Annotated in this window: 49 protein-coding genes (2 of these 49 cut by a window edge); 7 read left to right on the forward strand and 42 right to left on the reverse strand. The window is 37.3% G+C overall.

Going from position 1 to position 57,671, the window contains the following annotated elements; translation table 11 throughout:
* The 3 genes from AB5M32_RS04370 to AB5M32_RS04380 all read right to left on the reverse strand — a co-directional run.
* Window positions 1–116 carry the 5' end (the start) of a FusB/FusC family EF-G-binding protein gene (locus AB5M32_RS04370; RefSeq protein WP_178285855.1) on the reverse strand. It extends 532 nt beyond the left edge of the window, so 116 of the gene's 648 nt are visible here — the first part of the coding sequence; its start codon is at window positions 114–116; its stop codon lies off the left edge, out of view.
* Window positions 117–364: 248 nt separating this feature from the next.
* Window positions 365–868: an HD domain-containing protein gene (locus tag AB5M32_RS04375; protein WP_010737939.1), complete on the reverse strand. Its 504-nt coding sequence runs from the start codon at window positions 866–868 to the stop codon at window positions 365–367.
* 124 nt (window positions 869–992) lie between these two features.
* Complete coding sequence (locus AB5M32_RS04380) at window positions 993–1,757, reverse strand: RNA methyltransferase (protein ID WP_096708868.1); 765 nt, start codon at window positions 1,755–1,757, stop codon at window positions 993–995.
* Between the two features lie 107 nt (window positions 1,758–1,864).
* Between AB5M32_RS04380 and AB5M32_RS04385 the strand changes: the two genes are divergently transcribed.
* A complete protein-coding gene (locus AB5M32_RS04385; RefSeq protein WP_178285853.1) occupies window positions 1,865–2,140 on the forward strand; it encodes an acylphosphatase in 276 nt (91 codons plus the stop codon).
* A 338-nt stretch (window positions 2,141–2,478) separates the two neighbouring features.
* Window positions 2,479–3,411, forward strand: a complete 933-nt coding sequence (gene yidC, locus AB5M32_RS04390; protein WP_010718510.1) for a membrane protein insertase YidC — start codon at window positions 2,479–2,481, stop codon at window positions 3,409–3,411.
* Between the two features lie 209 nt (window positions 3,412–3,620).
* Here yidC and AB5M32_RS04395 read toward each other — a convergent pair whose 3' ends face one another.
* The 21 genes from AB5M32_RS04395 to AB5M32_RS04495 form a co-directional block, all read right to left on the reverse strand.
* On the reverse strand, window positions 3,621–5,042 hold the full coding sequence (locus AB5M32_RS04395; protein ID WP_010718511.1) for an oligosaccharide flippase family protein: 1,422 nt from the start codon (window positions 5,040–5,042) through the stop codon (window positions 3,621–3,623).
* On the reverse strand, window positions 5,043–6,212 hold the full coding sequence (locus AB5M32_RS04400) for a nucleotide sugar dehydrogenase (protein ID WP_063627376.1): 1,170 nt from the start codon (window positions 6,210–6,212) through the stop codon (window positions 5,043–5,045). It lies immediately after the preceding gene.
* A gap of 243 nt (window positions 6,213–6,455) precedes the next feature.
* Window positions 6,456–7,547, reverse strand: coding sequence for a glycosyltransferase family 4 protein (locus AB5M32_RS04405; protein ID WP_178285851.1), 1,092 nt, complete (start codon window positions 7,545–7,547; stop codon window positions 6,456–6,458).
* An 11-nt stretch (window positions 7,548–7,558) separates the two neighbouring features.
* A complete protein-coding gene (locus tag AB5M32_RS04410) occupies window positions 7,559–8,185 on the reverse strand; it encodes a sugar transferase (RefSeq protein ID WP_010718514.1) in 627 nt (208 codons plus the stop codon).
* Window positions 8,178–9,296 carry a DegT/DnrJ/EryC1/StrS family aminotransferase gene (locus AB5M32_RS04415; protein WP_368024345.1) on the reverse strand — a complete coding sequence of 373 codons (1,119 nt, stop codon included), beginning with the start codon at window positions 9,294–9,296 and terminating at the stop codon, window positions 8,178–8,180. The genes AB5M32_RS04410 and AB5M32_RS04415 overlap by 8 nt, the downstream gene beginning before the upstream one ends.
* 1 nt (window position 9,297) lies before the next feature.
* Complete coding sequence (locus tag AB5M32_RS04420; RefSeq protein WP_178285849.1) at window positions 9,298–9,927, reverse strand: acetyltransferase; 630 nt, start codon at window positions 9,925–9,927, stop codon at window positions 9,298–9,300.
* Between the two features lie 168 nt (window positions 9,928–10,095).
* Window positions 10,096–11,913, reverse strand: a complete 1,818-nt coding sequence (locus AB5M32_RS04425; RefSeq protein WP_010718517.1) for a nucleoside-diphosphate sugar epimerase/dehydratase — start codon at window positions 11,911–11,913, stop codon at window positions 10,096–10,098.
* 11 nt (window positions 11,914–11,924) lie between these two features.
* Complete coding sequence (locus AB5M32_RS04430; protein ID WP_010737946.1) at window positions 11,925–12,689, reverse strand: tyrosine-protein phosphatase; 765 nt, start codon at window positions 12,687–12,689, stop codon at window positions 11,925–11,927.
* A 19-nt stretch (window positions 12,690–12,708) separates the two neighbouring features.
* A complete protein-coding gene (locus tag AB5M32_RS04435; protein WP_178285847.1) occupies window positions 12,709–13,404 on the reverse strand; it encodes a CpsD/CapB family tyrosine-protein kinase in 696 nt (231 codons plus the stop codon).
* Between the two features lie 10 nt (window positions 13,405–13,414).
* Window positions 13,415–14,194 carry a YveK family protein gene (locus AB5M32_RS04440; RefSeq protein WP_178285845.1) on the reverse strand — a complete coding sequence of 260 codons (780 nt, stop codon included), beginning with the start codon at window positions 14,192–14,194 and terminating at the stop codon, window positions 13,415–13,417.
* A gap of 841 nt (window positions 14,195–15,035) precedes the next feature.
* Window positions 15,036–17,111, reverse strand: a complete 2,076-nt coding sequence (glyS, locus tag AB5M32_RS04445) for a glycine--tRNA ligase subunit beta (RefSeq protein ID WP_178285844.1) — start codon at window positions 17,109–17,111, stop codon at window positions 15,036–15,038.
* Between the two features lies 1 nt (window position 17,112).
* Window positions 17,113–18,030 carry a glycine--tRNA ligase subunit alpha gene (glyQ, locus tag AB5M32_RS04450; protein ID WP_010718522.1) on the reverse strand — a complete coding sequence of 306 codons (918 nt, stop codon included), beginning with the start codon at window positions 18,028–18,030 and terminating at the stop codon, window positions 17,113–17,115.
* A 355-nt stretch (window positions 18,031–18,385) separates the two neighbouring features.
* Entirely contained in the window at window positions 18,386–19,198 is an 813-nt protein-coding gene (recO, locus tag AB5M32_RS04455; RefSeq protein WP_010718523.1) for a DNA repair protein RecO, read from the reverse strand.
* 161 nt (window positions 19,199–19,359) lie between these two features.
* Window positions 19,360–20,259 (reverse strand): GTPase Era, encoded by a 900-nt coding sequence (gene era, locus AB5M32_RS04460; protein WP_010718524.1) that lies wholly within the window; start codon window positions 20,257–20,259, stop codon window positions 19,360–19,362.
* Window positions 20,260–20,271: 12 nt separating this feature from the next.
* On the reverse strand, window positions 20,272–20,679 hold the full coding sequence (locus AB5M32_RS04465) for a diacylglycerol kinase family protein (RefSeq protein ID WP_172595700.1): 408 nt from the start codon (window positions 20,677–20,679) through the stop codon (window positions 20,272–20,274).
* Complete coding sequence (ybeY, locus tag AB5M32_RS04470; protein WP_178285842.1) at window positions 20,663–21,139, reverse strand: rRNA maturation RNase YbeY; 477 nt, start codon at window positions 21,137–21,139, stop codon at window positions 20,663–20,665. The genes AB5M32_RS04465 and ybeY overlap by 17 nt, the downstream gene beginning before the upstream one ends.
* 41 nt (window positions 21,140–21,180) lie before the next feature.
* Window positions 21,181–23,376 (reverse strand): HD family phosphohydrolase, encoded by a 2,196-nt coding sequence (locus tag AB5M32_RS04475; protein WP_010718527.1) that lies wholly within the window; start codon window positions 23,374–23,376, stop codon window positions 21,181–21,183.
* A 19-nt stretch (window positions 23,377–23,395) separates the two neighbouring features.
* A complete protein-coding gene (locus tag AB5M32_RS04480) occupies window positions 23,396–24,367 on the reverse strand; it encodes a PhoH family protein (protein ID WP_010718528.1) in 972 nt (323 codons plus the stop codon).
* 460 nt (window positions 24,368–24,827) lie between these two features.
* Window positions 24,828–25,274 (reverse strand): GatB/YqeY domain-containing protein, encoded by a 447-nt coding sequence (locus tag AB5M32_RS04485; protein WP_010718529.1) that lies wholly within the window; start codon window positions 25,272–25,274, stop codon window positions 24,828–24,830.
* Between the two features lie 26 nt (window positions 25,275–25,300).
* Window positions 25,301–25,498, reverse strand: coding sequence for a 30S ribosomal protein S21 (rpsU, locus tag AB5M32_RS04490; RefSeq protein WP_010718530.1), 198 nt, complete (start codon window positions 25,496–25,498; stop codon window positions 25,301–25,303).
* Between the two features lie 165 nt (window positions 25,499–25,663).
* On the reverse strand, window positions 25,664–26,092 hold the full coding sequence (locus tag AB5M32_RS04495) for a Fur family transcriptional regulator (protein WP_010718531.1): 429 nt from the start codon (window positions 26,090–26,092) through the stop codon (window positions 25,664–25,666).
* Window positions 26,093–26,184: 92 nt separating this feature from the next.
* Between AB5M32_RS04495 and AB5M32_RS04500 the strand changes: the two genes are divergently transcribed.
* Window positions 26,185–27,042, forward strand: coding sequence for a pyruvate, water dikinase regulatory protein (locus tag AB5M32_RS04500; protein WP_010718532.1), 858 nt, complete (start codon window positions 26,185–26,187; stop codon window positions 27,040–27,042).
* 152 nt (window positions 27,043–27,194) lie between these two features.
* Here AB5M32_RS04500 and AB5M32_RS04505 read toward each other — a convergent pair whose 3' ends face one another.
* From AB5M32_RS04505 to AB5M32_RS04530, 6 genes are all read right to left on the reverse strand, one after another.
* Entirely contained in the window at window positions 27,195–27,542 is a 348-nt protein-coding gene (locus tag AB5M32_RS04505; RefSeq protein WP_025480128.1) for a helix-turn-helix transcriptional regulator, read from the reverse strand.
* Between the two features lie 14 nt (window positions 27,543–27,556).
* A complete protein-coding gene (locus AB5M32_RS04510; protein WP_178285840.1) occupies window positions 27,557–29,284 on the reverse strand; it encodes a phospho-sugar mutase in 1,728 nt (575 codons plus the stop codon).
* 128 nt (window positions 29,285–29,412) lie between these two features.
* On the reverse strand, window positions 29,413–30,291 hold the full coding sequence (locus AB5M32_RS04515) for a hypothetical protein (RefSeq protein WP_368024346.1): 879 nt from the start codon (window positions 30,289–30,291) through the stop codon (window positions 29,413–29,415).
* A 464-nt stretch (window positions 30,292–30,755) separates the two neighbouring features.
* Window positions 30,756–31,685 (reverse strand): thioredoxin-disulfide reductase, encoded by a 930-nt coding sequence (gene trxB, locus AB5M32_RS04520; protein WP_178285836.1) that lies wholly within the window; start codon window positions 31,683–31,685, stop codon window positions 30,756–30,758.
* A 146-nt stretch (window positions 31,686–31,831) separates the two neighbouring features.
* On the reverse strand, window positions 31,832–33,265 hold the full coding sequence (locus tag AB5M32_RS04525) for a 6-phospho-beta-glucosidase (RefSeq protein WP_178285834.1): 1,434 nt from the start codon (window positions 33,263–33,265) through the stop codon (window positions 31,832–31,834).
* Window positions 33,266–33,278: 13 nt separating this feature from the next.
* The gene (locus AB5M32_RS04530) at window positions 33,279–34,673 is read right to left on the reverse strand and encodes a 6-phospho-beta-glucosidase (RefSeq protein WP_178285832.1); all 1,395 of its coding nucleotides are present in this window, start codon (window positions 34,671–34,673) and stop codon (window positions 33,279–33,281) included.
* Window positions 34,674–34,893: 220 nt separating this feature from the next.
* Between AB5M32_RS04530 and AB5M32_RS04535 the strand changes: the two genes are divergently transcribed.
* Complete coding sequence (locus AB5M32_RS04535) at window positions 34,894–35,784, forward strand: MurR/RpiR family transcriptional regulator (RefSeq protein WP_063627387.1); 891 nt, start codon at window positions 34,894–34,896, stop codon at window positions 35,782–35,784.
* A 584-nt stretch (window positions 35,785–36,368) separates the two neighbouring features.
* Here the strand turns inward: AB5M32_RS04535 and AB5M32_RS04540 are convergent.
* The 3 genes from AB5M32_RS04540 to AB5M32_RS04550 all read right to left on the reverse strand — a co-directional run bounded on the left by AB5M32_RS04540 (window position 36,369) and on the right by AB5M32_RS04550 (window position 40,296).
* Window positions 36,369–38,147, reverse strand: a complete 1,779-nt coding sequence (locus AB5M32_RS04540; RefSeq protein ID WP_010718540.1) for an ABC transporter ATP-binding protein — start codon at window positions 38,145–38,147, stop codon at window positions 36,369–36,371.
* Window positions 38,137–39,897 (reverse strand): ABC transporter ATP-binding protein, encoded by a 1,761-nt coding sequence (locus AB5M32_RS04545; RefSeq protein WP_034700948.1) that lies wholly within the window; start codon window positions 39,895–39,897, stop codon window positions 38,137–38,139. Before AB5M32_RS04545 ends, AB5M32_RS04540 begins: the two co-directional genes overlap by 11 nt.
* 174 nt (window positions 39,898–40,071) lie before the next feature.
* Window positions 40,072–40,296, reverse strand: coding sequence for a YneF family protein (locus tag AB5M32_RS04550; protein ID WP_063627389.1), 225 nt, complete (start codon window positions 40,294–40,296; stop codon window positions 40,072–40,074).
* Between the two features lie 238 nt (window positions 40,297–40,534).
* Here AB5M32_RS04550 and AB5M32_RS04555 point away from each other — a divergent pair, with 238 nt between their 5' ends.
* Complete coding sequence (locus AB5M32_RS04555) at window positions 40,535–42,112, forward strand: Nramp family divalent metal transporter (protein WP_368024347.1); 1,578 nt, start codon at window positions 40,535–40,537, stop codon at window positions 42,110–42,112.
* Between the two features lie 243 nt (window positions 42,113–42,355).
* Here AB5M32_RS04555 and AB5M32_RS04560 read toward each other — a convergent pair whose 3' ends face one another.
* Window positions 42,356–43,255: a deoxyribonuclease IV gene (locus AB5M32_RS04560; protein WP_081128037.1), complete on the reverse strand. Its 900-nt coding sequence runs from the start codon at window positions 43,253–43,255 to the stop codon at window positions 42,356–42,358.
* A 291-nt stretch (window positions 43,256–43,546) separates the two neighbouring features.
* Here AB5M32_RS04560 and AB5M32_RS04565 point away from each other — a divergent pair, with 291 nt between their 5' ends.
* Window positions 43,547–45,892 carry a transglycosylase domain-containing protein gene (locus AB5M32_RS04565; protein WP_178285830.1) on the forward strand — a complete coding sequence of 782 codons (2,346 nt, stop codon included), beginning with the start codon at window positions 43,547–43,549 and terminating at the stop codon, window positions 45,890–45,892.
* An 89-nt stretch (window positions 45,893–45,981) separates the two neighbouring features.
* Here the strand turns inward: AB5M32_RS04565 and AB5M32_RS04570 are convergent, their stop codons facing one another.
* From AB5M32_RS04570 to ccpA, 3 genes are all read right to left on the reverse strand, one after another.
* Complete coding sequence (locus tag AB5M32_RS04570; protein ID WP_178285828.1) at window positions 45,982–48,363, reverse strand: hypothetical protein; 2,382 nt, start codon at window positions 48,361–48,363, stop codon at window positions 45,982–45,984.
* Between the two features lie 513 nt (window positions 48,364–48,876).
* Window positions 48,877–51,330 (reverse strand): hypothetical protein, encoded by a 2,454-nt coding sequence (locus AB5M32_RS04575; protein ID WP_178285826.1) that lies wholly within the window; start codon window positions 51,328–51,330, stop codon window positions 48,877–48,879.
* Window positions 51,331–51,554: 224 nt separating this feature from the next.
* The gene (gene ccpA / locus AB5M32_RS04580; RefSeq protein ID WP_010718548.1) at window positions 51,555–52,556 is read right to left on the reverse strand and encodes a catabolite control protein A; all 1,002 of its coding nucleotides are present in this window, start codon (window positions 52,554–52,556) and stop codon (window positions 51,555–51,557) included.
* A 207-nt stretch (window positions 52,557–52,763) separates the two neighbouring features.
* On the opposite strand from ccpA, the gene AB5M32_RS04585 reads away from it, so the two are divergent.
* Window positions 52,764–53,867 carry a M24 family metallopeptidase gene (locus AB5M32_RS04585; protein WP_368024348.1) on the forward strand — a complete coding sequence of 368 codons (1,104 nt, stop codon included), beginning with the start codon at window positions 52,764–52,766 and terminating at the stop codon, window positions 53,865–53,867.
* 363 nt (window positions 53,868–54,230) lie between these two features.
* Here the strand turns inward: AB5M32_RS04585 and AB5M32_RS04590 are convergent, their stop codons facing one another.
* The 5 genes from AB5M32_RS04590 to AB5M32_RS04610 all read right to left on the reverse strand — a co-directional run.
* The gene (locus AB5M32_RS04590; RefSeq protein WP_178285688.1) at window positions 54,231–54,410 is read right to left on the reverse strand and encodes a hypothetical protein; all 180 of its coding nucleotides are present in this window, start codon (window positions 54,408–54,410) and stop codon (window positions 54,231–54,233) included.
* A gap of 220 nt (window positions 54,411–54,630) precedes the next feature.
* Complete coding sequence (locus AB5M32_RS04595) at window positions 54,631–55,227, reverse strand: YtxH domain-containing protein (RefSeq protein ID WP_034699167.1); 597 nt, start codon at window positions 55,225–55,227, stop codon at window positions 54,631–54,633.
* A 2-nt stretch (window positions 55,228–55,229) separates the two neighbouring features.
* Entirely contained in the window at window positions 55,230–55,670 is a 441-nt protein-coding gene (locus AB5M32_RS04600; protein ID WP_178285822.1) for a DUF948 domain-containing protein, read from the reverse strand.
* 129 nt (window positions 55,671–55,799) lie between these two features.
* The gene (gene galU, locus AB5M32_RS04605; RefSeq protein ID WP_010718553.1) at window positions 55,800–56,738 is read right to left on the reverse strand and encodes a UTP--glucose-1-phosphate uridylyltransferase GalU; all 939 of its coding nucleotides are present in this window, start codon (window positions 56,736–56,738) and stop codon (window positions 55,800–55,802) included.
* 14 nt (window positions 56,739–56,752) lie between these two features.
* On the reverse strand, window positions 56,753–57,671 hold the 3' portion of the coding sequence (locus tag AB5M32_RS04610) for an NAD(P)H-dependent glycerol-3-phosphate dehydrogenase (protein ID WP_081128057.1). 107 nt of this gene lie beyond the right edge of the window; the window shows 919 of its 1,026 coding nt (coding positions 108–1,026); its start codon lies beyond the right edge, outside the window; the stop codon is at window positions 56,753–56,755.

A 57,671-nucleotide genomic window follows, 5' to 3' on the forward strand; every position in this document is an offset into this window, starting at 1 on the left:
AATGCTTGGACCGTTTCGATCGTTTTAGAATCGTTTACTGAATGATAGACTGATATTAATTGTTCGACTTCTCTTTTAATAAAATAATATTGATAAGGTTTAATTGTTTTTTCCATGACTTTGAGTCCTTTCTTCTTTCAAGTGAATGTACTTTGAAGAAAAGAACTTCAACAAAGTACGTTAGTTAAAGCTTTTCCACTCTTTTAAATAAGATCCATATGGCATCTTATCATCACCCCCTTTAAGTTTGTTTCAACAACTTGTACTTGATACAAAGTAAACCGTAAAAATCATGGTTCGTCAATAAAAAAAAACCTGAGAAATTTTATGAAATTTCTCAGGAAGAATTCTTAATCACATCGTATTAAATCGATTGTTCTTTGCCGAAATATCTTTGCCATTTTTGTTTCATCGAAGCAGTCATCGGCTGTGCTGCTTCTTTGACAGCACAATATTTGTCGACAAACGTCACAATATAGCTTTCTTTATACTTAGGCGGTGCGATCGTAGCGCCCCACATATGTTTTAAGATGATATCACGCTCTAAATCGGATAGGTCAGTAATTTTTTCTGCATTTTTCACTGCGATCCTTGGATGGATATAAGCATGCGTTCCTTCATCAAATTTTGTTGTACGCCAATCATAGTAGAAAAGATCATGCAAAAGACCTGCACGTGCGGTTGCTTTTGCATTACCGCCCCATTTTTTGGCTAATTTATAACTATAGTAAGAAACACTAAGAGAATGCTCTAATCGAGTGGAGTGGACATGTTGTGTATAATTGGCTAATTTCTTCACTGCATCTGTTGCTAATAGATCTTCTACATAAGACATGTATTCTTCGTCTTCACGCCATTTTTCTGTCATAATTATTGATCTGCCACCTTTTTTGAATTTCATTTTCCTTTGAAATTGATCCTAGTATACCATTAGTGTTCGGAATATTCTAGTGAGGTTCCATCAAAATGTAGAAAGCTTAATAGTTCCTTAATCATAAAGAGAAATGGTAAAGTACGATGCCTGCTGCCACTCCTACATTTAATGATTCAGCATTTCCGCGAATCGGAATATAGATATTTTTATCCGTCAAGGAAAGAATTTCGGGCCGCACGCCTTGCCCTTCATTCCCCATGACAATTGCATACTTCTCAGGAACAGTTACCTGTTCTAATGAACGAGCTTCCTCGTTCAATTCCGTTCCATAGATATTAAAATTGTGTTCCTTTAAAAGCGGGATCATTTGCTCAAGGTCTGTTTGAAGTATTGGTAGATGGTAATTGCTCCCCTGCATACTTCTTAACACTTTTGTACTATAAATGTCAGCTGATCCTTTTCCTAAAACGACACCAGATAGTCCAAAAGCATCTGCCGTACGAATCATTGTTCCAACATTCCCAGGATCTTGGACATTATCTAACAATAACCATCCTCCAGTTAATTCGGGCATGTTTACTTTTTCGTAGAGCATAACGGCTAAGATACCTTGGGGTGTTGGCAAATCTGATACCACAGCCATGACTTCATTCGTTACCAAGGTACAAGGGATGTCTAAATGGTTTTTAAGCCACTCCTCCCACTCTTCTAACCCTTTTTCTGTGATTAAGATTTCTTTTACTTTGGCATGAGAAGCAACTGCCTCTTCAACCAAATGGAATCCTTCGAGTAGATACTCGCCTGTTTCTTCCCGGTATTTTTTCTTATGTAGTTTTTTCAATTCTTTGATTCTTGGATTTTTTGCTGATTGGATTTCTTTCACATTTTTCACCTCACTTAATTATAGCATGAATTCGAACCTTGAACTTGTTACAACATCAAAAAATCGGTATCATTAATTTAAAAAGCAAGGAAAGAAAGGTGGATATGATGAAAAAAATCAAGATGAACGTTCAAGGACGTGTCCAAGGTGTTGGCTTTCGTTATATGACAAAAATCGTTGCCGATCAATTAGGGATCACAGGCACAGTTAAAAACGAAGAAGATGGTTCGGTGACAATCGAAGCATGTGGCAATGAGGAAACGATCAAAAGATTCATTGAAGAAGTAAAGGATTCTCCAAGTCCTAGTGGTCGCGTACAATACGTTGACTTGCAAGATAATCCGATGATGGAAGAACGAAAAAAATTTGATGTGATCGGCTAATTTACTGATTCTGAATGGACGAAACACGCAAAAGGTAGTTCTATTTACACTATGAGAAGGCTCACATGACTTTAAGAAAGTTTGACGATAAAGGACTTTTTTTAAAGAAACAACGTGCCTTCTCTCTTCTAATCGTCCCTCACTCGTTTGATCGTTTTTGCTTCTGTTTAACCGATGGCTTTTCTCCCTTTCCTTTTTGTGGTTTGACAAATAACTTTTTTATTTTTTTAAGACCATATAGGTAGGAATCTATGAATTTTCTATAAAGTAGATTGAATTGTGTGTGCTTTTTTAGTATAGTTAATTTTGTGTAAAAATTATAAAAGAGGAAGTATTTTATGAATAAATGGAAAAATTGGGTATTGGGTTCTGGCCTTGTCACAGTCATGCTTTTCTTATCTGGTTGTGTTCGTCTGGATTCAAATGGTAACCCTGACACATCAGGTATCGTGTACCGAGTATTAGTCCATCCAATGGGACAAGCGATTACATATTTAGTGGAGAACTTCAACTGGTCCTATGGTTGGGCTGTTATTTTAATGACAGTCATCGTTCGTATCATCATTTTGCCATTAGGTATTAGTCAATCGAAAAAGACAATGATCCAATCTGAAAAAATGCAAGCATTGAAGCCGCAAGTCGAAGCCGCTCAACAAAAACTAAAAACGGCGACTACTCGTGAAGAACAAATGGCTGCACAAGCTGAAATGCAACAAGTTTATCGTGAAAATGGGTTAAGTATGACTGGCGGGATTGGCTGCTTGCCTCTCTTGATCCAAATGCCGATCTTTTCAGCCCTTTATTTCACAGCTCGTTATACAGAAGGCATTCGTGAATCCTCTTTCTATGGGATCGACTTAGGACACCCTAGTTTTGTATTAGTTGCGATTGCTGGTGCTGCTTATTTACTTCAAGGATATATTTCAACAATCGGTATCCCTGAAGAACAAAAGAAAACAATGCGTACGATGCTTATCGTTTCGCCTGCGATGATCGTCTTCATGTCGATCAGTGCGCCAGCTGGAGTCACACTTTATTGGGTAGTTGGTGGTATCTTTAGTTGTTTGCAAACCTTCATTACAAATGTCATCATGAAGCCTAAATTAAAAGCTCAAGTGGCAGAAGAGTTAAAACAAAATCCACCGAAGCAAGTCGTAACACCTCGTAAAGACGTGACACCTGCGGATAGCGAACAACCAGTGAAGAAACAAGTCAAAGCACCTAAAAACCAAACAGGTCGTAACGCTGGAAAACAACAAAAACGGAAATAACTAAGCATTTCGTTTATTTCTCAAAATAGCTAAAATAAAAAAGGAAGAGAGAACGCCTCTCCTCCTTTTTTATTTTGTCCTCTGATCATTGACTATTCTTCGCTATATTGCCGAATCAATGGTTCGGATTGAATGAAAATCAGTGTAAACATTTTTCTTTTCACTAGTAGCAACCACTTTCAAGGTCTTTGACCTGTTGTTTGTCATCATTAGATTTTCTTTTTGATCCTCAATAAATCAACTAGTGGATTGACTTTCGTTATCGTTGTGATTGCGAGATAGATCGGACAAGCAATGACGAATTGGATCAGATTGGTTCGGATATTACTCGTTAAATGACCTGTTAAAAACCTGGTGATCAAACACATGATCAATCCAGCAATTATAAACATCCCGATTTTTCTGAGAGAAAAGGTAAACGTCGTCTGTTTTAGAAAAGCTCTTGTTCTTACAACTGTAACGAAACTTTCGGCGAGAATAGTTGAAAATACGACGCCCAAAAAGCCAATAGACGGCAATAGTATGAGATTTGCCACAAGATTGATGATAGCTCCAATGATTACTGAACGATTATACTCTTTAACCTGACCGATTGGCATTAGATATTGTCTAGAAATCGCCATGCCTAAAGGAACGATCACAATCAAAACCGTAAAATATGGAATAATTTGAGTGATGTAGCTAAATTTTTCGCCAAAAAACCAAGGAACGAGCTTGTCATAAACTGTCAACATCCCAAACATGATTGGAATCGAAAAAAACAATTGTAAATGAATCGTTTTTTCCATCGTGCGAACGATTTTCTCCATATTTTTTTTTGCAAAAAAACTTGTCATATGGGGAAGTAAGACGATGTCTAAGGTAGTTATGATCGTGATGAATACGGTATTCAATTGCAGAGAATTGGTAAAATAGCCCACTGCAACACTTCCTAATGTGAAACCTAAAAGGGTCTTATTCAAATTGGTATACAACATGATCGCAATTTGAGGAATAAAATAATCAAAAGAGCCCTTTAAATGACTAAGACTTTTCTTTAAATCAACTTTCGTCAAATGAATGTATTTAGGAATAAAGAACCAAACACTCACTTGTGAACAAACTAAACCTAGTCCTTGAATCAAGGTATATTTTAACGTGTCGTCTTCGTTTTTAATCAAGAAAAGAATGAGAAAAAACGTGACTAGTTGGACTACTAAATTAGCTATACTAGTTTTCTTAAAATCTTCAATTCCCATAAAAAACCAAGATACGTCAAATAATACGGCAAAAATCGCCAAGGATTGGACAAACAAATACGAACGATTATTTAATAAAGAGGCAACAATAAAGTAAGCGACTATGACAATTAAGCTCGCTAATGCCTTAAAAAGCAGAATTTCCCAAAAAACTTCTGATAACGCTTCTTTCTTACGGTTGTAAGTCAAAGTTATTTCCCGGTTACCGTACATCGTTACCCCTAGCCCCGCAAACAAAACAAAATATTGGACAATTGAAAACGTATAATTATAAAGACCGATCCCACTTGGCCCTAAAGCATTAGAAACGATTGGAATGGTAATAATCGGAAGAATGATTTTCGTCAGTTGAAACAAGCTCTGATAAAAAAAATTTTTGGCTATATTTTTCATTTATTCATCCCGTCTAAAAATATCTCTCGTATAGACTTTTTCGATCACATCTTTTAATTGATGGTCCATCCGATTTGAGACGATCACATCCGATAGTTGTTTGAATCGCGCAAGATCCGAAACGACAGGCGCATGATGAAATTCTTCAACAGGTAACGTTGGCTCATAGACAACCACCGAAACTCCTTGTTCCTGGATTCGTTTCATGACTCCTTGAATCGATGAATAACGGAAATTGTCTGAATCGGCTTTCATCGTTAACCGATAGATTCCCACAGTCTTAGGCTTTTGGGCTAAAATTTGTTCTGCAATAAAATCTTTTCTGGTTGTATTTGCTTCAACGATCGCTTGGATAAGATTGTTAGGCACATCGGTATAATTTGCTTTCAACTGTTTCGTATCTTTTGGCAAACAATACCCTCCATAACCAAATGATGGATTATTGTAATGAGAGCCGATACGTGGGTCCAGTCCGACGCCTTCAATGATTTGTTTCGTATTTAAGCCTCGTATCTCCGCATAACTATCCAATTCATTGAAGTAAGCCACACGCAACGCCAGATACGTATTTGAGAATAACTTGATTGCTTCCGCTTCTGTTGAATGAGTCAATAAAACTGGGACATTATCTGCTTGCGTATTCTTTTTGAACATATTCGCAATCTCTGTCCCCCTATCTGAACATTCTCCTACAACAATGCGTGAAGGATAAAGATTATCGTACAATGCTTTACCTTCACGTAAAAATTCTGGTGAAAAAACAATATTTTCTGTTTGATATTTTTTCTTTAATTCGGCCGTATACCCTACTGGTACCGTGGACTTAATGATAAATTTTGCTTCTGGACGAATGGCGAGAGCTTGTTCAATGATGCTCTCAATCGATGAGGTATTAAAATAATTTTTCTTTTCATCGTAATCAGTGGGTGTGGCAATAATCAAATAATCACCAAAAAGAACTGCTTCTCGGAAATCCTTAATAAATTCGATTGCTAGGTCTTCTCTTTGAAGAAAATTATGTACTTCACGGTCTTCAATTGGTGACTCCTTCTTTTGTAGTCGTTCGATCTTTTCTGCTACGATGTCATAAGCTTTGACATTCTCATGCTGGCTAAGTAATAACGCATTGGCTAGCCCTACATAGCCTAGGCCGAAAATTGATACGTTCAATTGGTTTCACCTCTATAATTAGTTTTATTAACATAAAAAACACAAACTGGAACGTTATTGGTAGTTCTTCGTTTCATTCGCTTTATTATTCTTCTAAAAAAACAAAGCCATTTACTTTTCCTTTGAACCCAGGCTCGTTTCGTCAGTCACTCTTACAAATAATCAAAACATTCTTGAGGTTAAGAGCTTTTCACCTCATTTTCCTTGTTTAAGTGCTTTTTTTATTTTGTGAAATTCCTTTAGTTATAAAGTTTCATAAAGTCCTGCTACTTGATTGATGATTACATTTTCGCTGAATTGTTGGATATGAGCAGCAGCGTTCTCGGAATATTTTGTAACAGGTAACGTTCCAGAAAAAAAATCTTGAAGAATATTTACTAGTTCTTCTGACTCTTTGACATCAAACAATTTTCCTGTGTTCTCATCATAGATCAGATCTTTATTGCCTCGTATATTTGAAGCGACTACCGGTAAACCAACGCTCATAGCCTCCATGATCGATACGGGCAATCCTTCTCTTAAAGAAGGAAAGAGAAATAGATCACTCATTTTCATGATCTCAATAATATCCTTACGATATCCGAGTAAACTGACTTTCTTTTCCAAACCTAAAAATTTAATTTTTTGTTCCAGCGTTTGTTTCAAAGGCCCCGTTCCACAAATAAAATAGTGGAAATCTTGGTCTTTAAATGAAGCGAGTGCATGAATCACCAGTTCGTGGTTTTTGTTTTTATTCAATTCACCGACTGAAAGGAGTACTTTGGTTGTTGGCTGAGCTAGTGAAAGTACCTTACTTTTTAGCCGTTTATCAACCAAGGTTTTCTCGAACTTTTCGACTTGGATTCCAACTCCCTGAATCAAATGAGTTTGTGTTGCTTTAAATTTTTGTGAAGCAAGCAAATAATCTTCCTGATTAATGGTAATAAGCTTACTTGTATAACGAGATAAGTATTTTTCAACTGGGTAATAGACGAACCAATTAAGCATTGGGGCTCCTTGATAAAAGTGAAACCCGTGTGCCGTATAGTAGATAGGAATATTGATCCGCTTACAAGCAAGTCTTGTCACCATCGAAGCAACTGGCGTATGCGTATGTACGATATCGATATTCTCTTCTTTGATCAGCTGTTTGATTTTCTTATAGGCTAAAAGATTGCTTTTAGCTAATGGATTCCTATTGAATGGTATTTGAAACACAGGTATTTTTTTATCAGAAAAATAAGATGCCAACGGTTGTTCAAGCGCACATGCCACACTCACTTCATGTCCATTTTTGATTAGTTGATCAATATGCGGGATTAAAAAAGCATTGAGTGTATTGGAGATCGTCGTCACATATAAAATTTTCAGTATGGTTCATTCCCTTCAAATTTTTCACTTGTTGGTCCAAAATTTGAGCTAATCCCTTCTTGTTTGAACACCTTAAGAACTGTTTGTAACAAGATCCAAACATCTTTGCCAAACGAATAACTTTCAACGTACAAACAATCATACGTAAACTTTTCTTCCCAACTGATCGCATTTCTACCACTGACTTGGGCCAATCCGGTCAAACCTGGGCGAATGTTGTGGCGTTTTCGTTGCTCTTCATTATAAAGTGTCAAATATTCTACCAATAATGGACGAGGACCAACAAAAGACATTTCGCCTTTAAAGATATTCCAAAGCTCTGGCAGCTCGTCAAGACTAGTTGCTCTAAGTAGTTTGCCGAATTTTGTTAGACGAACTTCATCTGGAAGATACGCGCCATGTTGATCTTTCTCGTCTGTCATCGTGCGAAACTTGTACATAAAAAATAATCGTTCATTCTTCCCTGGTCTTGTTTGCTTAAAAATAACCGGTGAACCTAATTTTAATCGCACACACCCTGCAAGTATGAGCATCAGTGGTGCAAGCAAAAGCAATAAAAGACCTGAGAAAAAAAGATCGAACGCACGCTTTCCAAAAAGTCGATAAAAGGTTGGTTTACTCATAACGCATCACTCGCTTGATCGTTGCAACGACTCTATTTAACTCTTCATCCGTCATTTTAGTATCTGAGGAAAGACAAACTCCAGAAGAAAAAAGCGATTCTGCAACTTCGCCGCCAATAAAATCAAAAGAGTCAAAAACAGGCTGTAAGTGCATCGGTTTCCAGACAGGTCGTGCTTCGATCTGTTCTTTTTCCAATTCTTCAATCAAATAAGATGGATCTATTCCTTCTAAACGAATGACACTCAACCAATAGTTAGGTTCGTTCCAAGAATTTTCCGGCATAAATTGTATATTAGGAAACTCGGACAATTCTTCTTGATAAAATTGATAGATGGCACGCTTCTTTTGGATTCTTTCATTTAATACTTTTAATTGTCCACGCCCGATTCCTGCTAATATATTGCTCATACGATAGTTGTAACCGATTTCTAAATGTTGATAATAACGTTCATTTTCACGAGATTGAGTGGCCCAAAATTTGACTTTTTCGATTTTTGATTGATCGTCAGAGATTAATGCTCCCCCACCTGAAGTTGTGATGATCTTATTTCCATTGAAGGAATAAATCCCATAGTCTCCAAACGTTCCTGTATATTTACCTTGGTAAGTCGTTCCTAATGATTCGGCAGCATCTTCAATCAACGTCACTTGATATTCTTGACAGATCTGCATGATTTCAGCTAAGTTTGCAGCTAATCCATATAAATGAACGACGATCACCGCTTTCGCTTTTGGATATTTTTCTAAAGCTGCGCGTAAATGAACAGGACTCATATTCCAAGTTTCGGCATCACTATCCACAAAGATTGGGACGGCTCCTTGATAAAGAATCGGGTTGACCGTAGCTGCAAAAGTCAAGGATTGACAAATCACTTGATCTCCTTTCGTGACACCTGCTGCCTTTAATGCTAAATGAATCGCTGCCGTACCTGAAGAAAGCGCAGCAACATGCTTGGCTCCCACATGATCTGCCAGTTCTTGCTCAAAACCATCGACATTGGTACCTAAAGGGGCAATCCAGTTCGTATCAAAGGCTTCTTTGACAAACGCTTGTTCATAGCCTGCTTCACTCATATGGGGCGAAGCTAATAATATTCGCTTTTTTCTCACATCAACTCCACCTTTCAATTATCTTTGCTGGTACCCCCACCCATTTTGAATGATGAGGGATATCTCTGATGACAACACTGCCAGCCCCAATAATGTTGCCATCACCAATCGAACGTTCTTGAATAATCTTTGTACCGACACCCAGTTCATTTTTATCTCCTAAAGTGACTGCTCCCGAAATATTGACATGAGGAAAAATGGCATTGTAACTACCTATAATGGAGTCATGACCGATTGTTGAACCAATATTGATCATATTGAAGTCACCGATTGAAATATCTGCAGTATAGGTCGTGTAAGGCATCAATATGTTCCCAATGCCCAGTTGAACATTTAAGCCAATCAATGCGCTAGGGGCAAACAAATTTGGAAAATGCAAGTGAGGGTTTTGTCGTAACTGTTCATAGATGTTTTCTTTGACCGTCGGAGCCGCAATCCCAAGAAAAACTGCCATTGGTGTTTTGACTTGAAGCAAGTCAGCAATTTTGCCAATCACAGGTTTTCCTAGAACATCGCTTTGCTCACTTTTACGATCATCGACAAAACCGACCCACTGATACTCATTTTGTTGTTGGAGCAAAAAAGCAATTTCTTTACCAAACCCACCTGCTCCTACTATTATTGCATCCACTCGCTTTCTCCTCTCGTTTCTTTTTTTGATGGTCAAACGTTTTTTTACATGCGATTTGAATAACGTATCCCTATGCAATTTTTGATCGCAGGAATCGTATAATCCAGCACATAAAGCAATGATTTTACTACTTTACTAATAGTACGTTCAGCTTAAAACAGCTAGTTTCTATTGATTAGAAGCATTGGCAAAACGAATCACTTCTCTTGCTAATTGTTTCTCATCTTTTGGCAAATGACGGATAAAATCCATCACTTTTTGATTTGAATAACCTTTAATGTTTCCGACAAAAATTTTTTCATAGACAGCTTCATCGTTTCTCTCTTTATCCAACAGCAGTTCTTCATATAGTTTTTCCCCAGGACGGATACCCGTTTCAAGAATCTCAATTTCGTCTTCACGATAGCCACTCAGGCGAATCATATTTTTGGCAAGGTTGACGATTTTGACTGGTTCACCCATATCTAAAATAAAAATCTCTCCACCTTTAGCCAAGACTCCTGATTGAATGACCAATCGACTTGCTTCAGGAATTGTCATAAAGTAACGTGTCATCCGAAAATCAGTAATCGTGACTGGTCCACCTTGCGCAATTTGTTCACGAAAGACAGGAATCACACTTCCTCGTGAACCTAATACATTTCCAAAGCGAACAGCGGAAAATGTTGTTCCATTTTTTTCGTTCAATCCTGTTACAATCATTTCTGCAATCCGCTTTGTCGCTCCCATCACATTAGGTGGATGATTCGCTTTATCTGTTGAGACCATCACAAAATTTTTGACTTTCGCTTGTTTGGCTGCTTCCGCAACATTTTTCGTTCCAAGAATATTATTTTTTACTGCTTCTTTGGGATTTACTTCCATGAGAGGAACATGCTTATGTGCTGCAGCATGATAAACGATATCTGGGCGATAGTTTTGCATGATCTCATTGATTTTGTCACGATCTTGAATATCTGCAATGAGCGGGACGATTTTTGTCTGCTGATTTTGCTGATTCATGCGGAGTTCCCGATCGATCAAATAAATCGAATTTTCCCCATGTCCTACTAGTAATAATTGTGCTGGGGAAAACTGGATAATCTGCCGACAAATCTCTGAGCCGATCGAGCCACCCGCACCAGTCACAAGAATGGTTTTCCCTGTCAAATGACCTTTGATCGATTCAATGTCCAATTCAACTTCATCTCTTTCTAGTAAATCAACTACGTCAATTTTTTTTAATTTTGTGACACTGACTTTTCCAGAAGCGATTTCTTCCATTGAAGGCATCGTGTTTACTTTGACATGCAAGGATTCTACCATTTGAAAGATATTCCTGATTTTTGTTTTGGATAAGGAAGGAATGGCGATGGTAACGATTTGTACATCATGTTTCTTGATTAGTGCAGGGAGGTCTTTGATCATACCGATCACTTTTTTTCCTGAAAGATATGTATTTTGCTTATTAGGATCATCATCAACAAAACCAATGACATAGGTGTCACTTGCTGTTTTTGATCCAAGTAAGATATTTGCCAAAATTCTACCGCCTTCACCAGCGCCTACGATGATCGTCTTCTTGGCAGTGGCTCTAGGTTGTAGCTTTGTCTGCTTTTTCTCAATGTAAAGACGCCACTCCAGACGGCTTCCCATGATTAAAAGCAAAGACAAAATATAGGTAAAGATCGTTAGACGTAACATATACTGATGATTGATAAAAAACAAGACAAAAAGATTTGAAATCATAGTGATCGACAAAGAAACAAAAATCGCCCTGATTTCTTCTAAATTCATATAACGATTGATCCTTGTAAAGACTTTAAATAAACTCCCATAAAACAAATAGAAACCTATTGAAACGCCTGTAGAGATGAACATAAAATCCGTTGATACTTCTGCGAATGGCTTCATGAATCTAATTGTAGCAATGTTTGCCAAAAACAACAATAAGCTATCAACTCCTATCAAAATAGCAATCTTTCTTTTTCTTGTGACTTCAAACACCTTTACTCCCCCTAAAATAACCCAAACTTCTTCTTTTTTATCGCTTGATAAGTTGGATAATGAATCTGCTCCCCATTGATTAAATCTTTGGCGACTTGTTTCATTTGCTCAACTTTTTCGTTATTGAAGTCTTTAGCGATTTGTTCATAACATTCTTTTAAACAAAAAGAACGTCGCTCAACACCGTGAGCATCCGAAGCAATCATTTGTACAAGATTATACTTGACCATTTTTTTTGCTGTTTTTTGGATTTCTTTGCCAAAGCGCCCCAGATAACTGGGTGCTGTCAACTGTGTCAAACACCCCATTTCTAGATAAGGCAACAAACGATTCGGATCTTTTGCAAAATAAGTATTACGCTCAGGATGCACGATTACTGGTATTTTTCCTAGTTTCAACAGTTCAAAAAAAAGGTTCTTTGCATATAACGGTACTTCTAATGTAGGAAATTCAATCAACAGATAAGTATCATTTAAATCTGTAAAAAGAAGTTCATCTCGGTGAAGCGCTTCGAGCAATTCTCCAGTAATACGAACTTCTTGACCTTCTAATAACACCAACGGTAAATTTCTTTTATCCAGCTCTTTTTGTAAAGTGGCGACTAGGGGAATGACTTTTTTCTTTTGATTACAATACTTGCCGTTGTTATGGTGCGGTGTACATAAAATATGAGTAATCCCTTGCTCAACCGCTTTTTCAGCCATTGCCAGGCTTTCTTCCAGGTTTTGCGCACCATCGTCAACTGCTGGTAATAGATGACAATGTAAATCGATCATTCCCTTTACCTCCTCTTTATCATTCATAATAATAACTTGTATCTTTGCTTTGTTCGACTCCGTTATAGACAATCCCCAGTACATTTGCCTGAGCCATCTCTAATAATTTTTTGGCTTTCACAACTGCTTCTTTTCGTGAAGTCTTTTCACGTACTACCAGAAGCGTACCATCTGCCTTTGATGACAAGATTTGAGCATCTGTCACGGTTACAATCGGCGGCAAATCAAACATCACGATATCATAGAGCTGACTTGCTTCTACCATTAGTTGATCCATTCTTTTCGAGCTTAACAGCTCTGATGGATTAGGAGGAATCGGTCCACTTGGTAATACCGATAATTCCTTGATTGCCGTTTTTTGGATCCCTTTACTGATCGTTTCAGTTGAGCTGAGTAAATTACTTAACCCATAGTGATTATTTACTTGAAATGCTTTGTAAATAACTGGTTTTCGCATGTCAGCATCAACTAATAATACTTTCTGCCCAGCTTTTGCAAAGACAACAGCCAGATTTGCAGCCGTTGTCGATTTCCCTTCACCTGGTCCAGATGACGTGACCACGATCGTTTTGACTTGTTGATCATTGATTGAAACAAATTGGATATTGGTTCGAATCGTTCGGTAGTGCTCGGCCGCTGCTGATGAAGGATTAGTTAAAGTAATCAAACGAATCGGTTGAAGTAGTGTTTCTTTTTGTTTTATGACACGTCGCATGTTTTCCCTCCTACACTCTTGAACGAGCTCTACGAGAAGCTCTCGCTTGTTCACCAGTTTCATCGTTTATTGTCACCGGTGCGTTGTTGTTTTTGTCATTTCTATTGAAATCTTTGGCAGTCATTTCTGGTACCGTTCCTAAAATTGGAAACCCTATGACCTCCGAAAGATATTTTTCATCTTTCACAGTCTGGTCGAACAATTCCAATAACAGAGCTATCCCCATGCCAATCATCAAACCTAAAATAAGGCCAAGGGCAATATTTATTTTTTTATTTGGTGACACCGATGTTCCGTCCGCAACCGCTTCAGAAATGATCGATATTTTATCGACATTCATCACATCTTTTGCTTTCGTTTGAAACACCTCAGCTGTGGTATTCGCAATTTTCTGAGCATTATCTGGAATCGAACTAATCGCTTGGATAGAAAACATTTGTGAATTTTCGGATTGATTCACTGTGATTGCTTGTTTGATTTCTCCAACCGTCATTGCTAGCTGATCTTGCGTTTCTAATTGATCTTTCACTTCACTTAAAACTAAGTCACTAATGATCATATCTTTGTAGGTGTTAATCATTTGTAAATTCGTATTCACATCATTGACATTCGTAATATTTGACTGAGGCAACGTGACAATCAATTGGGCTTGTGAACTAAACTTGGGTGTTAGAATAAAGAATGTAACGAAACTTGCTAACGCCAAACCAACTAACGTTGAAATAAATAAGGTCAACAAACGCTTACGAAATACTCCGATGATTTCTTTTATACTAATTGTCTCTTCCATTTCTCTCCACTTTCCTGTTACTTTCCTAGATTCATTTTTCTTTTAACACATGACATCCTGCTGATGTTACTTGTTCTCATAAAATATACTCATTTCAGTGAAGCTTCGTGAGACTTCCATCCTATGAACATACTTAGATAATAAAATGACATCGATTTCTAAAAAAATTTTTAGTTTATCATTCAGATGATAATTATTATCATCTAGAGTAAGATACTGGATCCAATAGTTTTAAAAACTTTTTATTCCCAAAAAAATAAATCGTTACTTTATCTAATCGCTTCCAAATCACGGTAAATTTACTAATTCTATTAGACAAGTAAAGATTTTCTACCTGAGACCCTATTTACTATTATCCCATTCATAACAAGCTTTTCTTGTTATGAATAACAATTTTTCTATATTAATTATACCTAACTTTCATTTTTAAATAAAGGATGATTTAAAAATAACAAAAACTATGCATTTCACTCAATAGCACTGACCGATTGTTCTCTTTTTACCAAAAAATGTCATATTGTTCTGATTCGTGAAAGAAAAGTCGCTTATTGCTAGATAGCATGAATAAAACCGATATACACTACATAAAAAGAGTCTGAGGTATTAAGACCTTAAGCTTACTTTTTACACTAAGATGAGTAATTGCTATGAAAGCATCCACTCTGGTACTTTCACCATCTTATCGACGGCGTTCAAAGATCTGCACTTCGGTAATCAGTCAAAAAATAAGCCGAAGCATTTAAAAATAGAAGAAACTATTTTCGGATGCTTCGGCTTATATCTCAGAGCTAGACTTGTCATAACGCTTGTTTCAAATCAAGTTGGCAAAGGGCTACCTGATTTATTTAGTGATAATCTGTTCTAAGCTTGCTATTGATAGTGCCATTTCAGCAATTTGTTTCAGCTGTGCCAAACGATTGTTACGGACAGCAGGATCGTCTACCATGACCATGGTTTGGTCAAAATACGTTTCGATCAATGGACGTAAAGCAACAAGTTGATCATAATCTTCTTTCAGCGTTTGTGTACCAAATTGTTTTTTCATTTCTGCTACCGCTTGATAAAGTGCTGTTTCAGCTTCATTTTCAAATAACGCAGGATTAATCTCTGTTGTCGTTGTTTCTTGCGCTTTCTTCGCTAAATTAACCACTCGGGTCAATGCTTCCATCGATGGCTTAAACTCTTCCTCATCTAAACGTTCTTTAAACAGTTGAGCTGCTGTAAAAACTTTTGTCAAATCGCTTTGTTTTGCATTTAAAACTGCATCAATCACATCGTGTCGGATTTGTTTTGTAGTTAGTAACTGACGGAAACGTCCTTTGATAAAATCAATGACTGCCTGTTGTCCATCCGATAACTGGATGCCAAAACGTTCTTGATCTTCATTGATTGCCTGGTCGATTTCACGTTGTAAACGAACCAATGGAAATGCCCAATTTTTTGCTTCAATGATGCGGACAATCCCATACGCTTGACGACGAAGAGCATACGGATCATTTGACCCACTTGGGATCATTCCAACTGTAAAGAAAGAGAAGATACTATCTAATTTGTCTGCAATCGCTAATACTGCACCAATTTTGGTTTCTGGTAAGTCACCTTCACTTGAAATTGGTAGATAGTGTTCCTTGATAGCTGTTGCTACAGCTGATGTTTCGCCGTGTAATCGCGCATATTTTTCACCCATGATCCCTTGAAGCTCTGGAAACTCACCTACCATGTTGGTCACTAAATCAAATTTATAGATTTCAGCAGCACGTTGTAAATCCGTTAACTCTTCTGGTGATAAGCCGACAGATTTACCTAAAATACGAGCAATAACTTGTACTCGTTGCATTTTTTCGTAGATGCTACCAATTTTTTCATGGAAAGTCACTGATTTTAATTTATCAACAAAAGTCTCGATTGGAATCTTTTTATCTTCATTGTAGAAAAACTCTGCATCTTCTAAACGAGCAGTCAATACTTTTTGATTTCCACGGATCACGTTTTCTAGTTTGACACGATCCCCATTTCGAGCAGAAATAAAATGTGGCAAGAGTAATCCTTGGTCATTTCTTACTTCAAAATAACGTTGGTGTTCCTTCATTGAAGTAACCAATACTTCTTCAGGGACAGACAGATATTTTTCTTCAAAATCGCCAGCAAAAACTGTTGGATATTCGACTAAATTATTCACTTCTTCTAATAACTTTTCGTCTAAATCGATCGTCCAATGGTTTTTCTCTGCTAATTCTGTTGCTTGTTGGACAATCATTTCTTTTCTTTTATGTGGCGCAGCTATCACGAATTGTTCTTGTAATTTTTCTTCATACTCATTGGCATGAGCGAAACGAACTGTTTCTCCTAAGAAACGATGACCACGTGATGTGCGATCTGTTGTAACATCTAAAATCTCGAAAGGAATCACTTCATCATCTAGTAAAGCAACAATCCAATGAATAGGACGAATATATTCAAAGTCAAAATTTGCCCAATGCATCGTAACAGGAAATGTCAAACTTTTGATGACATCTGCAAGTCCAGTCAATACTTCTTTCGCTGGTTGTCCATGTGTATATTTGGTTACGTACACATACTCTACACCCTTCAGCTCTTTAAAGGTAATATCGTCAGTCGTCAAACCTTGACCACGTACAAACCCTTCTGCGGCTTTCGTCCAATTTCCATCTGAATCCAATGCGATTTTTTTAGCCGGACCCTTTAATTCTTCTTCGCTATCTGCTTGACGTTCTGGGATATTGGTTACTTTGATCGCTAAACGTCTTGGCGTTGAAAAAGTTTCGATTGTATCATAAGACAATTGGTGTTCATCTAAAAACTTTGCTGTTTTTTGTTCCAGTTGTTTCATGCTTGGTGTAACTACATGGGCAGGCATTTCTTCCAACCCGATTTCTAAAAGTAACTCTTTTGCCATGTTATTCAGCCTCCTTAACCGTTTCTGGATTTGCTGTGTTTTTATTCAATAAAGGAAATCCTAATTTTTCACGCTCTGCCACAAAAATCTTTGCAACAGATTTTGCCATATTTCTGATACGTGACAGATAACCAGCACGTTCTGTGACAGAAACTGCCCCACGAGCATCTAATAGATTGAATGTATGGCTGCATTTTAAAATGTAATCATAGGCAGGATGAACTAAATTTTCATCAATGCATCGTTTAGCTTCTTTTTCAAAACGATCAAAATTACTTAATAATAGTTCTTGATCACTGACTTCAAATGAATATTTGGAGTGTTCGTATTCAGGCTGTTTGAAAATCTCCCCATATTTTACGCCATCTGACCATTCAAGATCATAGACACTTTCTACTTCTTGGATGTAGGATGCCAAGCGCTCCAAACCATAAGTAATTTCAGATGTCACTGGTTTACATGGCAGACCGCCGACTTGTTGGAAATACGTGAATTGTGTAATTTCCATTCCATCGAGCCAAACTTCCCAACCAACACCGGCACAGCCCATCGAAGGGTTTTCCCAGTTATCTTCGACAAACCGAATGTCGTGTTCCAAAGGATCGATCCCCAATAAACGTAAACTTTCTAAATAAAGTTCTTGGATATTTTCAGGTGATGGTTTCATCACTACTTGGAACTGATGATGTTGATACAGACGGTTCGGATTTTCCCCATAACGACCATCGGCTGGGCGACGAGAAGGCTCTACGTATGCTGCATTCCAAGGCTCTGGTCCAATTGCTCGTAAAAAGGTATATGGGCTCATTGTACCTGCCCCCTTTTCTGTATCATAGGCTTGCATCAACATGCACCCATTTGATGACCAAAATTTTTGTAACGTCAAGATCATGTCTTGTACAGATAATTTTTTGCTCATTTAAAATGACTCCTTCCACTTCTAAATAGTTTGCTGAGAATTTGAAACAACAAAAAGTCCCTATGCTTGTCTAAACAAACATAGGGACGAATAACTTCGCGGTTCCACCCTACTTCCGAAAATTTCGGCAGCTTCATTGTCAGTACTCCCAAGTGCCTCTTCAAAAACCGACAGCATTCGGCTCACACCCTCCCGAACTCGCTTTTGCTACGTATTTTTTACTGATCTTGTTCAACGTACTTTATTCTTTTATTTAGCCAATCAAGTTTTTGTACAAAACTCTCATTTATCTAGGTTCCATAATAGACGTATAGTTAGGCTTTTGTCAAATAGTTTTGAATGTTGATTGAACATTCTACTCATTTTTTTGGTTTTCAGAAGCACTTTCTCCTTCCGGATCAGGCTTTTTTAGGACATGTTCCCATGATTTCATTTGATCAATGAACTTTTTACTTTTTAGATGAATCCCTACGTATTCTTCGTATAACTGGTCAATCAGTTGCCTGATCGTTGCTTTAGTTTCGTCTTTTAAATTGATCCCTGTGATCTTATCATAAGAAATAGCAGAGAACATACGCACGAAATAAACAGCTCTTGGATCTGCATGATAACGACGGTGATCCATTGACCAATGTTCTTCGCATAGCACGCCTCCATATTTGGAAGAATAATCAAATTTACCTTGTGTTTTGCCACACACCACACAATGTGTCCAAATCGGTGCAATCCCAAAGCGTTGCAATAATTGTACCTCAAAGATGTTGGTGATGATTTCCGCATCGTCCCCCTGATCCATCCGTTGCAATGCTGCTTGTGTAAATTGAAAAAGATGGGGATCATATTGATGGTCTTCGATCGCTGCATCCACTAAGTTTAACAAATACGTGCCGTAACCACTTAAAAAAATGTCTTCTTGAATTTTTCTAAAGGAGTGAACATCTTTTACGCTGGTTATAAACGAAAGTCCTTCACTTTTAAACGTACCAATGTAGATTCCTTCAGTAAAAGGGAGTAGTGCAGGGGCTAATGGTTGGTTTTGCCGGTGAATTCCTTTGACATAAAACATCAGTTTCCCCGCAGACTCAGTAAAAATTTTCACTAATTTGTCTTTTTCTTTATAATTTCGACTGGACAATATGATCCCTTTTGATTCGGCTAGCTGGCTCATTTTTTTCGCCCCCCTTTTAGAAAAAGAATAAGGAAAAGAAAAATCATTCACTGAATCATTTTCCTTTCCCACTTATTCTACTCATTTTCTTGTCTTCTGACTTTTACACGCGGTTTCGTCTATCGAATAATCACGTTCAACTCATTTTTATCTACTTAAAGTTAATATTCCTCTTTGCGGTAACCAAAATCTTGTAAATAAACTCTTTTATCGCGCCAATCTTTTTGAACTTTAACCCATAGTTCTAGAAATACTTTGTCACCAAGCAAATTCTCAATATCTTTTCTTGCTTTCGTCCCAATTTCTTTTAGCATTTTACCACCTTTACCGATGATAATCCCTTTTTGACTATCACGTTCAACGATAATGGTTGCTTGAATTTGGATTTTATCATTTTCATTGCGTTTCATTGAGTCAACAACAACAGCCACTGAATGTGGGACTTCATCTCTAGTCAAAAACAGGACTTTCTCACGAATCAATTCCGAAACGATAAAGTATTCTGGATGATCCGTTACTTGATCATCCGGGAAGTATTGAGGACCTTCTGGCATCTCAGCGATCAACACTTCCATTAGACGGTCCACATTGTTCCCTTCTGTAGCCGAAATCGGTACAACTTGTGCAAAAGGCATTTGTGCCGAATAATCTTCGATGATTCCTAATAATTCATCTGGATGAACTTTATCGATTTTATTGATAATCAAATAAACAGGTGATTGAACATTTTTTAATCGTTCAATAATAAAATCATCCCCACGTCCACGTTTTTGATCCGCACTGATCATAAATAAGACAGCATCCACTTCTCTTAGTGCACTGTAGGCTGATTCCACCATAAAATCACCCAAACGATGTTTTGGTTTATGGATTCCCGGAGTGTCGATAAAAATCAACTGTGCTTCTGGTGTCGTATAAACGCCTTGGATCTTATTTCTGGTCGTTTGTGCCTTGTCACTCATGATAGCAATTTTTTGCCCAACGATTCGATTTAATAATGTTGATTTGCCAACATTTGGTCGTCCCACAATAGCGACAAAACCTGATTTATGTTCTAACATATTATTCTCCTTTTAATTAAAAAACATTTGATAGATTTTAGGTACAAATAAAATGAGACCGACGATCACTGCAAAACAAGCGGTGACTAACACTGCTCCTGCCGCCATATCTTTGATTTTTTTCCCAATTGGATGGAAATGAAAATCGGTAAACATATCCACCACATTCTCAAAAACAGTATTTAAAATCTCAACGATCCACACCAGAAAAACTGCTAAAACTAACCACAGCCATTCTATTTGATTCAGTTGAAATACAACTCCCATAAAAAACGCCAGCAACCCAAAACCTACATGTTTTTTCATATTACGTTCCTCATCAAAGACTGTTTTAACCCCTTGAAGAGCAAATTCTACTGACATAGCGAAGTGCTTATTTTTCTCAACCTTTTTCTCGCACTCTTTATCTTTTAAGTCCATAAGCATCTAAAATCTCTTTCTGTAAACCAAACATCTCTGCTTCATCTTCGGGTGTCATGTGATCATAACCATTGATGTGCAAAAAGCCATGCACTGCCAAAAATCCCAACTCTCGATCATACGAATGACCATATTCTTCCGCTTGTTCCTGGGCACGCTCAATTGAGATCATGATATCTCCTAATACTCGTGGTAAAGGATTATCGACTTCTTCAAAAATCACGGGAATTTCGTCTTCCCCTTCGTCTTCTAATGCAAAACTAATCACATCTGTTGGGGCATCTTTGCCACGGTAGACACGGTTGATTTCTTGGATTGCTGCATTGTCCATAAAAGTAACAGACATTTCTGTTTCCTCGGATAATTTCAAATGAGCCGCTGCAAATTGCAGAAGATCCTCGATCTCTTTGATTTTTTCTGTTGAAACTTTCTGTGTTTCATCCATAAATGTGATGTCCATATTTATCGCTTCTTTCTTACTTATTGCTGATATTTTTTATTTTAGCCATTTTCTTTTTCTACTTTCATCGTTTCCGCTTCCGATTTCATTTTAGGATATTTGATCCGTGAATGGAAGGTACTACTTAACCCACTGATCAAAGATTTTTCCACTTTGCGAATTTCTTTTAATGTTAAACCACTATCATCAAGTTGACCATCAGAGATTCGTTCTTCAATCAAATTATGGACAAATTTTTCGATTTTTTCACCTGTTGGATGATCCATTGCCCGTACTGCCGCTTCACAACTATCTGCAATATTCACGATGCCGGCTTCTCGGGTCTGTGGTTTGGGACCAGGATAACGAAATTGTTCTTCGGTGACTTCAGGATTTCTTTCTTTTGCCTTGATATAGAAATACTTCATCAATGTTGTTCCATGATGCTGTCGGCAAATATCGATTACCATTTGCGGCATGCCATATTCCTCTAAAATTTTCGCTCCATCGGTCACATGACCAAAAATGATCTGTTTACTATCTTCCGGTAATAAGAAATTATGTGGATTTTCAGCACCAGAAGGCAAGTTTTCTACAAAAAAGCTAGCATGTTTGATTTTACCAATATCGTGGTAGTAACAAGCTACACGCGTCAATAATGACCGCCCATTGATCTCAGCCACTGCGTTCGCACTTAAATTGGCGACCATCATACTGTGATGATAAGTTCCTGGTGCTTCTTCCAATAGCTGTTTTAACAATGGATGGTTAGGATTACTTAACTCATTCAAGACGATCACACTATCATCGTTAACCATCAATTCGATATACGGATGTAATCCCATCGTTAACAGATACGACAGCAAAGCCCCCATAAAGCCACAAATCAGTGTTAACCAAGTTGTTCCATTACTAAAGCTCATACCTTGATAAACGATCAACACAACATCCATCATCAACGGAAAAATAATGACCCACATCATAGCTGAAAACCATTGTTCTGACACTCGTTGGCGTTTTAAAACCGTCGCTAATAAACCTGAAAAAAGATAAGCCATCAAGATAACGGTCAAAAAGTTGGTCCCAATCGAGCCATAAAAAATAAACAATGCAGATACGGCTTGGAACAAGGCAGCCATGATTCCTGCCCTCCGGTTCAAAAAGAAATTTAAAACTAAAGGAACAAAAGCTGCAGGATAAAACAGCGGGATAAAAGCTGCTTGTTCCGTTTGGAATAGTTGGAAAAATTTCATTAATAACACACTGATGGACATAGCCGTAACATAAAAGAGAACATACTCTGTTCGTTTTCCGGCTTCATGGTACTGCATTGAGTTGTAAACTAAAACAGCAATTTGCAATAAGACTGCTAAGATCATTGCTACTAAAGGAAAAATTGACGTTGTTTGACTGGTCAATCCTAATAATTCAAGCTTTTTCATTGCATCTGCATCGATTTGATTTCCTTCACGAACAATGATTTCGCCTTGATAGATCATGACCGGTTGAACCGCACTCCTTGCTGATTGTTTCAATTCCTCTGTTTTCTTTTCATTTAAGACATCATTTACGACGATTCCTTGATCGACAAGATAATGGATCGTTTGTTGTTGGTCAGGTGTCACGTTCAAATATTGGATCTGTTCTTCTGCCTGTTGCTTGAAGGTTTCTAAATCACTTTCTCGAACTTGTTTTTTCATTTGTTCATTGATCAATCGAAGACTTTCATCTCGGACTGTCGCAATTTGACTATCTGACATACTAAAGATTTTTGTGTAAAAATTAGTCGGTAATTTTTGATAAAATGCCACGTTTTCAGCATTGGCATTTTCAAAACTCTTCTTTAAAGCTGCAATTCGTTCGTCGATAGTTGGCTTAGGAACATTTTCATCTTCTTTTGCTTTATCTACTTTTTCTTTATACGCTTTATTGATCGAATCATTTGTTTTATTGATCAATTCAAAAAGCTGCTTGATGCGACTACTTTGTTCACTAGCTAAATCTTGTTGATACGTATATTCTGGCGTAACAGCTTCCGCTGCTAATTTTCTTTTTTGTTCGGTTTCTTCTGTATTCTCAATCGTTTTATTCGCACGGATACTTTCTTCTGCCACTTGTCCTTCTCTGAAGTCATTGGCTTTTTGCTTGACGCTACTAAACGTGACGCCACAAACGATCACAAAAAACAAAAGCAATAAGAAAGGCATTGCCGCCTTTCCTAATTTTGCTTGCAGTTGTTGGAGTATTTTATTCAACATTCGCTTATCCCCCTAAGCCTTACTCTTGATGAAGATCTGCCTTTTCATAAGCTTTGATGATTTCGGCTACAACAGGATGACGAACGACGTCACTTGCTTCAAAATTGACAAAAGCAATTTTTTTGATTTGTTTCAATGTACGTTCTGCATGGATCAAACCACTCATCGTCCCTTTAGGTAAGTCAATCTGACTTGTATCGCCGTTTACGATCATTTTTGATTGATACCCCAAACGAGTCAAGAACATTTTCATCTGTGCCACTGTTGTATTTTGAGCTTCATCTAGTATTACAAAAGCATCGTCAAGTGTTCGCCCACGCATATAAGCTAATGGCGCAATTTCGATGATCCCACGCTCCATCAAACGATTGGTATGATCTAAACCAAATATTTGATACAGTGCATCATACACTGGACGTAAATAAGGATCAACCTTTTCTTTCAGATCACCCGGTAAGAAACCAAGATTTTCTCCTGCTTCCACCGCTGGACGAGTCAAAATGATTTTTTGGACTTCGCCTTTTTTCAACGCAGCAATTGCTAAAACGACAGCTAGAAATGTTTTACCTGTTCCAGCAGGACCGACACCAAATACGATGTCATGTTTAGCAACGGCCTCGACATATTGTTTTTGTCCACTATTTTTCACTCGAATCGGTTTACCATTGCGGTCTTTGACGATTTCTTCTTCATACATTTCAATGAAGTAATCCAATGTCCCTTTTTGCCCCATTTTTAAGGCAGTAACAACATCAGGTGTACTGACATGTATCCCCCGCTTGATCAATTCTTGTAAGGTACGTATCACCGATTGTGCTAACGAAAGCCCCGGCTCTTCTCCAATAATCTGGATCATTTCGCCTCTCGTATGAATCGTTGTTTCAGTCATTTCTTCAATTAATTTTACATGTTTGTCATGCGAGCCTAACAACATACTGATATCGTCAGCAGCTGTTAATCTAATTTCTAAAGAACTGGATGCTTCTGTCAAAAATAGACATCTCCTTTACTTCAATTCATTCCTTCCTATTTTACCATATTCATAAAAAACTATATAGCAAATAAAAAAGGTTGTCTCACTCCTTATTCGTTTCATTCATTTTAACCTAAAATTACTTTGCTGAACTTCCATGATTTACTTTATGTTATTCCATGATTGAGAGATTCCTGCCTATCAATAAACAGCTTTTACTTAATAGATAAGGCAAAGAACCAATCTAACCAAGCCTAGATCTATCGAGTGAGGAAGAGAGATAAAAGAAGGATATGTATGATTGCATGGGGAACAAGGTGTACCGATTGATGTTGCCTTGGCGCTCACCTTGAGGAAATTGGGACATGCATGAAAAAAAATCTAAAAAAATAAGTCTGATTTTGACGTTGTGGATCAAAATCAGGCTTATTTTCTTTTTAAGAGAGGGCGGTTGTCCCAAACTCTTTAAATGATAAGTTTAAGATTGTAATAGCTCTTTCACAATCGCATTCACTTGGTTCCCATCTGCTTTTCCTTTGACTTTCGGCATGATCGCACCCATGACTTTGCCAAATTCTTTGACAGAAGAAGCTCCAGTTTGTGTAATCGCTTCTTGAACAAGTTGACGAATATCATCCTCAGAAAGTTGTTCTGGCATGTATTTTTCAACAATTACTATTTCACTTTTCACTTTTTCAGCTAAATCGTCACGTCCAGCTTCTTCGAACTCATGTAAAGAATCACGCCGTTGTTTCATTTCACGAGACAACACTGTTAATTCTTCATCTTCAGTCAAGTCGTGACCTTCTTTGATTTGCTCGTTTTGAATGGATGACTTAATCATACGTATGACTTGTAAAGATTCTTTATCTTTTGCTTTCATCGCTGTTTTCATGTCATCGTTCAATCTACTTAGTAGTGACACACTACCAACTCCAATTCATAAAGGAACTAGTTTTTTTGCGTTTTTTTGCGTTTTTTCGCTGCTTTTCTAGCTGCTTCAGATTTTTTCTTACGTTTTACGCTTGGTTTTTCGTAGAATTCACGTTTACGAGATTCTTGTAAAGTACCCGCTTTTGACACGGAACGTTTGAAGCGACGAAGAGCATCGTCAATTGATTCGTTTTTACGAATGACTGTTTTTGACATGTTAATTCCCTCCCTCCGAGCTTAAAAAGTAACCGTAATTGTTATTGAAATTATAATCCAAAAAACAAGACTGTTCTATAAAACATTATATCTAATGCTGATTTGACCGTCAAGGGAATCTTTGGATTTTTTAAAATAATGATATGTTATTTTATTATAAAACAACTACTGACAGTTTTCACATCGACCGAAAATTTCAAACCGATGCCCTTCGATCGTACAACCTGATAATTGATTTTCAAAATAGTCCATTGGACACATATGGATTTCTTTTGTCATCCCACAAACGGTACAAATAAAATGATGATGGTGACCGATCTCTCCCTGGCAACAATGAAAACGAAACTTCATTTCGCCATTCAAATCGGTTTCTTCTAATAAGTCTAACTCAGAGAAATCATGAAGATTACGATAAATCGTATCATAACTCACTCCTTTAAATTCCTCATTCATAAAATCAAATACTTCTTTTGCTGACACATAACGATTTCTTTTGACCAAATAAGTCAATAATGCTTCTCGCTTTTTCGTGTATTTAAATCCGTTATTTTTCAAAATTTCTAACGATTGTTCGATTAATGTTTGGTTTTTCAAGTCTTTCCCTCCAAATCAAAATGATTACGAAGTACATATTCCACAGTATGGTATACTAAAGATAAAAAAAATGCAAGTGAGGTTTTTTATTTATGGCTTTTGATTCTACTGAGATCGTTACTTTTTTTGTCATTTCTGATTCAGCTGGTGAAACAGCAACAAAACTCGCACAGGCAACCATGGCACAATATCCTACAGTTGAATTTAATTTATTTCGTCGAACGTTTGTCACTGACCAAGACACCCTCGAACAAGCCTTACAAGATGCGTTAGCAGAAAAAGCGTTAGTACTTCATACCTTGATCAACCAAGAGCTGATTGATTATACCCGAAGTTTTTGCGAAGAAAACAACTTATTTAGTTTTGACGTGATGACCCCACCGATCGAAGAAATCCAACGATTAACAGGAATTCAACCCACTCGTCAACCTGGAGCCCTACATTTATTGAATGAAAATTATTTTAAACGAATCAAGGCAATGGAATTTGCTGTAAAATACGATGATGGGAAAGATCCAAGAGGTTTCTTAGAAGCAGACGTGGTGTTGCTAGGAGTTTCCAGAACGTCAAAGACACCGTTAAGTCTTTTTTTAGCGAATAAAAACTTAAAAGTGGCGAATCTCCCACTCATTCCTCAAGCCCATATCCCAAAACAACTTTGGGAGATCGATCCTAAAAAAATTGTTGGTTTAACCAATAATCCCGATATTTTAAATAATATTCGAAAAGAACGGATGCGTTCCTATGGATTAAATCCTGATACGGCTTATTCTGATATCGAAAAAATACGAGCAGAATTAGATTTTGCTAATGATTTGTATGAAAAATTAGGTTGCGTTGTGATCAATGTTGCTTCTCTCTCAATTGAAGAAACGGCTTCGTTGATCCTAAATGCCTTAGATTTAGAGGACCACAGTTATTATGGCACGGATACTTCAGGAGAAAAATAAAGAGCAAATAATTGTATCCCGTAAGCAGCTATAACAAACAACCAGAACCAAACGCATAACTAGTTGAAAAAAAAGCCAGCAGACACGTGTCTGCTGGCTTTTTTATTCAGTATAATCTATTCACATTCCCTTAGAAATGCCTCATTCTTATTTTACTGATGTTCCACATGTTTCAAGGTTTGTTCCAAGATATCCAACACGTGAAAATCATCTAAACTATACAATATTGCTTTGCCTTCACGATGCGATTTAACCACATGGTTCTCCCTTAATAAACGTAGTTGGTGGGAAACAGCGGATTGTTCCATTTCCACTGCTTGGCTGATGGCCGTCACATTTTGTTCTCCATCTTTTAAATACATCAATATTTTCAATCGGGTAGGATCACTTAAGACTTTAAATAATTGACTCACTTTTTCTATTTCGCTTTTTGGTGTGTCTGTCAACCGATTCACCTCCATAAAAAAAGACTGACTTCTAAAGTTTACCACTTTTTCCATCAGTCTCAATTATTTTATTCTTCTGTCATTGATTTGATGATTGCTTCATAGGTATCGATCTTTTCTTGTGCCTCTTGTGCGGAATTGCCTTTTACACCGATATAGAATTTGATTTTTGGCTCTGTTCCTGAAGGACGGATCGCTACCCAACCATGTTCTTCTAATACATATTTTAATACGTCAGATGGAGGTGTCGTTAATTTTTCCACTCGTCCAGCTGAATCTGTTTTCGTTAATTCTTTGAAATCTTCTGTTTGAAGAACTTTTGCTCCAGCAAATTCTGATGGGGCATGGTCACGGAATTTCTTCATCAAAGCAGCGATTTTGGCTGAACCTTCTTGACCACTCATCGTGACTGAGATTGTTTTTTCAGCAAAATAACCATATTTTTCAAAAATCATTTGTAAGCCGTCATAAAGTGTCTTCCCTTGTTTTTTATAAAAAGCAGCCACTTCGGCTAACAATAAGAGTGCTTGGATTGCATCTTTATCACGTACAAATGGTTTGACCAAGTAACCATAGCTTTCTTCAAAACCAAACATAAATGTATGAGAATGATCTTTTTCAAATTGATGGATTTTTTCTGCAATAAATTTAAAGCCTGTTAAGACATTGATCATCGTAGCACCATAGCTTTCAGCGATGGCTGCAGGAAGTTCACTTGATACGATTGACTTAAGTACGGCTGCATTTTCAGGTAAAGTCCCTCGTGATTGATGTGCTTCTAAAATATATTGAATCATTAACGCACCGATTTGATTACCGGTCAAAACTTTATAAGAGCCATCAGGTTGGCGAACTGCTGCTCCTAAGCGATCCGCATCAGGATCAGTCGCAATCAATAAATCAGCGCCTTCTTTTTCACCTAAACGAATCGCATACTCAAATGCTGAATGTTCTTCAGGATTTGGTGATTGAACCGTTGTAAAGTCAGGATCAGCTACAGCTTGTTCAGGTACAAGCATAAATTGTTCGAAACCAGCTTGTTGTAATGCTCTTTCTCCTAGCATTTTTCCTGTACCATGAAGGGGTGTAAACACCAATTTTAAGTCTTTCCCCATTGTTTGGACTAATTCTTGATCAATCGTGACTGCTTTGATTTCTTCCAAATATGCTTTATCGACTTCTTCACCAATGATCGTAATCAATCCACTAGTTTCTACTTCGTCATCAGCTAAAACAGCGACTTTTAAAGGATTACTTACTTCACGTACATATTTTGTCAATGCATCCGCATCAGCGGGTGGCATTTGTCCGCCATCTTCTCCATAAACTTTATAGCCATTGTAAGCTGCTGGGTTATGAGAAGCTGTCACCATGATTCCCGCAAACGTATTCAAATGACGAACAGCGAAAGAAAGTTCAGGTGTTGGACGTAGACTCTCAAAGACAAAAGAAGGAATATCGTGTTGTGCCAAAGTCTTCGCTGCTTCCATCGCAAATTCAGGCGATTGATGACGTGAATCATAAGCAATCGCTACACCGCGACGTTTTGTTTCTTCTCCTTGTGTATCCATAAAACGTGCCAGCCCTTCTGTTGCTTGTCTGACCGTATAAATATTCATTCGATTGATCCCAGGACCTAAAATCCCCCGCATTCCTGCTGTTCCAAATTCTAAAGGAGCATAAAAAGCATCTTCCAGCTTTTCAGAATCCTGACTAAGATCAGTTAATTGTTTTTTTAAATTTTCTTCTAAATTTTCTTCATTGGCCCATTGTTGGTATACTTGTTCCCAAGACATGAAGCGAACACCTCTTTCTAAAATATCTACCTCTTTCAGTATAGCATTCTCTTTTTAGATAGAAAAGTCAGAAGGAAAAATAAGCGCAGATGGGGACTTCTTTTCTTACACAAAAATCATGATTATCCTTATAACATTAAAACAGCATCTTTCTTTTGACATTGCAATAAATCGTTGTGATCATCTGATTGACATTTTGTATTTTTTAAAATATCCAATAATGTTCTTTTTTTATTTGTTTGTCCTTCTTTCTTTTGCAAAGTTCCAAGATTATTCCAACTTTTCGGCTGGTATGCTTGCCAAACTTCTGGTTCCTGTTCCCAAGGGGCTTTTACTTTTTCTCCTTGAGAAATAAAAGTAACTTTTCCGCGTAATTTCTCCCAATTGCGGTAAACATAACGTAGTTCGCCAGAGGTTGTAGACTTTCTTCCCTCATCTTCAAAATTACATTTGGCTAGATAATCTTCGGCTAGAACAAGCTTAATATCTATTCCATCTAAGCAAAAATAAAGTTCCATATCTTGCTTTTCCATCACTATATCCAAACCAATTTTACAGCCTCTATCCACGTGCAAAAAATGTTCACGACGAGCTTTATTCTTAAGGACATCTTGATAGATAGTTTTTAATTCATTTTTCTGATTCATTTGAGTGCCACGAAAATAATTTTCCCATAATGGCCAGTGTTTCTTGCTTTCATCCACATAATTAAACCATTCTTTGGAAAACTTTGAAAAAGTTTCTTCAGAACAACAGATACTATCCTCTTTCGCCTTTAATCTAGTATTTTCTCTGTCTAATATATCCCTAATTTCGTTATTGTATTCATCAATAAAAATGGGAACATGATTTTTTTTTGCTTCCTCTTTTGCTTGTTCTAAATTTCCCAGTTTTTCTTCCGCTAGCTCTATTGCCTCATCTAGATCAACTGCAGAGTAACCTTGACTTCTCGCATACGCCACTCGTGCATTAGCTAATCCATAAATTAAAATAGTTTCTTTTGTCATATTTCCCTCTCCTTTTCATTTATTTCTGACAACAATAGTCATTTTCTGGAAAGTCAGTTCGGGGAACAACGAGCCATTTCTATCGTTTGAATATGTGTCTCTTTTCTTTGACTGGAAGTGGCTAGCTTTTTATGTAGTTTACGAGTAGCCTCTGTTCCCATAGTTATTGCATCACCGAGTACTCTTTTTTCCTTGTCCTTCTCCTTTCCCTATTTCCATCAAAATGCCTGTTCATTGTATCACGTGTTAAATTCACTCGGAGGGCAAAAAATCCTGTTCTCAAAAAAAATAGTTCTCTCTTAATGATTGAAGTGCCAGTAACAAGCGATCGTATCTAAAAACAACTCCTCTTTTCCATGAACAAATTCTGTCCACAAAAAAGCTGAGGACAACGTTTGTCCTCAGCTTTTTAGTAGTATAAAAATGGATAGTATTCAAGAAGCTCTTCACCTCTTTTGATCACTTTACGCTTGTGTTGCTTCTTCTAATGCTTCTAAATATTTATAGACTTGTTGACCAGCGATGCCTCCATCGCCGACTGCTGTCGTGATTTGTCGTAAATCTTTTTCACGAACATCGCCAATAGCGAACACGCCAGGCATAGTCGTACGCATGTCTTGATCAGTCGGGATCCAACCCGCTTCATTGGTTAAACCAGCTTTTTTAAATGGTTCAGTCAATGGATCTAATCCTACGTAAATAAACACGCCATCTGCTGCTAAATCAACGGTTTCATTCGTTTTCACATTATGCGCTTTAACCCCTGTGACCACCATATCATTACCAACGATTTCATCTGTGACAGTGTCCCAGACAAATGAAATCTTTTCGTTAGCGAATGCACGATCTTGGATGATTTTTTGGGCACGTAATTCGTCTCTTCGATGAACGATCACGACTTCAGAAGCAAATTGTGTTAGATAGATGGCTTCTTCTACCGCAGAATCGCCACCGCCGATCACGACTAAGCGTTTGTTTCGGAAAAAAGCACCGTCACATACTGCACAATAGGAAACACCTCGTCCAGCGTATTCTTCTTCTCCAGGAACACCTAACTTACGATGGATACAACCCGTTGCGATAATCACTGTTTTGGCTTCATAAGATTGATCTTCACAGATCACTTCTTTGTAATTTCCATGGTCTTTGATGTCTTGCACAATTCCATAGACATTTTCTGTTCCAAATTTAGTGACACCTTCATACATTTTATATGCAAGGTCAGGTCCCATAATGGAATCAAATCCAGGGTAATTTTCAACTTCAGCGGTGTTATTCATTTGTCCACCCGGTGCGCCTTGTTCAATCATAGCAACTGAAAGATTTGAACGTGACGCATATAACGCAGCAGTCATTCCAGCAGGTCCAGCACCAATCACGATAACATCATACATATGTACATTCCTCCATTATAAAAATCAAGTAAGCTTACTTTACAGCCTATAGAAAAAAAAGTCTATTGTTCTGCTTACTCTTTCCTCGAATAGATTTATTATACTCGAAAAATTAGTTTAAAAACAATAGACTTTTATTTCATTCACTATTCGTTACTTAAATCTTCTCCATTTGTTGCAATGACTTTTTTATACCAGTTGAACGATTTCTTTTTCGAGCGTTCCAATGTCCCATTTCCTTCGTTGTCACGGTCAACGTAGATGAACCCATAGCGTTTCTTCATTTCGCCAGTCCCAGCAGAGACAAGATCGATACAGCCCCAAGTCGTGTAGCCTAGGAGATCCACACCATCGAGTTCAACCGTATCTTTCATTGCTTGGATATGTTGTGCTAAATAATCGATCCGATAGTCGTCTTCTACATAGCCATTTTCATCTGGTGTATCAATGGCACCTAACCCATTTTCGACGATGAACAATGGCTTTTGGTAACGATCATAAAGATCATTCATCGTGATACGTAACCCCAATGGATCAATTTGCCAGCCCCATTCACTGGCTGAAAGATAAGGATTTTTAGCCGATTCAAAAATATTACCGGCCGTTTGCTCTAATACTTTTGGATCAGTAGTAGCTACCCGGGAAGAGTAATAGGAGAATGAAATAAAATCAACGGTATGTTCTTTTAATATTTCTAAGTCAGTTGGTTCCATCTCGATTTTGATTCCATTACGTGCCATTTCTTTTAAGGCATAGGCTGGATAACTTCCCCTTGACTGGACATCAATAAAGAAATAGTTTTCCCGGTCCGCCTTTCTTGACGCCCAGACATCTTCAGGTTTACAAGTGTAAGGATAATTTGCGCCAGCTGCTAACATACAGCCAACTTTATTTTCTGGATCCACTTCATGAGCGATCTTTGTAGCGATTGCACTAGCAACTAGTTCATGATGGGCTGCCTGGTATTTGATTTGTTCCACATCGTCCCCTTCTTCAAAATACAATCCAGCGCCCATAAATGGAGCATGTAAAATCATATTGATTTCGTTGAAGGTCAACCAGTATTTCACTAGTCCTTTGTAACGATTAAAAATGACATGGCAAAGTCTTTCATAAAACTCTATCAACTTTCGAGAACGCCAAGCACCATATTCTTTGACCAAATGCATCGGACAATCAAAATGAGTAATCGTCACTAACGGTTCGATTCCATATTTTTGACATTCTTTAAAGACATCTTCATAGAACTTCAACCCTTCTTCATTTGGTTCCTTTTCATCACCTTTTGGAAAAATACGACTCCACCCAATGGATAAGCGATAGGTTTTAAATCCCATTTCCGCAAAAAGTGCAATATCCTCTTTGTAACGATGGTACATATCAATGGCCGTTTTTGCTGGATAAAAATGTTCCTCATCAAAGTCAAACATTTTTTGTTTCCCAGTGATCACTGAAAAACGATCTTTACCGATCGGAACAACATCAACATTAGCTAAACCACGTCCACCTTCAGCGTAGCCTCCTTCACATTGATTGGCAGCCGTTGCGCCACCCCATAAAAAGTCTTTCCTAAATGCCATCCTACTTCCTCCATTATTGTTTTTGATAAGTTTTTGTCAGGTTGTTTGCTATTTCATCTTGTACTTCGATCCCCTCTTCTTTTAAGCGGTGGATCGTTTCCTTAAATTGTGGCAAATACGCTTCGTGAGCAACAAACAATTCATCCATGATCCGTTTCGCTGTTTCACCCGACCGTACTAAGGGATTGATCGTAAATGCTTGAAGCGCTGTGCCATAATTACCCGTCACTGCCGCTTCGATCGTCAATAATTCCATATTTTTCATGACTTGAAGCCAGCCACGTTCAGCTGGTGGCAAAGAACCGAAAGCAACGTTACGTGCCCCTTGTGCCCCGACATACGCTGTGACCTCCACGACACAATCAGCAGGCAGATCAGGAACAGCGCCGTCATTTTTTGTTGAAACAACGATTTGGGTTTCTTTATTGGCATAGATCGAAGCGATCGTTTCACAGGCAGCATCTGAATAATAAGCACCCCCACGTTGTTGTAACTGTTCTGGTTTATGGTCCAGTTCTGGGTCCTGATACAACTCAAATAATTCTGCTTCCGTTTTTTTAACTTGTTCTGCTCTTGTACCAATTGTTTGATATTCTTCTAAAGCATGGTTCAACATTTCTTCTTCACGATAATAATAGCGATGGTAGCCACAAGGAATCATTTGCATTTGTTGTAATTGTTCCTTGAAAAACGGCACATCGAATATATTTTTTGGTAAGCCATTATTTTCAGCATAAAGTCGGTCGATTAGCTCATTCGTTCGATCGTTTCCATGTGAATCTGCTACTTTATGCCAATGAAAGTGATTGAGTCCAGCAAATTTATAAATCAAGTTTTCTTTTGTTTCTCCCAGCATTTCTGGCTCTGTCATCATTGCCATAACTGGTACATTACAAAGCCCAATTACCTTTTCCCATTTTCCGTAGCGAACGACAGCTTCTGTAACCATTCCACTAGGATTGGCAAAATTGATCAGCCAAGCATCTGGACATAGTCTTTTCATATCTTCTACGATTGAAAGAATGACCGGAATGGTACGAAACGCTTTGAACATCCCGCCAGCTCCATTGGTTTCTTGTCCAAGCATGCCATAATATGCAGGGATTCGTTCATCTTTTACTCTGGCATCTAATTGACCTACTCGAAACTGAGTTGTCACAAAATCAGCATCCCGCAGTGCTTCTTCTCGATCCAACGTCGCATAGATCTTAACATCATAAGGCGAAGCATCCCACATTCGTTGAGACATTTCACTGACGATTCTTAGTTTTTCTTGACCATCTGCTACATCCACTAACCAGATTTCTTTAATCGGTAATTCTTCATATCGTTTAATAAACCCTTCCATCAATTCAGGGGTATAGCTACTTCCGCCACCAATTGTTGCAATCTTCACTTTTCGTTCCATGAGCTTCCTCCTTTTTTGTTTTTACAACTATATTATGTTTTTTGTAAACGAAAACAACAAGTTAACTTTATTCTTTTGCATTTCCATTTACAAAAATTCATTATATAGCCGATTATTTTGTAAAAATCTTGTATAAGAACAACGAACGATTGACGAACCAACAAATAGCGCTTACAATATTTTTACACAAAAAATTAAAAACATGTAAAAGAGGATCGTCATGCTATTAAAAGAAAAACTAAAAAAAATTGCTTTTTCTCCCGCAGAAACAGAAGTGATCCATTTTATTCAAAGCCATGAACATCAACTCAAAGAAGCAACAATTCAACAAATTGCGAAGGCATGTTATGTCCATCCTTCTACGTTGATTCGGATTGCCAAAAAGGCTGGGTTCAACGGTTGGGTCCACTTTAAGGAAGCTTTTTTGGCGGAAAACGAGTATTTGGAAGGAAATTTTCAAGAAGTTGATGCCAACCTTCCCTTTCTAGAAAACGATGGAATCATGTCTATTGCGAACAAAGTCGCTGCACTGGAACGAATGACGATTGAAGACACACTCTCATTGCTTCACCACGATGACTTACAACGAGCAAAACAGCTTTTATTGAAAGCAAAAAAAATTGTCCTTTTTTCTAGTAATTCGAATACTTTGATCTCGCAGGCTTTTATGTTGAAAATGAAGCGAATCAAACGAGACGTAACAATCGTGACGACTTCAGGCGAATCCTACTATGAAGCCTACAACTGTACGCCTGATACTTGCGCAATCTTAATTTCTTATACCGGCGAAAATAAAATGATGTTACGAACAGCCAAGATTTTGCAAGAAATCAATGTGCCGATTTTAACATTGACGAGTATTGGTGATTCCACTCTTTCTACTTTCAGCTCAGCTATCCTTCGTATCACTACCAGAGAACGATTGTATTCCAAAATCAGTAATTTTACGATCAATACCTCGATTTGTTACTTACTGGACGTGCTATATAGCTGTATCTTTGCAGAGGAATATCAAAAAAACCTCAACCATTTAATCAATATCGGACAAAAAGTAGACGATCGCCCAATCAGCTCCTCTATTATGGAAGAGCCTCCTGCAATTAAGGAATAAATTATCTTATCCTACACTTTTTGCTCGCTTACTTGTTTCCTCTTTTCACCATCTAGCTTGTATAAGTTAGTCGGAAAAGAAAAAACCCAAAAAAGTTATCCACGACGACATGGATATTTTTTAGGTTTTGTTTGCTTAAATTTCATGTTGTTTTTCGTAGTTGTTAGCAGTTGGACTAGGCTCAGTAGCGCCTATTAGTCCACGTTCTCTTGCCTGACTAAAACTTGCTCCCCCCCTCACTCTCTTTGTTTCTTTGTTTTGATTCAATTGATGAGAGTTGTTCCATTTTGGCAGCCACTACTTTTTTGAGCTCTTCTACGGATACTTTTGGATCATCAATCTTGTCGGCCATTAAGTCTACCAAAACTACTTTTTGTTTTTCATTAAGTTCTGACAGACGATAAAATGTCTCCGCTAAGAAATGATCACTAAATAGTTATTTTATATCTGTTTTGTTTATTTCAAACGCTATTGTTCAAGGTACTCTACTTCTGATACTCAATAAAATTTTCTTTATTAAAAAAACAGAGAAAAAGAAGATGATTTCCTCTTTTTCTCTGTCTGATTACTTCTATTTGGAACAACTATTCACTTTGAAGTTTATACATATCAGCATACAGTCCTTCTTTTACTAGCAACTCCTGGTGGGTTCCTTGTTCAACGATTTTTCCTTTATCCAAGACAAGAATGAGTTCCGCATCTTTGATCGTTGACAAGCGGTGCGCAATCGCAATAGTGGTTCTTCCTTGACGCATCTTTGCTAATCCTTCTTGGATCAACCCTTCTGTCTCGGTATCAATATTGGCAGTTGCTTCATCTAAAACCAAGATTTTAGGATCAGTAACAATGGTTCGTGCGAATGTGATCAATTGTCGTTGTCCACTAGAATAACTTGCGCCTCGCTCAATCACTTTTGAATGATACCCATTTGGTAATTCATTAATAAAGCGATCTGCTTGGACAAATTCTGCCGCTGCACGTATCTGTTCATCTGTGATCGCTGGATCCATCATACGTATATTTCCTGCAATATCCCCATAGAATAGAAAAGCATCTTGGAGAACTAACCCCATTTTTTTACGAAGTTCAGCAATCGGATATTCCCGAATATCACACCCGTCAATTAAAATCTGCCCTTCATAAAATTCATAAAAACGCATCAAGACATTAATGATCGAACTTTTCCCACTGCCAGTATGACCGACTAATGCGACAGTTTCACCAGGATTGGCAACAAAAGAAATGTTGTTCAACACCTTATTTTTCCCATCATAGGAAAAGCTGACATTACGAAATTCGATTTTCCCTTCAGTGATGGTTTTGTTTGCTCCTTCATGTTGCTGTGGTGCGTATTCTTCTGTGTCCATGATTTTTAAGATTCTGCTACCAGCGACGATCCCGTCAGTGAATATACTTAAGAAATCCATCATTTGAGACATCGGATTGAAGAACCCTTGGACATATGTGGTGAAAGCATAGATCAGCCCAACTTCCACTGGTGATTTTAAGGCATCTAAACCAAAAAGTGTCAGTGCCCAAGCAATGGCTAATGCATATAAAAAGCTGATAATCGGGCTCAATAACAGCGAATTGGTTTTGATCATAGCGTATCGTGTATTGAGATAATCCGTATTGACCGCTTCAAATTCGTTTGCTAACCGTTTTTCCTGCCGGAATTGCTGGATGATCCGCATCCCTGAAATGGATTCATTTAATTTAGTATTCAACTGACTTAACTTTTCGCGCATATTACGATAAATCCGAGAACTAAATTTTTGATAATACCAGATCACGACTCCTAGAACAGGTAAAAAAAGCAACAGCCATAAAGCAATGCGTCCGTTGATTTGAAACATTGCAATAAAGGAGGAAACTACTGCGAAAATGCCTGTCAATACCATCAGAAAAACATACCAAAATTCAAAAAGCGTTTCGGTGTCATTCGTGACTCTTGAGACAGTCGAGCCGGCTGGTGTCTGGTCAAAATATCTCATTCCCAATGTATGCAATTTTTCAAATAATTTTATACGGATATATTGATAGGTTTTAAGCGAAGCATTGGAATACAAATACCATTGGAAAAACCAGATGATACTTTTGACGATGACCCCAAATAAATACAAGCCTGCAAAAAATAAAATCACTTGTGTCGTAGCAGATTGTTTGGCTAAATATTCATCCATAAAGGTTTGAATGATTCGAGGTAATAGGACATTGATTACTGACAATCCCAAAGCAAACAGGATGGCAATGATGAAAGTCGCTTTAAAGGGTTTAGCAAAATGCAACAAGCGTTTAATGATTTGCTTTTGCTCTCGCAATGGAATGGATTTTGACCATTCGGATTGATAGTTATCTTCCATCATTTTCTCCCCTTTCAATTTTGGCTTCTAACTGTTGTTTTTCCCACATTTGTTTGTACCAACCACCTAAAGCCAATAGCTCGGCGTGACGGCCACGTTCAACGATCTGTCCTTTGTCAATGACGATGATTTCATCAGCATGCATCACACTGCTTAGTCGATGAGCGGCAATGATCGTGGTTTTACTTTGACGAATTTCTTTTAAATTCCGCAAAATTCTTTCTTCTGTTTTAGCATCCACTGCCGACAACGCATCGTCAAGGATCAATAACTCTGGATTTTGGATCAATGCTCTGGCAATCGAGATCCGCTGTTTTTGTCCACCAGATAAGGAAACACCCCGCTCACCAACTAATGTTTCATACCCCTTCGGTAATTCTTTGATCTCTTGGTTGATTGATGCTAACGACGCAGCAGCTTCCACTTCTTCGTTAGATAACTTAGGATCAGAAAAACGGATATTCTCACGAATCGTCATTGAAAACAAAAAATGATCTTGTGGTACATAGCCAATAGAATGTAAAAGAGCATCTAAGGAATATTCTTTGATCGAACGACCACCAAATTTGATTTGTCCTTGATAGTCATCATATTCACGCATCAGCAACTTCATGATCGTGGTTTTTCCAGCACCAGTTTTACCAACAATTCCTAATGTATCCCCTTCTTTAATTGCAAACTTGATTTGTTCCAAGGCGGGTAATTCTTCTTTGGGATAATGGAATTGCGCGATCTCTACATTTAATTCTCCTTTTGCGGGTGTCTTCACTGCACCAAGTTGTTCGACGATATGGGTCTTCTCATGCAAGAGTTCATTCACTCGGTCATAAGAAGCATTTCCTCTTTCCAGAACATTGAACAACCGACCAATAGCAAACATCGGCCAAACCAACATTCCAATGTAACTGATGAAGGAAACCATTTGTCCAATCGTGATCGTGCCATCTAGCACATATTTACCACCCAAGATGATCGTTAAAACATAAGATAACCCAATGATCAGCGTGATAAACGGATCAAACAAAGCATCTAAAAAGTTGACACGTTTATTCTTGGTGATTGCCTGTTCGATTTTTTCTTGAAAATCTGCCAGATCTTCCTGCTCTTGCCCAAAAGTTTTGATTACTTTAATTCCAGTAATACTTTCTTGCGTTTTGTCGTTGATACTAGAAAAAGCTTCTTGTGATTCTCGAAAAGCATCATGTAGTTTTGATCCTAATATCCTTGAAGTAACAGCTAATAGCGGCAAAGGGATCAGAGCAAGTAAAGTCAAGCGCCAGTCAATGAAAAGGATCATGGCAATGATTGTGGTTCCACCAGTAATGACCGAATCAGCAAATGTCAAGATGCCTGCTCCTGCCACATTTTGGATCGCATTTAAATCATTGGTCGCATGTGCCATTAAATCACCTGTACGATATTTTTGATAAAACATACTATCCATACGGGTGAAATGGATAAACAAACGCTGACGTAATTCCTTCTCTAACCTCGCTGCACTTCCCCAAATATTCACCCGCCAAATGAAACGAAAGAGATACTGTAAAATGGCAGATCCGATTAATACAGCGATCCAAAAGACGATAAATCGCATGGAGAGATTCTTATCTGCAATCTCATCGATGATGATCCCGATTACTTTAGGCGGAACTAACTGAACCAAGGCAACACATAATAAAGAAAAAACGCCGATCACATAGTGCTTCTTTTCTTGTTTAAAAAACCAACCCAACTTCCTAAAAATAGACATATTTTTCCTCCTTTTTAACTCCCATCAACCTCTTTTTCTCTTAAAAATTTTGTCAGTGTCACTCATTTTTCTCACTAACTACACAACCTTGTTTTTAATCGCTTCCATAAATCCATCTAACAAAAAAAGCGAGCTGAAATCAATCAGCCCGCTATGATTTGTCCAATGAAAAACCTATTTTTTCCCTTGGTTTTTCATTTGTTGCATCATCTGACGAATTTTCTTTTCAGATGGTTTTTGCCCCATTGACATCATCATTGATCGTAACATGTCCTCATTAACGGGAGGATTTTTTTCTAAATAATCTTTCATATATTTACGCGCAAAAAAGAATCCACCGATTGCGCCGATTAATAAAGCAATAACTGCGATAAGTACGACTATTCCTGTTGTTACCATATAAATCTCTCCTTTCTATTTCCGAATTGCTCTCAATGACTTATTTTACTAAAGTTTTCCCAAAAAAGAAAGGCGTTTTCTTTAGTTTTGGCTAAAAAGTTTATTTTACTGCTTTCCTATAACTTCGCCAAATAGAAGCTTAACCATATATTTTTTTTAGGCAAACCGAATAAATTGCTTTCAATTTTTTTGATGCAGGTGTAGAATGGTGTCGTGAAGAAAATGAGAGGTGATTTTTTTGAGTAATCAATTCCATAAACAAAAATTGATTGAACACACCAACGGCTTATCTTTAGCTGAAGTGAACGGAACAGTCAAAGTTCCTAAAGGGAAAAGTTTTTTTAAAACATTATTAGCTTATTCAGGTCCTGGCGCACTCGTTGCGGTAGGTTATATGGACCCAGGAAACTGGTCGACTTCTATTACAGGAGGTCAAAACTTTCAATATTTACTGATGTCAGTCATTCTTTTATCCAGCTTAGTCGCTATGCTCTTGCAATATATGGCAGCAAAACTAGGCATCGTTAGTCAAATGGATTTAGCCCAAGCCATCCGAGCCCGTACAAGTAAAACACTTGGTGTGATTTTGTGGGTGTTAACTGAATTGGCAATCATGGCAACCGATATTGCAGAAGTAATTGGGGCCGCCATTGCACTTTATTTACTTTTTGATATTCCATTAGTAATTGCTGTATTTATTACTGTTTTTGATGTTTTTGTTTTATTGATGTTAACTAAGATTGGCTTTCGTAAAATTGAAGCGATCGTCGTTTGTTTGATCTTTGTCATTTTATTCGTTTTTGTCTACCAAGTGGCTTTGTCAAATCCCGACTGGAAACATTTATTTGCTGGCTTTGTTCCTAATAGCAAAACGTTTGCTGATTCACCGATGATTGGTGGTGAAACACCATTGACAGGTGCATTAGGAATCATTGGCGCAACTGTCATGCCTCATAATTTGTATCTCCATTCTGCAGTCTCACAAACGAGAGAAATCGATCGGAAAGACCCAACCGATATCGCTCGAGCTGTTCGTTTTACAACTTGGGATTCTAATATTCAATTAACTATGGCTTTTTTAGTCAATGCTTTACTTTTGATCATGGGCGTTGCAGTATTTAAAAATGGTTCTGTGCAAGACCCATCATTTTTTGGGCTTTACGAAGCATTGTCTAATCCTTCTGTTATGAGCAATGATGTATTGACCACTGTAGCAAAATCTGGCATTTTATCTACATTATTTGCTGTTGCCCTTTTAGCTTCTGGACAAAATTCTACGATTACTGGAACACTGACAGGACAAGTGATCATGGAAGGCTTTATCCACATGCGTATGCCGATTTGGTTACGTCGTTTGGTCACACGTCTCTTGTCTGTCATCCCTGTTTTACTCTGTGTCCTCTTTACCAGCACGAAAGGAACGATCGAAGAACATACTGCTTTGAATCATTTGATGAACGAATCTCAAGTATTCCTTGCATTTGCGCTTCCTTTTTCAATGATTCCATTATTGATGATGACAAATAGTGAAGTAGAGATGGGGAAACAATTTAAAAATAATCTATTCGTTAAATCTTTAGGCTGGATCTCCGTAATCAGTCTGACATTCTTGAATTTACGAGGGTTGCCTGGACAAATCGAAAGTTTCTTTGGTGATCAAGCAACTACCAATGAATTGATGTGGGCAGGCAATGTGGCCTACTTGATTATCTTTGCTGTCTTAGCCTTATTGTGTTGGACGATCGTCGACTTGTATAAAGGGAACAAAAGATACGCAGAACGTTTGCAACAACTAACCGTCCAAGAAAATAACTAATAAAAAGATTAGATGATAAAAAAGTTGTTCCTTAAGTGTCCAACTTTAAAAAATAAGCCAAAGAATCCCGAAATAGTTACTCAGGGAAATTCTTCGGCTTATTTTAATTCGTATAACTACATTCAACAGCTTTGATGTCCATTTGTTGAAATGTCTTCGTGAAGAGATAAATCACGTTTTTTTCTACTAATATCAGTAGGTTTTGCACAAATCCTACAATCAAAACTTTAAGGTTTCATTTGTTTATTCATTCACTGCTGCTAATAATTCTGGGAAAGCTTCTGGATCAAAGTGTTTTTCTTTTAACATAGCAATTTCTTTTCCATATGGTGCATAGGCCGTTTTTTTCTCTTTCCCTACATAAGGGGTTTCTAAAATCTTGGCAATATCTGAAAACATCGGTTCATGTACGATTTCTTTCAGTGCATCAAAACCGATCGTCCCGAAACCAATATTAGCATGACGATCCTTATGTGACCCTTGAGGATTCTTCGAGTCATTGATGTGTAACACTTTCAATCGATCCAAGCCGATTACTTTATCAAATTCTGTCATGACACCTGAAAAATCATGACACACGTCATAGCCTGCATCGTTCGTATGACAAGTATCAAATGTCACAGACAGTTTTTCATTCAAAGTCACGCCATCAATGATCTGCGCTAATTCTTCAAATGTCCGACCGACTTCCGTCCCTTTACCAGCCATTGTCTCTAAAGCAATTTGTGCAGTCTGTTCTTTCGTCAAAACTTCATTCAATCCTTCAATGATTTTGGCGATACCAGCTGCGGCACCTGCACCGACATGGGCACCTGGATGCAAAGTGATCTGTGTTGCTCCTAAAGCCTCCGCTCGGACGATCTCTTCTCTTAAAAATTGAACCGCAAAAGGAAACATCTCCGGTTTAATCGTATTTCCCAAATTAATAATATAAGGTGCATGAACCACTATATCAGATAATCCATGTTCCTTCATATACGCTTTCCCCGCTTCGATATTCATGTCTTCAATTGCTTTACGTCTAGTATTTTGCGGTGCTCCAGTATAAATCATAAAGGTTGAAGCACCGTAACTTGCAGCTTCTTCTGCTGCCCCTAATAGCATTTTTTTCCCACTCATGCTTACGTGTGACCCTAATAACATAAAATTCTTCCTCTCCATGAAAAGTGAATCAATGATCGAAATCCTTATCAAGCCATATTCCATTCATTGATAATCACTCTAAATAAGCTAATCTTTTTCTATTTTAACTGAACATATAGGGAAAGAAAAGTTTACGACTCGAAAACGGTCTAATGCTTTAAGTTTCTCGTTCACACTATCATTCAGAAAAAGAAAGTTGAAATAATCCTTATAAAAATCACCATATCTGTTTTTTTGTTCCATTATTTGCTATAATTAGCGAAATAAAACTATTAGTTGAGGTGAACCCTTTTGCCACGTAAAGATACTCGGAAAAAGCAACATCGAAGGAAAAAGCAAAAATGGTTGGGATTAAACATCGCTTTTGGTGTCTTCCAATCATTGACTACTTTTATCGTCGTCCTTCTTCTGCTACTGGCAGCCCTTGGTGTTGGTATCGGAGCTGGTTATTTTGCCTATCTTGTTGAAGATACCGAAATACCATCCAAAGCAACCCTGCAATCAGAGCTTGGCAACATTACAGAAACATCTAAACTTGTTTATGCTGACAATTCTGAAATATCAAAGATCCAAACTGATTTAATGCGGACAGCCGTTCCTTCAGATCAAATTTCGCCTTTATTGAAAACTGCAATCATTAGTACTGAAGATGAGTATTTTGAGCGACATAACGGCTATGTACCAAAAGCTGTTTTGCGTGCTTTATTTTCTGAAGCAACTGGTATCGGTTCTTCCGGTGGTTCCACGTTGACTCAACAGTTAGTCAAACAACAAATCTTAACTGATGAAACAACATTCAAGCGAAAAGCAAATGAAATTTTATTAGCAGCACAAGTCGAGAAACACTTTTCCAAAAATGAAATTATTTCTATGTATCTAAATGTTTCTCCATTTGGTCGAAACAATAAAGGACAAAATATCGCTGGTGTACAAGAAGCAGCGAAAGGAATCTTTGGTGTTAATGCCAAAGATGTCAACTTACCACAAGCTGCCTTTATCGCAGGTTTGCCACAAAGTCCGATCACTTATAGTCCTTATACAAATACTGGGAGTTTAAAAGAAGACCTTTCAGCAGGATTGAATCGAAAAGATGTGGTTCTATTCAGCATGTATCGTGAAAATAAAATCACAAAACAACAATATGAAGAAGCGAAAGCTTATGATCTCACGAAAGATTTCTTACCACAACAGATTGCTGAACAAAGTGATCGTGAGTTTCTATATTATACCGTTATGGGTGAAGCCACAGAGATCATCACTAAACAATTAGCTGAAAAAGATGATGCAGATTTATCTGATAGTTCAGTCTATGATGCCTACTATCAAAAAGCACAACAAACGATCCAAAACAAAGGTTATACGATCCATTCAACGATCGATAAAAATGTTTATGCGGCAATGCAAGAAGCAGCAAAAAGTTATGGACATCTATTAGACGATGGCAAAGCCACACAAGTTGAGACAGGAAATGTCTTGATGGATAATAAAACTGGTCGTATCTATGGTTTTGTTGGTGGTAGAAATTATCTACAAAACCAAAATAATCATGCTTTTGACACCCAAAGACAAGCTGGGTCTTCGATTAAACCAGTACTCGTGTATGGTCCAGCCATCGATATGGGGCTTGTAGGATCAGAATCACGCGTTTCTGATTACGCAACTACGTGGCAAGAAGGAAGTAACGCAGGAGAAAAAATCGTCAATGCAACGAATGAAGGTTCTAATACCTTCCAAACGATTCGAGAGTCTTTGGAATGGTCTAACAATATCCCTGCCTATCATTTATATCAGGATGTTTTAGAAAATGGTGGTTCTAAACAATATGCTTATGAAAATTACTTGGCAAAAATGAATTATCCAACCAACGATAATTGGGGCGTTGAGTCTGCGCCGTTGGGAACCGTTGATGTAACGACTTTGGAACAAACCAATGGCTTCCAAGCTTTAGCTAATGGCGGGGTCTATCAAGAAGGTTATTTGATTGATTCAATTACTGATAACTCAGGAAAAGTCATCTACAAACATGAGGAAAAACCTGTAAGAGTGTATTCTGAAGCTACAGCATCAATTATGAATGATATGATGCGTAGTGTAATCACTGCGAAAATCACGACACCTTTTAAAGATGATATTACTGCTTTAAATCATGAACTGGGACAAGCGGATTGGATCGGCAAAACAGGTTCAACAAATGACTACCGTGATTCTTGGCTGATTGTTTCAACGCCATCTGTTACGATCAGTAGTTGGGCAGGTCACGATGACAACACTGGAATGGACTCAAGAGCCCGATTACGTTCTTCTAGCTATTTAGCCAATCTCATTAATCAAGTATACCAAGCAAATCCAGCGATGTTCGGGACAAAGGATAAATTTGAATTATCTTCTGATGTCTCCAAGAAAAAAGTAGCATCCTTTACAGGACAACTTCCTGGTAAAGTTACTGTTGATAAGAAAACCATCGAAACACCAAGTCAGACAGTTGAATCCCTTTGGGCAAAAAATGGTCCAAAAAAATCAACATTCAAGTTTGGTGTCGGTGGAACGGATGAAAACTATAAAAACTATTGGGGTACTGCTTCATCCTTTGCTCGAGCGCATCCAGCAAAAAAAGAAAATGATAAAGAAAAAGAATAACTCAGATTTTGTCAAATAATATTGATGAAACGCACCAACATTATTTGACAAAGGACCTAAAAAACAGTCGCCAATTATGGCGACTGTTTTTATCTTGTTAATTTTTCAGTAGCGCCCATACGCTTTTTTTCTTGCTGTTTGACTAAGTTCATTGCTTTATTCCTTTTTTGATCCACTGTTTGCTGTTGATGAGTATTTTTATCTGTAGTCGGTGAATATTTAGAATGATTTAGATCATTGGTAGCAGGTTTGCTTTTTTCTTTTTCATATGTGACTGGTTCCCATACCCCAATTTCAAACCACAGCGGGTTCGTTTCACTTGATTTCTTTAGGTTATCTGACTGTTGGTCATTTCCATTGATATTCATCGAGGGCTCAGCTTTTTCTAAATATAGGCTGGTTCCTTCTTTGAATTTAGGAGCAGTCAAGTTTTTAAAGGTGCTAGGGTTAAAACTATTTAGATCATTGGTAGCAGGTTTGCTTTTTTCTTTTTCATGTATGACTGGTTCCCATACCCCAATTTCAAACCACAGCGGGTTCGTTTCACTTGATTTCTTTAGGTTATCTGACTGTTGGTCATTTCCATTGATATTCATCGAGGGTTCAGCTTTTTCTAAATATAGGCTGGTTCCTTCTTTGAATTTAGGAGCAGTCAAGTTTTTAAAGGTGCTAGGGTTAAAACTATTTAGATCATTGGTAGCAGGTTTGCTTTTTTCTTTTTCATGTATGACTGGTTCCCATACCCCAATTTCAAACCACAGCGGGTTCGTTTCACTTGATTTCTTTAGGTTATCTGACTGTTGGTCATTTCCATCGATATTCATCGAGGGCTCAGCTTTTTCTAAAGGTAGGCTTACATCATCTTTGTCTTTTCCTTTAAAGTCACCTGATTGCTGGTTATCCCCTTCTTTGACAGTCATCACTTGCTTACTTTCGATTTCCCTACAATAATCGCTATTGTTTTCTCTATTTGGCTCTTCAGGACTTTGCATTTTACTTTCATCTTTATTCCAATTGGTTCTTTCGCTACTGTTCGTTTGTACTTCTATCCATACTTGTGGGTCATGCTGTTTTTGTTTCTCTTCTTCCAAACGTATGCTGTCAACCCTTTTTTGATTACGTTCATTTGAAGCTTCACGTCTTTTTCTCCATTTGTTGACAGGATCTAATAACTCAATAGATTGATTGTTTTGAAATTGGATGACTGTATCATTTTCCATGCTTTTTTTCAAAATATCGTTAAAATTGTCTCTAAACCGTCCATATATTTGACTTACTTTCCTACTAATGCTAACTAAAATAGCATCGATTTTACTGTCAGACAATTCACTTTTTTTCAAAGTAGAAAGATATTCAAAAGAATAACTCTCCGTATGTAAACCTATATGTTTTGCTAAGATATAACCAATCGCTTCTGATTTAAAATATTCTAATTGGTCTGGATAATCGGTACTAGTCCCTCTTGTCTTATGTATGGCTGAACGCATAAAGTTACTCAATGTTTGTTTATCATTCATCCCTGATTGAATCTCGATTGGCATACTTTTAAATTGGTTAATACTTTGGAACAAAATTTGGTAGAGAAATGAATCAACTGTTTGATTCCCTACATAGTATGCTGGTCTGGGTATTTCTTGCTTTTCCGCTAATTCACTAACATCGAAAACCTGTACTAGAAAAGAGGCTGTTAGTTTACTTTTTGTTTCTTTGTCGAAACGTACTTCTGTATGGTCTCTATAAAGTGCGTCTGGACCCAGTTTTAATTTTTTTTCTAGCTTCTTCCATTCCCGAGCCTCGAGAGCTAATTGGACATCTGGTTTTTGGGCGATCAGGTTTTGGGTTATTTTTGAGTGTTGCCAAGGAAGATGCGCTGTAACAGATAAAAACTTAATAAAATTATCCTCTTCTAGAAAAGTTGAAAGTTGTTTTTTTCGATACGTTTCAATCCCTTCCCTATCCCCCCGTTTATTCAAGCTTTGTATACTTTTATCGTCTATTCCCTCATTAAACCTAAGATTTAGTATATATTCAACTCCTTCTGGAAATAAGTCAATTGAGTTAACCAACTTATTACCACGTTCATTAATATGATGTGCCATACTTACAAAATAATAAAATTTTTCTATGATCTTTTCTTTATTTTCTTCTATAAACGGACGATATAATTCCATTCCCGGATCCTTAGTTACTATTACCAGTGAAGAATCAAGATACAAGGAATGATTAAAAACAAAACCTGGAGTACAGCGACGATTGTTCTTGTACTTCTCTTCCATTACTGGCAATGGATATACAAACTCTGTAAAAATTTTCTCTGTAAAAGATTTAATAGGAATATACCAATTTCTCCTATTTCTTTCCAATGCAAGATATGTCCTATTTAAATTTTCTAATGTTATTTCTTTGTACTTTGAAGTTTTTAACTCATCGTAAACATCAGGAAGCAGTTTCACAAAATAAATATCTGACATTTATAACTTCTCCTTACAATTTAGATTTTCTCTTCTGATAGAGATTCCATTTCATTATACGGAATAAAAAGCTAAAATTTGTCCAAGTTTTTACAAAAAAAATAAATAGTTGTTCTTGTTAACTAGCTAAAAGCTTCAACGAATGTTTACTTATTTCAATCACTAAATCTTTTTTAGAAGTTAAAACGAGAGTGGGACAATAGTTCTTTCTCAATCGTTGGCGATTTGGAAATTATAACCTGGTTTGCGCTGTCCATTTCGCATATAACCGTCTTTCATCCACATAAAGGTGGTAACAGTTAATGTTCTACATTTCGTGGTAAAGTTGTTTGGCTGATGGTATAATTTTTAAACATAAAGCACACTCCTTTGATTTTTGTTTAAGCACTTTAATCATACAAGGTTGTGCTTTTTATGTACCTTAAAATCAAAAAAATGGGGAAATAATCAGATTTTTTTCTGACTATTTTCCCACTCTCGTTTTTATCTGGTTATGGTTTTAAAGAAGCTTTTTTATCTTGCCACTGTTCTACGCCCGGATACTCCATTTTTTTTCTGCCGATTGTTTTTATTTGCTTTTTCCTGAGCTATCCTTTGCCATTGCGGAATGAATTTATCTGTAGTCAATGAATTTAGACTGTTAGTATCTACTTTTTCTAAAGTGCTTTTGTTGCTTTTGTTGCTTTTTTTACTTCCTTTTTTTGTAACTGTTTCCCAAGTCATTTCTTCCGGCTCATTTTGATCCGTTTGATGATCTGTCTGCTGATCTTTTCCATTAATAGTCGTCGAAAGTTTAGATTCAGTTCGGTTGGTATCCTCAGCTTTTTTCAAAGATAGGCTTTCACCTTCTTTGGCTTTCATGTCAAACAAGCTTGCAAAGGTTCTAGGGGTAGAAGATTCTTGATGCTCTGTCTGCGGGTTAATTCTATTAATAGTCGTCGAATGTTCAGCTTCATTTCGATTGGTATCCTCAGCTTTACTCAAAGGTAGACTTGCACCTTCTTTGGCTTTAAGGATAATCGATCCTTCAAAAGTTCTAAGTTTAGAACTCTTTAAATCATTGGTAACAACATTTTCTGAAGTACTTGTGTTACTTCCTTTACTTGTGTCTTTTTCCAAAGTTCCTTTCTCAAACCATTGTTGATTCGCTTCTCCGTATTTCTCTAGATTATCTAGCTGATTGTTTCTTTCTGTGCTTGAGTTCTCTTTCCAAGATCTCTCTTTAACTTCTTGTTGCTTAGTACCATTTGATCCTTTAATATGAACTGTCTGTTGCTCATTTCCCTTAATATCCATCGAGAGTTCAGTTTTTTTTATGCTGGCACCCTCAGCTTTTTCCAAGGATATTTTGACTTCAGGTCTAATCAATCCTTTAGAGTCGCCTGATAGCTGGTGGTTCCCTTCTTTGACTTTCCTCACGTGTTTACTTTCGATTTCCCACCAATACTCGCTATTATTTTCGCTATTTTGCCCTTCAGAATTTTGTATTTTACTCTCATATATATTCGGATGGATTCTTTTACTCTTTTTAGTTTTAACTTCTGTCCAAGTTTGTGGATCACGCTGCTGTTTTTCTCCTACTTTCAAACGTTTGTCGCTAAACTTTTTTTTACTATTTTCAATCAAAGCTTCACGTCTTTTTTTCCCTTTATTGACGGGGTCTAATATCTCTATAGATTGATTGTTTTGAAGTTGGGTAACTTTATTCTTTTCGTTACTTTTATTCAAAATAATATTAAATTTTTCTCTAAAGTCATTATATGTTTTATTTACTTCTGAACTAATGCTCTCTAAAATATTATCTATTGTAGTTTCAGACAATTTATTCTGCCTCAAAGTAGAAAGATATTCAAAAGAATAACTCTCCGTAGATAATCCTAAATGTTTTGCTAAGGTATAACCGACCGCTTCTGATTTAAAATATTCTAAATGGTCTTGATCACCGATACTAGTCCATCTTCTCTTATGTATGGCTGAACGCAATAAGATACTCAATTTTTCTTTATCATTCATTCCCGATTGTATCTCGATTGACCTACTTGTAAGTCCTCTGATACTTTGGAATAAAATTTTATAGAGAAATGAATCAACTGTTTGATCTCCTACGTAGTAAGCAGGTCTAGGTATTTCTTGATTTTCCTTTAATTCACTAACATCAAAAACCTGTACTTGAAAATAATCTGTTGGTTTAGAGTTTGTTTTTTTTTTGAAAACTTCTCCTGTATATGCTCTAAGGAGGGATTCCGGACACAGATTTAGTTTTTTTTCAAGTTTCTTCCATTCCCAAGCCTGAAGAGCCAATTGGACGTCTGGTTTTTGGGCGATCAAGATTTGGATTATGCTTGAATCTTGCCAAGGAATATGAGATTTAACAGATAAAAACTTAATAAAATAATCTTCTTCTAGAAAATTTGGAAGTTGTTTTTCTCGATATGCTTCAATCCCTTTTATATCACCTCGTTTGCTCAAATTTTGTATACTTTTATCACTTATTCCCTCATTAAACTTAAGATTGCATATTTCCTCTATTTCTTTTAGAAATAATTCAAGCGTTCCGGTCTTCTTATCGTATACACAATGATTATAATATCCTCTTAGATAATGATAAAAAGCGTCCTTAATTTTTTCCAAATTTTTTTCTATAAACGGTAGGTATAAATCAGCTATCTCTTCACTTTTTATCTTTACTTCTATTACATCTGAAGAGGAAAGATTTAAGGACTGATAGAAAACTAATCCCGGAGAAACAAGATGAGGGTCCTCCTCCAATATTGGCAAAAAAAATACAGAATCTGGATGTTTTGTACTTGTATAAGCTTTAAAAGGAATATACCAATTTCTTTCATTTTGTTCGAACGCAAGATACATTCTTGTTTCTTTATTTAATATCCTATTTTTAGTTTCCTTTGAAGTTATTAAATCATTGTAAACTTCAGGGCGTAGTTTTACAAAATAAAAATCTGACATATACAGTAACTCCTGGCATTTTAGATTTTCTCTTCTGATAGAGATTCCATTTCATTATACGGAATAAAAAGCTAAAATTTGTCCAAATTTTTACAAAAAAATAAATAGTTGTTCTTGTTAACTAGCTAAAAGCTTCAACGAATGTTTACTTATTTCAATCACTGAATCTTTTTAGAGGTTAAAAACACTCCACTAGCATCATCTAGTGGAGTGTTAATCACTTATTATTTCGTCGATCCTTTTTCTTCAATTCCATAAGGTAAGATAATTGTTTTTTCTTCAACTTCTTCTTTGTTCATCATTTTTGTTAATAGACGCATTGAAACGGCACCTAAATCATACAATGGTTGTGTGATACTTGTTAGGCGTGGACGTGCAACTTCTGTTAACAATGAGTTATTACTTGTAATGATCTCAAATTCTTCTGGTACTTTCACACCCTTATCTAAAAGACCATCTAAAATACCGATAGCTAATTCATCATCTGAAACATAAACAGCTGTTGCGCCACTGTTATGAATGCGATCAACTAGGGTTAATCCGTCTTTAAAGTTATACTCTGCTTCAAAGATCAAACCTTCGCTGTAAGGTAAATTATTTTCTTTAAGTGCTTCTTTATATCCTTTCAAGCGATTTTGACCATTGATTGGATCAATCAATGCCCCACTGACAAAGGCAATTTTTTTATTGCCATTCTTAGCTAATTTATTGACAGCATCCTTAGTTGCTGAAGTGTAATCGATATTCACACTTCCAACTTGTTCATCAGGGTCAATTGAGCCAGCCAATACTACAGGAGTCTTAGATCGAGAAAACTCACCACGGATTTCATCAGTGATATGATGTCCCATGAAGATCACGCCATCTACTTGTTTTGCTAACAAGTTATTTAATACATTCACTTCTTTTTGATCATTGCCGTCTGAATTTGCTAAAATGATGTTGTATTTGTACATTGTAGCAACATCATCGATCCCACGTGCTAAAGAAGCAAAAAACATATTGCTGACATCTGGAATGATTACCCCTACTGTCGTTGTCTTCTTACTTGCTAGCCCACGTGCAACAGCATTCGGACGATAGTCCAATCGATCAATGACTTCTAACACTTTTTTTCTAGTCGCAGGTTTGACATTCGGATTCCCGTTAACGACACGTGAAACAGTAGCCATCGAAACATTTGCCTCTCTCGCTACATCATAAATAGTAATTGTTTGCTTTTCCATTCTTGCTCTCCTGTTCATTTTTATATGTTTTCTGAAAATACGCTTTACATTTCTAAAACAGGATAACAAATAATACTCAAAATTGCAACCGTTTTACTACCGCTTTCATGAAAATAATTCATTTTTTCACTTTTATACGTTGGTCTTTGAAACATTAAGTGGTACAATTATCTAATAATTCAATAAATTAGAAAGAAGGATGCCAAAATGAATAACGTAAAAATCAACGAATTACGTAAATGGATGGCTCAAAATCAAGTGGATCTTGCCTATATTAGTGATCCAGGACACATCGCTTATTTTTCAGGATACGAAAGTGAACCCCATGAACGTGTCTTAGCACTATTTATCCCACTTGAACAGGATCCTTTTTTATTCACTCCGGCTTTAGAAGTTGAAGATGCACAAAACAGTGCATGGTCTTTTGATGTTCGTGGCTATTTAGACAGCGAAAATCCTTGGGAAATCATTGGGAAAGAAATTCGTCACCGTTATGGTCAGCCTGGAAATATCGGAATCGAAAAAAATGCGTTAACCGTTGATCGTTTCGATGCCATTTCAGATGTTCTAACTGGTTCTGACAACTTTACTGATTTAACAGCAATCATTCAACGTCTCCAATTAATCAAAACACTGGAAGAAAAAGACCAATTACTTGCTGCTGGTAAATGGGCAGATGTTGCCTTTGAAATCGGCTTTAAGGCAGTAAAAGAAGGTGTTACTGAGCAAGCAATCATTGCAGAAATCGAATACCAACTAAAAAAACAAGGTGTTTCGCAAATGTCGTTTGACACGCTCGTTTTAGCTGGTAAAAACGCAGCAAGCCCCCATGGTGCTCCAGGCAGCACAAAAATTTCGCCTAATGAACTTGTTTTGTTTGATTTAGGTGTTGTTTGGGATGGTTATTGCAGCGATGCTACTCGAACTGTAGCCTATAAAAAACCAACTGAATTTCAGGAAAAAATTTATCAAATCACACTTGAGGCACAATTAGCTGCCCAAGCAGCTGTACGTCCCGGCGTAACGTCTGCCGAACTAGATCAAATTGCAAGAAATGTAATCAATAGCTATGGCTATGGCGAATACTTCAATCATCGTCTAGGTCACGGAATCGGAACCACTGTCCATGAATTTCCTTCCCTTGTAGCAGGTAATGATTTAGTCATCGAAGAAGGCATGTGCTTCTCCCTTGAACCAGGAATCTATATCCCTGATCAAGTAGGTGTTCGAATCGAAGACTGTGTCTATGTGACAAAAGACGGCTGTATTCCATTTACAACTACGCCAAAAGAATTATTGGTTATTGAATAAGGTTGTGAGAAGAGCGACTTGATCTGAGCGCTCACCAAGTAAAAACTGCGACGAGTAATCGCAGGAGCAGTAAGGATGAAAATCTCGAAACAGCTTCCCATGTTTTGAGATTTTTTGACTTATCGCCGAAGATCAGCTCTTTGAACACCGTGAATCAGAGGTTGTGAAAGAAGCGGGGAGCTCCGATGACAATAAGAAAGAATTTTTTAAAATAGCTTCTCTTATTTTGAAAAATTCAGGCTTATTTCAAGGAGCTGATGCTTGAACACCGTTTAAGCAAGAGGCTGTGAAAGAAGCGGTTAACTCCGAACGAATAAGCGATGATTTTTTAAAATAGCTTCTCTGATTTTAGAAAATTATCGTTTATTGTTGAGGAGTTGCTTCTTGAACGCCGTGGATCACTTCTACATCTATTAATGAGTCTAGGGCGACTGTTAGTCCTAGACTCATTTTTTTCTTATCTTCAACCTCACTAATCGTTGTTGGCCCATTCATACCAAAGAGCTCTGGTGACCAATAGATTTTACGAATTCTTCTGATCATTCTGGTTCTTTTATAGTGTCTTCACTCTCATGGTGATAAGCATGCTATCAAGTGATTACGCAAATTAGACCTTTACATTATGTATTATTCTAGTAATTATCCAAACAAAAAAATATCAAAGCTAGGAAACTTCGCTAGCTTTGATATTCATCACTTGTTCCGTTCGATTAACCAAAATCGAGATAGCATCTATTGATTATTTACAAAAAATAGAAATTGCCTATTTTCCATTGTCAGTAAATGTATCTTTTAAATCTTCTTTTTTAGCTTTGACATCTTCTTTAGCCATATCTGCCATTGCTTGCGCATCTTTTGCGACTGGTTTTGCTTCAGCAATGCCTTCTTTGACTGTTTGTCCAGCTTCACCTGCAGCATCTTTCGCATTGATCATCATATCTTCAGATGCATCTTTAACTGTTTCATTCATTTGTCCGACTGGCTTTTTAAGCTCATCTGCTGATTTCTTGAAGCGATGAGAAAGATCTTCTGATTGTTCTTTTAATGTTAATAAAATGTCTTCAGACTCATCTTCGACATCATTTGCAGAATGATTGACTTTATTTTTCACGCTACCAGCTAAGTCACCAGCTTGTTGGGATAGATCTTGCGCTTTTTCTTTTGCGATGTCTGTTAATGTCGCTGATTTTTCTTTTGCCATATCCGTGTAGTCTGAAGCCATATCAAGTAAATCATCTGCTTGTGCAGCAAGTTCATCGCGTAGTTCTTTTCCTGACTTTGGTGCTAATAATAATGCTGCGACTGCCGCTGCTGTCCCACCAATAACTGCTCCTAGTAAAAATCCACCTTTTTTTGCCATAATTAAATTCCTCCAGTCTTTTCTGTATGTTTTTTATTTTTGAAAAACTTTAAAGCTGTGCCACCAACTTTTCCAGTCACGGTAGCTTTAGCTGTTGTACGCCCAATCCCACCAACTTTGGTTACGATATTTTTACTTGATGTATTCAATTCTGACACGCTTTCACTTAAATCCGCGATAGCTGTAAATAATGGATCAATCGTTTCTACTTTCCCATTGATGTCTAAAAGCAATTCATTACTTTTGACTAGTAAACCTTCCACCTGCCTTGACAAAAGATCGACATCTTTGGTGACGACTTCAATCGTCGTATTTGCTTCTGCCACTGTTTGATCCACTTTTTCTAATGTTTTTGATAATTGTAACAATACTCTTATGATAAAAACAACGAGGACTGCAAATGCGATGGCCGCAATCAGCCCAGCAATTTCTCCGCCTGTCATACTCGAACTCCCTTCTGATACTCTTTCTATAAGCATAGCATTTTCGCATTTTTTAAACAAATAAAAAATAGCAAAGCTTCAACTACTTTTTTTGGATAAGAGCAGTTGAAGCTTTCATTGCTAAAAAATTTATTTTTTCAGTTCATCTTTTGATTCAATTTTTTTGTTGTCTTTTTTTGGTACCATCGTTTGATCAGCTTCTAATTGTTTCCCTAGCTCTTTGATATATTCTTTTAATGGTTCGCCGACTTCTGGATGAGTCAAGCCGTATTCGATACTGGTTTTCATGAAACCAAACTTGTCACCAACATCATAGCGTTTGCCTGTAAAGTTACGAGCAAATACTCGTTGTGTTTTATTCAATGTATCAATCGCATCTGTCAGTTGGATCTCATTCCCAGCACCTGGTTGTTGTTCTGCCAAAACATCAAAGATTTCAGGAGTTAATAAATAGCGTCCAATAATAGCTAAATTACTTGGTGCTTTACTTGGGTCTGGTTTTTCAACGAAGTTTTTAACATTGAACAATCCTTCTTCTAATTCTTCACCAGGATTAATAATTCCGTATTTAGACGTATCTTTTTGTGGCACTTCCATCACTGCGATCGTTGATGCATGTGTCCGCTCATAGTCATCAATCAATTGTTGTGTCAAAGGTACTTCATCTTCCATGATATCATCACCTAACATCACAACAAAAGGTTCATTACCGATAAAAGCACGGGCTTGTAATACAGCATGTCCTAACCCTTTTGGATGAGATTGACGAATGAAGTGTAGATTTACATCAGTTGTTTCTTCAACCAACTTCAATAATTCTGTTTTCCCTTTTTCACTCAAATTCGTTTCTAACTCGATATTTGAATCAAAATGGTCTTCGATTGGTCGTTTTGCTTTCCCAGTGACGATCAAAATGTCTTCGATCCCTGATTTAAGTGCTTCTTCTACGATAAATTGAATCGTTGGTTTGTCAACGATTGGAAGCATTTCTTTTGCCATCGCTTTTGTTGCAGGTAAAAATCTTGTTCCTAAACCTGCTGCTGGAATAACTGCCTTTTTTACTTTCATTTGTCATCTCTCCTCTAAAAAATTAATCGTGAAAATTCATTTTCTTTTTTTCCATCTCGCAACATGATTTCTCTTGCCGCAATTTGTACATTTTTATTTTCATAAAGTACTTCATAAATTGTTTGAGTGATTGGCATGTCTACACCTACTTGCTGAGCAAGTTCTTTTGCGGCTTTTGTCGTATGGACACCTTCCACAACCATCCCCATATTTTCCAATACTTCTGACAGTTCATGCCCTTTACCTAACAAATTGCCCGCTCGCCAATTTCGCGAATGGATACTAGTACAAGTAACGATCAAATCGCCCACACCACTAAGACCAATAAAAGTCAATGGGTTGGCACCCATGGCAACACCTAAACGACTGATTTCAGCTAAACCTCTAGTCATAATAGCAGCTTTTGCATTATCCCCAAAACCTAATCCGTGGATTGCTCCTGCACCAAGAGCAATAATATTTTTCAATGCAGCCCCCATTTCAACCCCAATCACATCAGGATTGGTATAAATCCTAAAATAATGATTCATGAATAACTTTTGGACAAAGGAAGCTGTTTTTTGATCTGTGCTAGCAGCTGTGATCGTAGTAATGTCATGATTTGCTACTTCTTCTGCGTGACTCGGACCAGATAAAACAGCAATGGATTGACGTTTGTCACTCGGGATCTCTTCTAAAAGAATTTCTGAGATCCGTTTGTGTGTTTCCTGTTCTAGACCCTTGCTTGCGTGGATGATTACAGGCTTGGTATTCAATTTAGTGACCACCTCTTGTGCTACAGAGCGAATGGCTCGTGTCGGAATCACGAATAACAAGGCATCAATATCTTGAACTGCCTGTTCCAACTCACTAAAACCACGGATTGACGTTGACAAATGATAGTCGGGTAAATATTTTTGATTGGTGTGTTGTTGGTTGATCTCGTCTATTTGC

This window comes from Enterococcus sp. C57 (assembly GCF_040887305.1).
In the GTDB taxonomy this organism is placed as follows: domain Bacteria; phylum Bacillota; class Bacilli; order Lactobacillales; family Enterococcaceae; genus Enterococcus_B; species Enterococcus_B hirae.

What these genes read in the sequence shown, in the direction of transcription:
- AB5M32_RS04375 (WP_010737939.1), bottom strand. Translation starts at nt 868, where the DNA reads ATGACAGAAAAATGGCGTGAAGACGAAGAATACATGTCTTATGTAGAA.
- AB5M32_RS04385 (WP_178285853.1), top strand. Translation starts at nt 1,865, where the DNA reads ATGAAAAAAATCAAGATGAACGTTCAAGGACGTGTCCAAGGTGTTGGC.
- yidC (WP_010718510.1), top strand. Translation starts at nt 2,479, where the DNA reads ATGAATAAATGGAAAAATTGGGTATTGGGTTCTGGCCTTGTCACAGTC.
- AB5M32_RS04395 (WP_010718511.1), bottom strand. Translation starts at nt 5,042, where the DNA reads ATGAAAAATATAGCCAAAAATTTTTTTTATCAGAGCTTGTTTCAACTG.
- AB5M32_RS04410 (WP_010718514.1), bottom strand. Translation starts at nt 8,185, where the DNA reads ATGAGTAAACCAACCTTTTATCGACTTTTTGGAAAGCGTGCGTTCGAT.
- AB5M32_RS04430 (WP_010737946.1), bottom strand. Translation starts at nt 12,689, where the DNA reads ATGATCGATTTACATTGTCATCTATTACCAGCAGTTGACGATGGTGCG.
- AB5M32_RS04435 (WP_178285847.1), bottom strand. Translation starts at nt 13,404, where the DNA reads ATGCGACGTGTCATAAAACAAAAAGAAACACTACTTCAACCGATTCGT.
- AB5M32_RS04440 (WP_178285845.1), bottom strand. Translation starts at nt 14,194, where the DNA reads ATGGAAGAGACAATTAGTATAAAAGAAATCATCGGAGTATTTCGTAAG.
- glyS (WP_178285844.1), bottom strand. Translation starts at nt 17,111, where the DNA reads ATGGCAAAAGAGTTACTTTTAGAAATCGGGTTGGAAGAAATGCCTGCC.
- glyQ (WP_010718522.1), bottom strand. Translation starts at nt 18,030, where the DNA reads ATGAGCAAAAAATTATCTGTACAAGACATGATCTTGACGTTACAAAAA.
- recO (WP_010718523.1), bottom strand. Translation starts at nt 19,198, where the DNA reads ATGAGCCAGCTAGCCGAATCAAAAGGGATCATATTGTCCAGTCGAAAT.
- era (WP_010718524.1), bottom strand. Translation starts at nt 20,259, where the DNA reads ATGTTAGAACATAAATCAGGTTTTGTCGCTATTGTGGGACGACCAAAT.
- AB5M32_RS04465 (WP_172595700.1), bottom strand. Translation starts at nt 20,679, where the DNA reads ATGGACTTAAAAGATAAAGAGTGCGAGAAAAAGGTTGAGAAAAATAAG.
- ybeY (WP_178285842.1), bottom strand. Translation starts at nt 21,139, where the DNA reads ATGGACATCACATTTATGGATGAAACACAGAAAGTTTCAACAGAAAAA.
- AB5M32_RS04475 (WP_010718527.1), bottom strand. Translation starts at nt 23,376, where the DNA reads ATGTTGAATAAAATACTCCAACAACTGCAAGCAAAATTAGGAAAGGCG.
- rpsU (WP_010718530.1), bottom strand. Translation starts at nt 25,498, where the DNA reads ATGTCAAAAACAGTCATTCGTAAAAACGAATCAATTGACGATGCTCTT.
- AB5M32_RS04500 (WP_010718532.1), top strand. Translation starts at nt 26,185, where the DNA reads ATGGCTTTTGATTCTACTGAGATCGTTACTTTTTTTGTCATTTCTGAT.
- AB5M32_RS04505 (WP_025480128.1), bottom strand. Translation starts at nt 27,542, where the DNA reads ATGGAAAAAGTGGTAAACTTTAGAAGTCAGTCTTTTTTTATGGAGGTG.
- AB5M32_RS04510 (WP_178285840.1), bottom strand. Translation starts at nt 29,284, where the DNA reads ATGTCTTGGGAACAAGTATACCAACAATGGGCCAATGAAGAAAATTTA.
- AB5M32_RS04515 (WP_368024346.1), bottom strand. Translation starts at nt 30,291, where the DNA reads ATGACAAAAGAAACTATTTTAATTTATGGATTAGCTAATGCACGAGTG.
- trxB (WP_178285836.1), bottom strand. Translation starts at nt 31,685, where the DNA reads ATGTATGATGTTATCGTGATTGGTGCTGGACCTGCTGGAATGACTGCT.
- AB5M32_RS04525 (WP_178285834.1), bottom strand. Translation starts at nt 33,265, where the DNA reads ATGGCATTTAGGAAAGACTTTTTATGGGGTGGCGCAACGGCTGCCAAT.
- AB5M32_RS04530 (WP_178285832.1), bottom strand. Translation starts at nt 34,673, where the DNA reads ATGGAACGAAAAGTGAAGATTGCAACAATTGGTGGCGGAAGTAGCTAT.
- AB5M32_RS04535 (WP_063627387.1), top strand. Translation starts at nt 34,894, where the DNA reads ATGCTATTAAAAGAAAAACTAAAAAAAATTGCTTTTTCTCCCGCAGAA.
- AB5M32_RS04540 (WP_010718540.1), bottom strand. Translation starts at nt 38,147, where the DNA reads ATGGAAGATAACTATCAATCCGAATGGTCAAAATCCATTCCATTGCGA.
- AB5M32_RS04545 (WP_034700948.1), bottom strand. Translation starts at nt 39,897, where the DNA reads ATGTCTATTTTTAGGAAGTTGGGTTGGTTTTTTAAACAAGAAAAGAAG.
- AB5M32_RS04550 (WP_063627389.1), bottom strand. Translation starts at nt 40,296, where the DNA reads ATGGTAACAACAGGAATAGTCGTACTTATCGCAGTTATTGCTTTATTA.
- AB5M32_RS04560 (WP_081128037.1), bottom strand. Translation starts at nt 43,255, where the DNA reads ATGTTATTAGGGTCACACGTAAGCATGAGTGGGAAAAAAATGCTATTA.
- AB5M32_RS04570 (WP_178285828.1), bottom strand. Translation starts at nt 48,363, where the DNA reads ATGTCAGATATTTATTTTGTGAAACTGCTTCCTGATGTTTACGATGAG.
- AB5M32_RS04575 (WP_178285826.1), bottom strand. Translation starts at nt 51,330, where the DNA reads ATGTCAGATTTTTATTTTGTAAAACTACGCCCTGAAGTTTACAATGAT.
- ccpA (WP_010718548.1), bottom strand. Translation starts at nt 52,556, where the DNA reads ATGGAAAAGCAAACAATTACTATTTATGATGTAGCGAGAGAGGCAAAT.
- AB5M32_RS04585 (WP_368024348.1), top strand. Translation starts at nt 52,764, where the DNA reads ATGAATAACGTAAAAATCAACGAATTACGTAAATGGATGGCTCAAAAT.
- AB5M32_RS04590 (WP_178285688.1), bottom strand. Translation starts at nt 54,410, where the DNA reads ATGATCAGAAGAATTCGTAAAATCTATTGGTCACCAGAGCTCTTTGGT.
- AB5M32_RS04595 (WP_034699167.1), bottom strand. Translation starts at nt 55,227, where the DNA reads ATGGCAAAAAAAGGTGGATTTTTACTAGGAGCAGTTATTGGTGGGACA.
- AB5M32_RS04600 (WP_178285822.1), bottom strand. Translation starts at nt 55,670, where the DNA reads ATGACAGGCGGAGAAATTGCTGGGCTGATTGCGGCCATCGCATTTGCA.
- galU (WP_010718553.1), bottom strand. Translation starts at nt 56,738, where the DNA reads ATGAAAGTAAAAAAGGCAGTTATTCCAGCAGCAGGTTTAGGAACAAGA.